Source organism: Methylosarcina fibrata AML-C10 (assembly GCF_000372865.1).
GTDB classification, from domain to species: Bacteria; Pseudomonadota; Gammaproteobacteria; order Methylococcales; family Methylomonadaceae; genus Methylosarcina; species Methylosarcina fibrata.
Genome location: NZ_KB889965.1, coordinates 1,644,252 through 1,701,922 on the forward strand (window position 1 = coordinate 1,644,252; position 57,671 = coordinate 1,701,922).

A 57,671-nucleotide genomic window follows, 5' to 3' on the forward strand; every position below is an offset into this window, starting at 1 on the left:
TGGACGATTATTTTAAAGCGTAACACGGCGGCGACGTTCGAAAACAAGCCGGCCGGACGCATCAACCCACCAGGAGAACCACCATGCCAAAATACATTATCGAACGCGACATTCCCAACGTCGGCACGTTAACCCAGCAGGAATTACAAGGCATTTCGCAAAAATCGTGCGGCGTGCTGCGCGAAATGGGGCCGAAAATCCAGTGGCTGCAAAGCTACGTGACCGGCGACAAGGTCTATTGCGTCTATATCGCTCCCGACGAAGCCAGCGTCCGGGAACACGCCGAAAGAGGCGGTTTTCCCGCGAACAGGATTTCCGAGGTCAAGAACATCATCGACCCGACCACGGCAGAAAGCCGTTAATCCCGACCGGAGAAATCGTCATGCAAGTCACCTGGGACGAAACCCAATGCTGCCATGCCGGCGTCTGCGTCAGCTCGTTGCCGGAAGTATTCAAGATAAAGGACGGCCGTTTCGTCATCGAGCCCGACAACGCTTCCGTGGAAGATTTGCGACGCGTAGTCGCCGAGTGCCCTTCCGGCGCCCTGAAAATGTCCGAAAATAATAGAGAGAGATCCTGATGAAACATCCATTTTTACCTTATCGCCGGCCGGTCCGGACCTTGATGCAGGCTTCCGCGCTCACCGCCTCCGTCCTGCTGCTGCCGAGCGCCGGCATTCCCCTTGCCCAGGCCGATGAGACTTGCCAATCGCCTTACATGGCCAAAATTGTCGGGCAGGAAGATTTCATTCACGTCTGGACGCTGGGCGCCGAAGGCGTCGGCGACGAGCAGGACAAGCTGGTCACCGTCGACGTCAATCCCAAATCGCAAAATTACGGCAAGGTCGTCCATACCGTGTCCGTCGGCGGGCGCAACGAAGCCCATCACTCGGGTTTTACCGACGATCGCCAGTATTTATGGGCGGGCGGACTGGATACCAACAAGCTGTTCATTTTCGACGTGCACACCGATCCCGCCAAGCCGAAGCTGGTTAAAACCATTACCGATTTCGTGGCCAAAAGCGGCGGCGTCGTCGGCCCCCACACGACCTATGCGCTGCCGGGCCGGATGATCATCACCGGTCTGTCCAACAACAAGGATCACGGCGGCCGCACCGGCCTGGTCGAATACACCAACGACGGCGAATACATTACCACGCACTGGACTCCGACCGACAGCGATCTCGGCGGCGCCGTCAAAACCGGCAAATACGCGGACGGCTACGGCTACGATTTGCGGGTGCTGCCCCGGCGCAACCTGATGCTGACTTCGTCGTTTACCGGCTGGTCCAATTACATGATGGATTTCGGCAAGATGCTGAACGATCCGGAAGCGATGAAACGTTTCGGCAATACCGTCGTGCAATGGAACCTGCACAGCAAGCAGCCGAAAAAAGTCTTCGACGTGCCGGGAGCGCCTTTGGAAATCCGCTGCGCCTGGGGCGAGAACCACAACTACTGTTTCACCAGCACGGCGCTGACTTCGAAAATCTGGCTGATCTACGAAGACGCGGAAGGCTCGTGGCAGGCGAAGGAAGTCGCGGACGTCGGCGATCCGTCCAAAGTGCCGCTGCCGGTCGACATTTCGATTTCGAGCGACGACAAAATGCTCTGGGTCAACACCTTCATGGACGGCAAGACTCGGGCGTTCGATATTTCGGATCCGTTCAAACCGAAACAGGTCTATGAGCAAAAAATCGGCGCTCAGGTGAACATGGTGTCCTCGAGCTGGGACGGCAAACGGCTCTATTACACGTCATCGCTGCTGGCCAACTGGGATAAAAAAGGCGCGGACAACGAACAGTATCTGAAAGGCTATGTCTGGGACGGGAAGGAATTGAAGGAAAAATTCGCGGTCGACTTTACCAAGGAAAATCTGGGCCGCGCCCATCAGATGGTGTTAAATGCCTACTCGCTTTACAGCGCGAACAAGCCGGTTTCGGAAACACTGTTGGCAGAACTCGACAAGGAAAAATAACCCCGACCGACCAGAGCCGGCGCACGGAAGGAAACCCGGCCGGCTTTGCCGCTTATTCCAGAACCTGAAAAAACGTTTCGTCCGGCTTGATCATGCCCAATTCGCTTCTGGCTCTTTCCTCGATCGCTTCCTGCCCTTTTCTCAAATCCAGCACCTCGGCGTAAAGCGCCTGATTACGCTGTCTTTTTTCTTCGGCCAGTTTTTTCAGATCGTCGAGCCGCTGCTGGTAAGCGCGAATTTCGGCAATGCTGCCGTCCCCCAGCCAGATACGGTACTGGAGATGAACAATTAATAAAACGATGATCGCAGCAAGATATTTCATAAATCCGGTGAAGGCGGAACCTTTCGGCTCCGCCTTGAGTGAGCGGTTTAAAGCGACTTGAACGCGCTGCGGCCTGCGTACCGGGCCGCGCCGGCCAACTCTTCCTCGATCTTCATCAGGCGGTTGTACTTGGCGACGCGATCGGAACGGCTCAAGGATCCGGTCTTGATCTGGCCGGTGCCGGTCGCAACGACCAAGTCAGCGATCGTGGTGTCTTCGGTTTCGCCGGAACGGTGCGACACGACCGCGGAATAACCCGCTTTTTTCGCCATGTCGATCGCCGCCAGCGTTTCGGTCAGCGTGCCGATCTGGTTCACCTTGATCAGGATCGAATTCGCAATGTTCTGCTCGATGCCTCGCTTCAGGATCTTCGGGTTGGTGACGAACAGATCGTCGCCGACCAACTGGATGCGCCCGCCGAGTTTTTCGGTCATCACTTTCCAGCCGTCCCAGTCGTTCTCGTCGAAACCGTCTTCGATGCTGATGATCGGGTATTTGTTGACCCAATCGACGAAGAAATCGGCCATTTGCGCCGAGCTGTACTGCTTGTTTTCGGAAGCCAGATCGTAAACGCCGTCGCTGTAATATTCGGAAGCGGCCGCGTCGAGGCCCAGGAAAATGTCGACGCCGGGCTTGTAGCCGGCCTGTTCGATCGCCTGCAGAATCACGCCGATCGCTTCTTCGTTCGACGACAGATTCGGCGCGAAGCCGCCTTCGTCGCCGACGGTCGTAGCCAGGCCTTTCGATTTCAACACTTTGGCCAGGTTGTGGAACACTTCGGCGCCGTAACGGATCGCTTCGCGGAAAGTTGGAGCTCCAACGGGCAAAATCATGAATTCCTGCAAGTCGACGCTGTTGTCCGCGTGCGAACCGCCGTTAATGATGTTCATCATCGGCACCGGCATGACGAATTCGCCGGATTTGTTCAGATAGCGGTACAAAGGCTGCTTGCTTTCTTTCGCCGCCGCATGCGCCGCCGCCATCGACACCGCCAGCATCGCGTTCGCGCCGAGACGCGACTTCGATTCGGTGCCGTCCAGTGCGATCATCTTGTTGTCGATGCCTTCCTGATCGGCCGCGTCCATGCCGACGATCGCGGAACGAATTTCGGTCTTGACGTTGTTGACCGCGTTCAGAACGCCTTTGCCGAGGTAGCGGGACTTGTCGCCGTCGCGCAGCTCGATCGCTTCACGCTCCCCGGTCGAGGCACCGGACGGCACCATCGCGCTGCCGACCACGCCGGACGCCAGCACCACCTCGGCTTCGACGGTCGGATTGCCGCGCGAATCCAGAATTTCTCTTGCACGTATATCTACTATTGCAGCCATTAATGTTTCCTTAGATTGTCGTTTCTATCAGAGGCCGTGATTTGACCGCCTGATCGATGGTTAATAAAACTTCGAGTAATTCTTTCATTCGATGCATCGGCCACGAATTCGGGCCGTCGCTTTTCGCTTCGGCCGGATTCGGATGCGTTTCCATGAACAAGCCGGAAATGCCGGTCGCGACCGCCGCGCGCGCCAGTACCGGCACGAATTCGCGCTGGCCGCCCGAACAATTGCCCTGCCCGCCCGGCAACTGCACCGAATGGGTCGCATCGAACACGACCGGACAGCCGGTGTCGCGCATCACCGCCAGGGAACGCATGTCGGACACCAGATTGTTGTAGCCGAACGAGACGCCGCGCTCGCAGACCATGATTTGGCCGTTGCCGGCGGCTTTCGCTTTTTTCGCGACATTGGCCATGTCCCAGGGAGCCAGGAACTGGCCTTTTTTGATGTTGACCGGAATGCCGCAGGCCGCGACGCTCTGAATGAAATTGGTCTGCCGGCATAAAAACGCCGGGGTCTGCATCACGTCGACAACTTTCGCAACTTCCTGGAGCGGCGTGTCCTCGTGCACGTCGGTCAATACCGGCACGCCGATTTCTTTTTTGACCTTTGCCAGAATTTCGAGCCCGCGTTCGATGCCGAGTCCGCGGAAGCTTTCGTGAGAGGACCGGTTGGCCTTGTCGAACGACGACTTGTAAATGAACGGGATATTGAGTTCCCGGGTCACTTCCTTCAGGTAGCCGGCCGTGTCGAGCGCCAGTTGCTCGCTTTCGATCACACAGGGACCGGCGATCAAAAACAACGGCCGGTCGAGACCGACTTCAAAACCACATAATTGCATGAATTTTCTCTATTGTATTAGTTCTTTTCGTTCCGGAATCCGTAGGGTACGCACCGCGTACCATTATCGCGATTATCCGCTAACATTGCCTTGAATAAGGTACGCGGTGCATACCCTACATTTGTCAAGCCACCGCTTTTTTATGCTCGACCGCCGCCTTGACAAAACCCGAAAACAACGGATGCCCTTTGCGCGGTGTCGAAGTGAATTCGGGATGGAACTGGCACGCCAAAAACCAGGGATGGTTCAAAATTTCCACCACTTCGACCAGACGGCCGTCGATCGACTTGCCGGAAAAACGCATGCCGGCCTGTTCCATTTTTTGCAGATACTGATTGTTGAACTCGTAGCGATGGCGATGTCGCTCGGTAATCACGTCCTTCTGGTACAGCTTGAACGCCAGCGAATCGGGCTGCAGGCGGCATTGCTGCGCGCCCAGGCGCATCGATCCACCCAGATCGGAGTTTTCGTCGCGGATTTCGATCCGTCCGGCTTCGTCCATCCATTCGGTGATCAGACCGATCACCGGATGCGGCGAACTCGGCAGGAATTCGGTGCTGTGCGCGCCTTCGAGTTTGGCAACGTCGCGGGCGAATTCGATGACCGCGACCTGCATGCCGAGGCAGATGCCGAGATAAGGAATCCTGTTTTCGCGAGCGTAGCGGACCGTGGCGATTTTGCCTTCCACGCCGCGCTCTCCGAATCCGCCCGGCACCAGAATGGCATCGACTTCTTTCAGCCGCGCCACGCCCTCGTCTTCGATCAGTTCGGAATCGATATAATGGATGTTGACGCGCGTGCGGGTGCGGATGCCGGCATGGATCAACGCTTCGTTCAGTGATTTGTAGGCATCGGAATGATCGACGTATTTGCCGACGATCGCAATGTCGACTTCATCGGCGGGATGAGCCAGCGCCTCAGCGACGCTTTCCCATTCCGTCAGATCGGCCGGCCGGGCATTCAGGCGCAGTTTGTTGACCACGATGTCGTCCAGGCCCTGCTTGTGCAGCAACAGAGGAATGCTGTAGATCGAATCGGCGTCGTACGCCGAAATGACCGCTTTTTCCTCGACGTTGGTAAACAAGGCGATTTTACGGCGTTCCGCGACCGGAATCAGCCGTTCCGAGCGGCAGATCAGAATGTCCGGCTGAATGCCGATGGTGCGCAGCTCCTTGACCGAATGCTGGGTCGGCTTTGTCTTTAACTCGCCCGCCGAGCGGATGTACGGCACCAGAGTCAGGTGGATGAAGAGCGATCTTTCCGCACCGAGATCGACCCGCATTTGCCGGATCGCTTCCAGAAACGGCAGGGATTCGATGTCGCCGACCGTGCCGCCGACTTCGATGATCGCGACGTCCTTGCCTTCGGCAACGGCTCCCTGCGTTGCTCTGCCTTCCGCATTCATGCAGTCGCCGGCGCTTTGATAAATGCGGTTTTTAATTTCATCGGTGATGTGGGGTATCACCTGGACCGTCGCGCCCAGATATTCGCCCTTGCGCTCCCGGCGCAGAACGCTGTCATAAACCTGGCCGGTGGTGAAATTATTCTTTTTGGTCATCGTGGTTTTCAAAAACCGTTCGTAATGACCCAAATCCAGATCGGTTTCGGCGCCATCTTCGGTGACGAAGACTTCGCCATGCTGAAAAGGACTCATCGTGCCGGGATCGACGTTGATGTAAGGATCCAGCTTGGTCAGGGTCACTCTGAGACCGCGCGCCTCCAGAATGGCGGCCAGCGACGAAGCGGCAATGCCTTTGCCGAGGGAGGAAACCACACCGCCGGTAATGAAAATGTATTTTGTCATGTCGATTGGATCAAGCTTCAGGAAGGATCTGATTGCATTTAATCAGTAAAACTTTCATATTTTAATCGACAAAGTCCGTTTCGTCATGGTCTTTTCTGTTATAAATTAGCATCCGGGCCGGCTGTGTTTCTTTTTTTATCGACGTCTTATAGAACGCCCGGTTCAATGCGTTCCATTATTTTTATGCATTCAATGAGACTGAATTCAAGCGAATTATCGGTTTTCGCCACAGAAAAAACTACCGAATTAAAACAAGAGCTTCCGGGCTATCGAAAACCGATCCTCCCGCATTGCCGGAAATTTTCCAGCTAACGCAAAGTCGGGTCTTCCATCGACAATTCCACACAGCCGTCCTTTTTCGTAGCGTAAAACTCGGCGCTGACCCACCGGTCCCCGATCGCGGCCAGTCGGCCATTCAAATAAACCAGAGGCATTTTCTCCCGTTCCCACGGCGGAATCCCCGCTTCCTGATAAAGATTCTTCAGGGAATGACGGCCGGCGCGTCCGGGCAGGCGGATTTTTTCTCCGCCGCTGCGGGGCTTGACGACAATTTCGGACCCAAGCCAGGTTTCCAGAGCAATTCCGGCCGATGCCTGCCGCCAATGCAGGACTCGGCGCTCGCCGATCGGCAGGCGGATCCGGCCCGGCGGCCAAACGGTAACCTTCGGTATTTCCGGTTCGGATTCGGCCAGACAATAGAGCTTGTCCCGATAGCGCCGAATCCAGCACCCCTGGCTGAGCAATGCCGGATGGCCGCAGTCCCTGGCCGCAGCGACTTGATTCAGCAGGCGTAAAACGAAGTCCCGGGACGGCATTCTCAAGCCGTTGACCTGAAACCAGCGCCGAACGGCCAACTGCTGCCGGGCGCCGTCGAACATCCGCAAACGGCTGATGCTCAGGGTGTTGTCGGCGGGATCGAAGATTTGCTCGAAAATTTCGCCGGCCAGTTCCGTCACCAGCGTTTCGGCCTCGGCGCAATGGCGTGCGGCCCTGGCCACGGTCACGGCGCAGCCCGGCCAGCGCTGTTTCAACAAAGGCAGGACTTCGTTGCGCAGGAAGTTACGGTCGTAGTCGCTGCGCTGATTGGTCGGATCCTCCACCCAGTGCAGGCGGTGGCGATCCGCGTAATCGAAAATGGCCCGTTTCGGCGTCTGCAGCAGCGGCCTCAGCAAACGGCCGCGGCCGAAAGCCATGCTTTCGGGCATCCCCGAAAGCCCCCGCAAACCGCTGCCCCGCATCAATTGCAGCAGCACGGTTTCCAGTTGATCCTCCAGATGCTGGGCGGACAGCAGAGCATCGTCGACGTCGACCAGATCCTTTAAAGCGGCGTAGCGGGCGTTCCGGGCGGCTTCTTCGGGACTTTCCCTATTGCCCGCAACCGCATCGACGCGCAGCAAAATAAATCCGACCGCCAGCTCCTCCGCCGTTTTGGCGGTATGCGCCGCCCATGCATCCGCATCGGGCTGGAGACCGTGATGCACGTACACGGCGGTAATCCTGTCGTGAAGACGCGGGGAAGAAGCGGCCAAATGAAGCAGAACGTGCGAATCGATGCCGCCGCTGTAGGCGACATAGATGCGCCGCAGCGGCTCGAACCGGGCCAGAGCGGATTCCAGAAAACCGGCCGAGAGTGACACTGCCCTGAAATCGGATGGATTAGACGTCGAAGACAAGCCGGGGGCAAAACGATCGTTTATGCATTGGTCGGCTCGCCTGCCACTGGTGGATTATTTCACCGGCTCTTCGGTATACACGCCGAAGTTCATGATCCTCTGGTAGCGTTTTTCCAGCAAGGCATCCATGTCTTCCAGTTTCAGTTCCGCCAGATGGCGGATCAACGCTTCCTTCAGATTGGCCGAGGTCGCATGAAAATTCCGGTGCCCGCCGCCCACGGGCTCGCGAACGACCTCGTCCAGAAAACCCTGTTCTCGGATGCGGTCGGAAGTGATGCCCATGGCCTCGGCCGCCAGTTGCGACTTGTCCGCGCTTTTCCATAAGATGGAAGCACACCCTTCCGGAGAAATCACCGAATAGGTGCTGTATTCCAGCATGATCAGCCGGTCGCCGACGCCGATCGCCAGGGCGCCGCCCGAACCGCCCTCGCCGGTAATCGTGCAGATGATGGGCGTTCTCAGTTTGGCCATTTCGAACAGATTGCGGGCGATCGCCTCGCTCTGGCCGCGTTCTTCCGCGCCGATGCCGGGATAGGCGCCCGGAGTGTCGATCAGGCAAATCAGCGGCAATTTGAACCGTTCCGCCATTTTCATCACCCGCAAGGCCTTGCGGTAACCTTCCGGACGGGGCATGCCGAAATTCCGATAGATTTTTTCCTTGGTATCGCGCCCCTTCTGATGACCGACCACCATCACCGGATGATCGTCAAGGCGCGCCAGACCGCACACAATGGCCGGATCGTCGGCATAAGCGCGGTCGCCGTGCAGTTCATGAAAATCGGTGAACATATGCTCGATGTAATCCAGCGTATAAGGGCGGCCGGGATGCCGCGACAACTGGGAAATCTGCCAGTCGGTAAGATTCGAAAAAATCGACTCGGTCAAGGACTGGCTCCTTTCCTCCAATTGCCGGATGGCATCGGAAATATTGATGCCGTTGTCGAACTCGACGTTGCGCAGTTCTTTAATCTTCGCTTCCAGTTCGGCGATCGGTTGTTCGAAATCGAGAAATTTTAAATCCATGGAGATCGGGTCTACGGTGATAATAATTGTAATGGGGTAAAAACGGGAAATATTCCGGTAATTATACCCGATTCAACAAGATAGCCGCCATATTTGTAAGAATCTGGTTTTGACCGGACAATGTTAAGTATCCGTTTGGATTGAACGGGCATTGACGGTCTCAGACCGGCCAAATTCAGCCTTTCATAGGTTTTTTGCTCAATATCCGAATAGATATTGAAAGCCGACATTTAATGTTGGTATAAACGGCGCCGACAACTGGACAGGCGAGTAGATCACTAGGGCTTTGGCCACGAATTGAGTGCGGTTTTTTGTATATTTTCGATCAAGGTTGTGATTTGCTCGTCCAGCATAAATCGCAATTCCCATTCCAACGCCCAATCGGCGGGCAGGCCAGCAATCTGATGGTGCTCGATATAGCTTTGCTTGAGTTGGGCCTGGAATTCCGAGACTTGCTCTGCGCTTTCCCGGCGTTCGCCTAGCAAAATTTCCGCAGACTGTTCCAGCGCCAGCGACAGCGCTGCGTCGAAGGCGCGGCTATGCTGTTGCAGCGCAGCGGGAAAATGGCTAAATTGCTGTCCACTCAGCAGGCGGTAGCGTTTCCTGACCTGCAACAGAGCCGATAGTTTATCGGCATCGCGGATAATTTCTCGCAGTGCCGTTCTTTCGTGAGCCTTGGCCGGCAAGCGAGCGTCCGGTTCCAATACGGCATGGGCCAGAAGGTCATGCGCGGCCGCCAAATCTTTTTCCGCCGCCAGGCGTAAAGGCAGGGTATAGGTCAACAGATGGCCAGGATCGGGCAGACGCACCGTGAGTTTTGCCAAGGTGCGTAATGCCGCGATGCAATGGTGGCGCGCCAGCACAGAGGAACGCCGGGGCCACAAGGCATAGTCGAGCACACCCATGACGATCAAGCCAAGCAAAATGCCGATGATCCGATCGCGGGGCAGGTATAAATCCGTGACCGCGCCGAAATCGTGCAACACGAAGAGGGCGAAGGAGAAACCGAGTTGCCGGCCCAGATAGGCGATGCGATCGCTGCCGGCGGTAATCCAGGCCGACAAGGCCCAGAACGGCGCAGTGGCCAGCGCGAAGCCGATGATGGTGTCGAATTGCGGTTGCAACACCAGTACATAAAGGTAGGCGCACAGGCCGCCGATGGCGGCGCCGGATATACGCAACAGCGACAGGCGATAGTCTGCGCCGAGGCTGGTTTGCGCCGCCACCAGACAGGTTGGGATCGCGGTGTTGATATCCGGCCAGTTCAGGCCTTGCACGATCAGCATGCACAAGATCGCGCCCAAGGAAAATTTGATGCCGAATTGCAGGCTGTCGGCATGCGAGGCCCAAAATTCGTAGTCCAGCCAGGCCGGCCGCCAACTTGCCATGCCATCAGCGCTGTCGTCTTGTTCGGCAGGTTTATCACCGCTCACGACGAGATGGTGCAATTGGCTGTTCAAGGTGGCAATGACTTGTAGGGCTCGCCAGAAAGCGGTCAGTATGGAAGGATGGCTTAACCGCGAATAATCATGTAGTATTTCGTTGTTCAATAAAATCTCGATGGACTCGGCAACGTCGAGGTTTTCTTTCACGCCTTGCCGCAGTAACGAGCAGGCCTTTTGCAGAGCCTGATAGACGCGCAGTTTTTCCGGATTCATCGGTTGCGTACGATAGTCTGCCGCCAGGCTTTGATCCAGCCAGACGGCCAGTTGGCACAGGCCGTCGATTTCCTGCAACAAGGCCAGGTAAGTATCGTGGTGCCGGCGCATGGACGGATGCACCAGCTCGGCATGGCCCAGCAAGGCTTGCAGTTTACCGAACTGGCCTGCCCCCGCCGCCCCGTGGGTTGCTTTTTGCTGTCCTGCGACACCGCTGTCGGCCAAACGGCCGCTGAAAATGGCTTCCACCGCCGCCAGCTGCTCCGCCATGCCGGCAGCCAGTAACTGGCGCGGGTCCTGTGGCCTGATGCTCAGATGCACTAGCGTCCAGGTACCTAAACCCAGCCCGCCAATGATCGGGATATTCCACAAGGCATGGTAAATGTTTTCATCCGGTGTGCTGGGGCTATACAACACTGCAATCGCATACCAGAGCGCAATGCCGGTAGGCCAGGCAATCAGCCGGGCGTGGAACAAAGCTAAAGCCATGATGACGAAGGACAGGCTCAACATCAGCCATGCGTCGTTGCCGGCCACCATCAACGCCAATACCGAAATCAGCACGGTGATGAACAGGTAAAACAACTGGCGCAGACCGAAAGCCAGGGATTGGCCGGCATTGGCGTAGGCGTTGTAACTCAGGGAAACCAAAATCGACAGCGCGCCGAGCGGCGGCACGTGCAAGGTTTGGCTGACCAGGGCGATGATCAGCGTGACGGCGAACAGGCGGATGGCGGCGACTCGCCGGCCGGGGAAGTCCCTCAACTCCGTCGCCAGGAATTGCGTCAGACCGGTGCCGAACCAGAACCGGCTCTGGCCGTGCGCCGAGCTATGCCGCTCGCCAAGCTCACTCATTCCGGGAGGGCGCCGATGCCGCTCTGGTTCGACGGTGCGGCTGGCGCTGCCGGTTGGTCGAGCACAGTCACGAAGGCGGTCATACCCATACGCAACGGGCGTTCGGGGTCACGGTCGAGAATTTCGATCCGGACCGGAAAGCGGGATGCCAGAATCACCCACTTCAAGGTGCGCTCGACTTCGGGCAGCACGCCTTGTTGTTTGATATTGTCAGGCGAATTGGCCCAGCCGATGCCGGTGACCACGCCGCGAAAGCGTTTGCCGGGATAACCCACCAGGAATACGTCGGCTTCCTGGCCGGCTTGTATCGATTGCAGGTAAGTTTCCTTGAAGTAGGCAATGGCGTACCAGTGGCGATCGTCGACCAGTGCGAACAATTGGCTGCCGACCTTGGCGTATTCGCCTTCACGGGTATTCAGGTTCGTGACATAGGCATCGAACGGCGCCCGTACAAAGCAATATTCCAAATCCAGTTCCGCGGCGGTGACTTGCGCTCTGGCCGCTTCGATGCGGGCGTTGACTTCGCCGACCTGAGCGATCAGGGATTGTGCACGGCTACTTTCGCTTTGAGCTTCCTCGATCGCGCTGGCCATCGAGCGTTCCTTGGCTTGCGCGTTCGCCAATTCAGCCCGTGACGCATCCAGGCGCGAGCGGGCCTCTCTGAGCTGATCGCTGGTCACGTATTGCTTTTCGGCCAAGGGTTCGAGTTCTTGCAAACGATGGTGCAAATACGCGTCTTCGGCTTCGATGCGTTTGATCTCTGCTGCGGCTGCGGCGCGCTGGTGTTGCAGGCGCCCGATGGCGCTTTCGGCTGAACTGCTGGAGGCACGCCGAGACTCGACCTCTTTTTCCGCCAACATCAATTCCGCTTTTGCCCGGTCCAGTCTGGCCTGGTAGGGGCGGGGATCTATGACATACAAGAGTTCGCCCTTGCGCACGAACCGGTTGTCCTCGACATGCAATTCGACGAGACGGCCGCTGACCTCGGCGGTAATGCCGACGATATTGGCCCTGACCATGGCATCGTTGGTACGCGGGTGTTGGTAATTGATGCGCCAGACAATCGTGCCGGTGACGATCGCGCCCAGCACGATCAGGATGCCGAGTGTGCGGCCAATCAGGATACGACGTTGAAGATCAGGATTTTGCTGCGTTTCCATGTGAGAGGCGCAAGTAATTAATGAGAGTAAAACAACAGCCAGATGACAAAAGTGCATAAGGCCCACAGACTCGGTGCGATTAACAGCGGCGGTCCAAGATGCGGCGCCAGGCGCAGGCGGATGAATTGCCACATCAACAGCATGCTGGTTGCCAGCCCGGCGAGGATGCAAATAATCCAGGCCGGCCAGAACGAACCTTCCAGGCTCACCATCGGATCGCAGGCGGTCAGTAGCAAGGGTGAAATCAAGACCATTGCCATTTGGCTCAGCATTGCAATCGGCTTCATGGTGGTCCTCCAAAACAGGAAAAAGACAAATCTAATGGTTTTAGTCATCGGCCACAAACTTTCGGTCGTGCGGAGTACCTGGATATTGGTGCAGATGCGGCATCTATCCCAAGACACGGAAACAAATCGGGGTTATTCTAATGCGATTCGGCGCTTAACGGCAGCAATATTGGTCGATGATTATTGTTAATTTATTGCATCAATTGGGTTAGGCAGTTCCGTTACTGTATCTCAGCATTTTCTTCTGGAATAGGCAACCATTGATGACACTATTTCCCCGCTGTCCTCGCGGCGAGCGGTTCACGAACGCTCGGTGGATTAACCTGTCGCCGGTTTACTTTATACGGTTATGGCCGATTATTCCGGCTTTGACCATGATCTCCTTATCGGCGGCTTGTTCGCCACCACCGTTAATCATCGAGCCCCTGCCTAGCGCTCAGCCAGTGGCGCATACCGTGCGCTGGTCGGAATACCGGACAAGCAGCGCGGCGGTGCAGCTATCCAAATTCAAGACAGAATCGGTACTGCCGGGCCAGCGACAAACCTATGATTTGCCGGCTCTGGTCGATTTGGCCTTGCAAAGCCACCCTGAAACCCGGCAAAGCTGGGAAGAAGTCAAGGCCGCCGCCGCGCGGGTCGATAAACAGCGTAGTGCCTGGTATCCGACGTTGACTGCGCTGGCGTTTGGACAGTATTTCAAAACCAGCATTCCCATTCCGGAAAGCGCACTGGTCAGCCACGGTTACGGAACGTTCGGCGGTCTGGAGTTGGCTTGGACGCTGTTCGATTTCGGTCGGCGGGAAGCCATGGTTGGAGCTAGTCTGGAACGCCTGGGTGCGGCGCAATTCGCGTTGACGCGCAAGCATCAGCAAATTGCCTACCGGGTCGCCTCCAGTTTTTTCAGTTTTCAGGCGGCCTTGGCTAAAGTGACGGCGGCGCAGCAGACCTTCGAATCGGCCCAGACCAATGCCGAGGCGATCAGGGCCAAGCTCGCACAAGGTTTTGCTACCCGCCCCGAGTTGTTGTTGGCGCTACAGGAAAAGGCGAAAGCCAATTACGACTTACAGGATGCGCGAGGTTCAGTAACACAGGCCCGAGCCGAATTGACAACCAGTGTCGGCGTTTCGCCTTCCCATACTTTGCAATTGGTGGACCTCAGTCAAACGCCGCTGCCGAATGCGTTGGAACCGTCGGTCGAGCACATTGTTGACGAAGCCTTGGCGCAGCGCCCCGATCTGATGGCCCAGCTTTCAGAATTACGTGCTCGAGAGGCGGAAGTGAAAAAGGCACGGGCGGAATTTTGGCCCAAGCTGTCGTTGAAAGGAAATGTCGGCAACCAATACTGGGGCGATGTACATACTAATCCGCCGAGTCGGCAAAATTATTCAAGCGACGACCTGGTTGGCACCGCGATGTTAAATCTGGAATGGAAGTTGTTCGACGGCTTCGAGCGCAGCAGCGCCGTCAGAGAAGCCGAAGCCAGGCAGCAGGCCGGCCAGGCCCAGGTGGAAGCGTTGCGCCTGGAAATCATGCGCGATATTTGGCAGGCCTACGCCGATACCAAAACCGCGTTGGAAAAACGCGAATTCGCCCAGGCCTTGTTGCGCGCTGCTGAGGAGTCTTACGCCGCGACTCAGGAATCTTACAACCATGGCTTTTCTACTGTAATCGAGCTGTTGTCGGCACAAAAGGATTTGGCCCTCGCCCGCTATACCGAAATCGATAGCCGCGCCGAACTGCTAAAGTCTGCCACTGCGTTAGTTTATGCAGCGGGGGGAAAGGCAGAGGAGAATTAAACTGTTCCCCAAAGTAATATTTGTTTAAAGTCTGAATGTCTGCTTCGGATGGATAAGCCGACTTCGAAATCATATTAGCGAGAGGCCGCTAAGGGTCGGAATCGGACCGACACTGCAAATTGCATCAGAACCAATTTTTTGAAGCTATCATATCAAATCCGAACCTTTACACATTAATTACCGCGCCGATTTCCGCCTTGAAATAGCCGATCAAGGAGGTTTCTGGGCAGGCATCGCCCAAGAAGCGTATAAACCGGCCTATGGCTCCTTTATTGCCTTGTTTTCGTGTCCGTACGAGTTTATCCGGACATTTCTCGAGATCATGCAATCGGTTTTGTACAACTCGACCGTCGCCGAGTTTGATTTCGGCGGATGCCGCAGGAAGGGCCGGTCTCTCGGCCGGCGTTTCTTTTGCCTTCCCTTGCATTCAAAAGAAAAACTTTTCTATCGGAATCGACCGGATGCGGAATCGGGTTACCCTATGCCGTATTGTTTCGGTTCCGGTTTTTCCCCTATTCTATAGCTTGTCCTTTTCTTTTTCCCTGACGATGCCACGACAAGCCGAACGCCGATGAACCGCCGCCGATTTTTATCGTATCTGGGTCTTGCGCCCGCGCTGATTTCCTGCCGTTCGGACAAGGGGATCGACGATGTTCCGGCCGCCGATTTCGGCAACGCGACCCTGCTTCATATCACCGATTGCCACGCGCAACTGCTGCCGGTGCATTTCCGGGAGCCGTCCGTCAAAGCCTCTCTTGCCGGCAACCGGAATGCACCGGCGTATCTGACCGGCCAGGCGTTTCTGGATTTTTTCGGGATCAAGCCTTCGAGCCGCGAGGCGCACGCCTTCACCCATCTCGACTTTGTCGAAGCGGCGCGAGTCTTCGGAAAAATGGGCGGGTTTGCGCATCTGGCCACGTTGGTCAAACGGATCAGAAACGCTCGCGGGCCGGAAAACACGCTGCTGCTGGACGGGGGCGACAGTTGGCAAGGATCGGCCACCGCGTTGTGGACCCGGGGCCGGGACATGATCGACGCCTGCAATTTGCTGGGCGTCGATGCGATGACCGGCCACTGGGAATTTACTTACGGCAGCCGGGAAGTTCTCGACAACCTCAAACGGTTCAAGGGCGAGTTCATCGCCCAGAACATCGCGCTGACCGAAGAGGCCGCCTTCGATTCCGAAGCGGAACCGGACGCCGTGTTCAAGCCTTACGTCATAAAACAAATCGGCCGCAGCCGCATCGCCGTCATCGGGCAGGCGTTTCCTTATACGCCCATTGCCCATCCCGCTCGGTTCGTTCCGGATTGGCGCTGGGGCATTCAGGAGCAAAATCTGCAAGCCCATGTCGACCGCATAAAGAACGGCCGCGAGGCCGACGTGATCGTGCTGTTGTCGCATAACGGCCTCGACGTCGACCTGAAACTGGCATCCCGAATCACCGGCCTCGACATCATTCTGGGAGGACACACGCACGATGCCCTGCCCCGCCCGCTGGTCGTGGCAAACGGCCGGAGCAGAACCTGGGTCACCAACGCGGGCAGCCACGGCAAATTTCTGGGAATCCTGGACCTTGACGTCGGCAACGGACGGCTGCGGAATCTTCGCTACCGCCTGCAGCCCGTTTTCGCCAATCTGGTTGAACCCGATTCCGAAATGCTCGGTCTCATTGACAAGATCCGGGCGCCTTTTCTCGCCCGCTTGCAGCAACCTGTGGCCTCGGCGGACAGGCTTTTATACCGCCGGGATACTTATCTCGGCACTTTCGACCGGTTGATTCTGGACGCCTTGCGCCACGTCAACGGCGCCGAAATCAGTTTTTCGCCCGGGTTTCGCTGGGGGCCGTCCTTGCTGCCGGGCCAGATCGTCACGTACGAACAGGTGATGAATCAAACGGCGATCACTTACCCCGAAACTTACACAAGAACCCTGTCCGGCGATGAAATCAAATCCATTCTGGAAGATACCGCCGATAATCTGTTCAACAAAGACCCTTACTACCGTCAGGGCGGCGACATGATCAGGACGGGCGGGCTCGGTTTTCACTGCGCTCCCGATCAGGCATTCGGACGGCGCATCAGCCGGCTGAGACTGGCCGACGGAGAGCCGTTGAGCGCCCGGAAACGGTATCAGGTCTCGGGCTGGGCTTCGGTAGGCGCCCCCACCGAAGGCCGGCCCGTCTACGACGTTCTGGCCGACTATTTAACCGGCCAAAGCGATTGAATGATGCCGGCCGGCCCGATACTCGGGTAAAATAGCGCAAAACCGGCATGTCCAGGCTCTTCAGGGAGGACGGCATGCCCATGGAAGGATTTTCCAATCGATGAATTTTCAAGATGACTGACCGGACCGCCTACGACGACTTGCCGCCCTTGCTGGAGATCATCCAAAGGAATGGAGAAACCCATTGCATCAAGTTATCGGGAAACTGGAATCTGCGGAATCTTTCGATGACCCCCGGTTTGCGCCGAAAGATCCGGCGCCATGCCTCCGATAAAACCGCGGTATGGGATCTGACTTCCGTCAATCTACTGGATAATGGCTCCGCGTTAATCATCTGGCTGGCCTGGGGCGAACGATTTCCCGCCGGGCTGCGGATAAAACCCGAGCACCGGCGCATGTTGGAAAGCTGGCAGTCCCAGGCGGTTCCGCCTTCTCAGCCGGTGGTTCCTTTCGTCAAAGCCGTCGCCGGAACCTTTAACCGGGTGCTCACGGATTTTTGGGAGCAGTTCGTCGGCTTGGTCGCGATGTGGGGCCAACTGATACTGGACCTGTTCTATTTAATCCTGCATCCCAGGGAAATTCCCTGGCCGGAACTGTCGAACACGATATACGAATCGGGCGTCCGGGCGCTCGGCATCACCGCGCTGGTCGGTTTTTTGATCGGCATTGTCCTGAGCTATTTGTCCGCGTTGCAGTTGCGCATGTTCGGAGCCGAGATCTACATCATCAACATTCTGGGACTGAGCATCATCCGCGAACTGGGCCCCCTGCTGGCGGCGATCCTGGTCGCCGGGCGGTCGGGTTCGGCGATGACCGCTCAAATCGGCATCATGCGCGTGACCGAGGAACTGGATGCACTGTCGGCGATGGGCATTTCCCATTCCTTGCGGCTGATTCTTCCAAAAGTCGCGGCGTTGATTCTCGTCCTGCCTTTGCTGACGGTGTGGACCAACGGCGCCGCGCTGCTCGGAGGCATGTTTTCGGCGCAAAACACGCTCGATATCAGTTATCAGCAATTTTTTCAAAAACTGCCGGATACGGTGCCTTTGGTCAACATTTTTATCGGCCTCGGCAAAAGCGCCGTTTTCGGCATGATGATTGCGCTGATCGCCTGCCATTTCGGTTTCCGCATCCAGCCCAATACGGAGAGCCTGGGCAACGAGACCACCAATTCAGTGGTCGCCGCGATTACCGTCGTGATCATGGTCGATGCTTTGTTCGCGATACTGTTCATGGACGTGGGTATGCCATGACGGACGGGGAAGTCATTCGAATCGAGCACGTCTGGACCCGTTTCGGCAATAAAACGGTGCACAAGGACATCAACCTGGTTCTCGAACAAGGCGAAATACTGGGTCTGGTCGGCGCCTCCGGCAGCGGCAAGACGACCTTGTTGCGGGAGATCATTGGGCTGCTTTCTCCCAGCGAAGGAGAAATCTTCGTTATGGGAAAATCCTTGAAAAACGTTGCCGCCGACCACGGCCAACGGCTGAGAAGCAATTGCGGCGTATTATTTCAAAAAGGCGCCTTGTTCAGCGTGCTGAACGTGCTGGACAACATCGCCTTTCCGCTGCGGGAACTGGGCGTCGACGACGAGGAACTGATCCGGCGGCTGGTCTTCATGAAACTGGAAAAGGTCGGCCTGTCGCCGCACGATGCCTGGCTGAAACCGGCGGATTTGTCGGGAGGCATGATCAAACGGGTGGCTCTGGCGCGCACGATGATTCTGGAACCCGAACTCTTGCTGCTCGATGAGCCGACCTCGGGGCTCGATCCCATTTCCAGCGAGGATTTCGTCAAACTGTTGTCGGGGCTGCACCGGGACCTCAAGTTTACCGTGATGATGGTCACCCACGACCTGGACGTGCTGAGGGATTTATGCACGCAGGTGGCCGTGCTGGCGGATAATCGGCTGGTAGCTTTCGGCACGCTGTCCGACGTCTTGAACTGCCGTCATCCTTTTGTTGAACAGTTTTTTCACAATAACCGCGCCGAAAGGGTATTTCGGTCTTACGAGGCATCAGATGGGCAAAAATAAACACGCGCTGATCACCGGTGTGTTTGTCATCGTTCTCCTAACCGTAACGGTATGGATCATTTACTGGATCGGCCATTTCGAACGTGAGCGCAATCTCTACGTGGTCTCCACCACGGAATCGGTCACCGGCCTCAATCCGGAATCGACGGTGTTTTACCGCGGCATTGCCGTGGGAAAAGTGCTCGAGATCCGGTTCGATCCGGAAAACTTCGGCATTATCCTGGTTCCTATCGAGATCGACAAAAACATCGTTTTAACCAGAGGCGTTTTTGCGACGCTGCAACTGAAAGGAGTCACCGGTCTGACTCAGCTCCAACTGGAAGACTCGGGCGGCATTCAGGAAGTATTGCCGCCCGGCAACGATCCCATGAACCGCATTCCGTTGAAACCGTCGTTGACCGACAAATTGATGAGCTCCGGAGAGGAATTGCTCAAAAAAGCCGATTTCATCATGACCCGGCTCAGTTCCTTGATGAACGAGGAAAACGAAAAAAACATCAGCGACATGCTGAGCAATCTGAAAAACTTGTCCGACAAGCTTGAACAATTGCAAAAAGGCGTGGACAAGGCGCTCGCCGAGGTTCCCGCTTTAACTTCCGACGCCAAAAAGACCCTGTCGTATATCAATGGGCTGGCCAGAGACCTGCAAGCTTTGAGCCATCAAGTGCAAACGCTCGGAGATAAAGCCCATCAACTGGCCGATACCGGCAGGACGACCGGCGATTTAGTGCTGCACAGTACCTTGCCGAAGGTCAACAAATTATTGAGCGAATTGCAGTCGGCCACCGAAGAAGTGAAACACGTGGCGGTCATGCTCGAAAACAATCCGCAGTCCCTGTTGCTGGGACCGCGCCGGCAGGAACCCGGACCCGGCGAACCCGGTTATGAGGAACCCCAATGAGTTATTCATTCAGACTGTTGCTTTTTTTCACCATCCTGGTTTTTGCAGGGTGCACTCTGACGCCTGCTCAGCCCGCCCTGCATGACTTCGGCACAGGCCCAAGCCAATTCGGCAACCGGACGGCCTTTCGTTCCGATGTTACCGTCGAAGCTCCGAAATGGCTCCAGGACAATCGCATTCATTACCGCTTGCTGTACGCGGAGCCGACCCAGGTCAGATTCTACACGCTGGATCGATGGCTGGCACCGCCTTCGGAACTTCTGGAACAACAACTGAAATCCGGCGGACTTGACACTCGCTCTCCCTTAACCGTCAGACTGCTCGATTTTGAACAGCAATTCGAAGCTCCGCAAAAGGCTAAGGTGTTGATGCGTCTTGTCGTCGAAGCCTACACGCCCGACCGCCAGGTCATGACCCATTCACGCGAGTTCCGGTTCGAGCAGGTCTGCCCCACCCCGGACGCCAAAGGCGCGGTCAATGCCTTGGCAAAATTAAGCGTCAAGTCGGTCGAGCAGATTCGCTCCTGGCTCGACAGTTTAGCCGGTGAATGAACCCAAAGGCCGGTATTGAAAAACTGCGGGCAAAAAAATACTCCCGGAGCCAAAGGCGCCGGGAGAAGCAGGGGATACAGTATGTTGAACCATTCTGTACTTTCACACGACGAGGAGGTGTATGAAACTGATAAATCGGATGGCTGAGCGTGACAGCATCCATTCAATAATGAATCTATCATTAGCAAATAATTATAAATATGCCACCCATTGTTGACAAGATTCAAAATTATCAACTAATTATTTCTTTTTTATTAACAATAATCCCGCTCATCCTCTCCAGGAATCATCACTCCGATCCTCGGCCGTTTTCGTTCAGAACCGGGCACAGAAAGGATCATGGCCCGGAAGCCACATCCTGACTATCCGGATTTTGCCTGCTGCTTTCGCTCATAGGCGGCCAGTTGCTCAGCCGTGGCTTCCCGCTGAAACTTATCCCGCCATTCACGATAAGGCATTCCATAAATGATCTCTCTGGCTTGCTCGTAATCCATGACGATGCCCCGCTCCTCCGCAGCCGCCGTATACCATTTCGCCAGACAATTCCTGCAAAAATCGGCCAGGATCATCAAATCGATATTCTGAACCTCGGTATGCTGCCGTAAATGCTCGACCAACCTTCTGAAAACGGCGGCCTCCAACTCAATCCGATCGTCTTTATTCATCGCTATCCTCCGTAAATTCAATTCATTCCAGGCAGAAACGCACATCGAAACATGTACATTTCCGCATTAACATTTTATAATTCGACATTCGCCGTATCCGTTAAGAGTCTGGCTTGTATAATATAAACGAGTGGAATGGCGGCTATGGATTTATTTTTGTTTCCGACCGGATGCTTTTTTTAAATCTCGACCCCATCCTTGTTAAAACTGAAACGGAATCGGATCAAAGGAAATCCGGCGCGGTTCGGGATACTGCTTCAGAACGTGCGTTTTCTCCCAAACAATCATTGCCAGCTTTTAATCTGACGAACGCGATTTCCGCTTGATCGTACGACGTGCACAAGCCTCCGATGATAAGGAGATTGTCGAAGTTCATTCTGTGCCGGCTCATCGCCGACAGCTTCCATTATGCCATTCACAACTTTCCAGTAGGATTCGAGAATAGAATGATGAATTATTCCAGCCGGCGGACTAGCCAGCAGCGGATCATATAGGTTAAGGTATGCCATCTGTTTTCCCGGCGTTCCTGCTCCACTCAATGCCGACTAAAAAGCACGCAAACGCAACGAATTTCATCGCCATTTCGTTTTTTCTGAAGGTTTCTCCGCTATTTGCTGCGGCAACGAATTTTATGGCCTGACCACCACTTCCAAACTCATGAATCAGTTTTTTGAATTTTTTCCCATTCTATTATTTTTTCTTACTTACAAATTCTATGACATTTATGTTGCCACCGGCGTGGTGATTGCAGCGACTTTAGTCCAGGTCGTCTATAGCTGGTTCCGACACAAGACGATTGGGGTCATGCAGTGGATTACGCTGGCGTTGGTGATCGTCATGGGCAGCGCCACCATTTATTTGCATGATGAACAATTCATCAAATGGAAGCTGTCCATTGTCGAATGGTTGTTTGGCCTTGTTTTCCTGGGCAGCCAGTTCATCGGAAAAAAACCCGTCGTTGAAAGAATGTTGTCGGGCAGTTTAACGCTGCCCGCCGTCATTTGGAAACGCCTGAATCTGATGTGGGCGATTTTTTTTATCGGCGTCGGCTTCATCAACGTCTACGTCATGTACAACTATACCACCGACGACTGGGTTACCTTCAAAACCTTCGGCGTGCCGGGCTTGATGATCATGTTCATTCTGGTGCAGATGGCGCTGATCTACAAACACATCCCGGAAACCAAGGAATAGCGGCGCTGCGCTCTTCTGTGGAGAAAACAGGAGGGCGCTCGAAGCACAAAGCAATTCGTAAGCATGGCTGAATAAGCCTTTTTTATAACCCAACAGTTAACTGCAAGGTCCCTGCCCGTGTTATATGCCATTATCAGCGAAGACGTAAAAGAAAGTCTGCCGAAACGGTTGTCCGTCCGGCCGAAACACCTGGCCCGGCTCCAGATGCTCCAGGAGGCCGGAAGACTGGTCCTGGCCGGCCCTCATCCGGCGATCGACTGCGAGAATCCGGGAGAGGCCGGATTCAGCGGCAGCCTTGTCGTGGCCGAATTCGACAGCCTGGAGGCGGCGCAACAATGGGCCGATCTCGACCCCTACGTCGAAGCGGGCGTCTATGCCAAAGTCACCGTCAAACCATTCAAACAGGTCTTTCCCCAATGACATCCCAACTCATCAAACAATTATTAACCGATGCGTTAAAGCCGGAAGTACTGGAAATCATCGACCACAGCGCGGCGCATGCCGGCCATGCCGGAGCGCAACAAGGCGGCGGGCACTATCACGTAACGATCGTATCGGAAGCATTCGAAGGAAAATCGATGGTGCAAAGACACCAATTAATTTACCAAGCATTAGGAGACTTAATGAAACAACAAATCCATGCCTTAGGCATTAACGCCCTTTCACCGTCAGAAAAAAACTAAAGGAATCCATCCATGAAAAAAACCGTTATCCCGTTCCTTGTTGCAGGCTCCGTCTGGCTTGCCGGTTGCCAGCAGAACGCCCCCGAAACCGAAAGCTCCGTCAGCACCGCACCGACGACTCCGATCATCAAAAAAGAAGATGCGGCCGCCGAAGTCAACGGACAATACATCAGTAAAGCCGCGCTCGCCGACCTGGAAAAAGAAATTTCCGAACGCAGCCACGGCCAGACCTTTCCGAAAGAAAAGCTGCTCGAAGAGTTGATCCAACGTGAATTGCTGGTGCAGGATGCGCTGAAAAAGCAGTTGGACAAATCCCCCGAATATCTGCAACAGCTTGAAAAAACCAAAAAAGCCTTATTGACCCAGGCCGATCTGCAAAATTTCCTGAAGGCCAATCCCGTCACCGACGCCGAAATAAAGGCGGAGTACGACAGCAAAGTGGCTGCGGAAACCGGCACCGAATATAAAGCCCGACACATTCTGGTCAAGACCGAAAAAGAAGCCAAAAAACTGATTGCAGACCTCGACAAAGGGGCCGATTTTGCCACTTTAGCCAATAAGTACTCTCTGGATGCGAAAGAATCGCAAAACGGCGGCGACTTGGGCTGGTTTGTCGCAAGTCAGATGGTTCCGCCTTTTTCGGATGCGGTCAGCAAGCTTGAAAACGGCAAATATACGAAAACGCCCGTACAGACTCAATTCGGCTGGCACGTCATTCTGAGGGAAGACTCCCGCGCGCAAGTGCCGCCTCCGCTGGAATCGGTCAAAGACCAACTGATGCCTTATCTGCAACGGCAAAAAGTTCAAAAAATGATTGAGGACCTGCGCAAACAGGCCAAAGTCGAAGTGCTGGTGCCTCTGACCGAAGAAAAGCCTAAAGAAACCGCAGCGCCTGCGGTAGAGCCGGCCCAACCGGAAGCCGCCGGCGAACCGGCTCAGGAGCCTGAAAAAGCGGCGGACCCGGAAAATAAAGCCGCTCCGGAAGCAGCAACTCCGGCCGAAGAAGCCAAACCCGAAGAGAAAAAATCGGAAAAAGCCGAACCGGAAGTCGAAAAAACCAAAGCTAAAAAATAGCAGTGCCGGTTGGGTTGCATGCTTTTTGCAACCCAACATTCCCCCTGCGCCAACCTCAACCTACCCTGTCTTTGTAGACGGTTGTCCTGCAAACCGGGCACGGAAACGCGTCGCCTGGTCGACCTCGCTCCTCATTCAAAATCTCAACCTTCCTGGCAAGAACGGCAATCCCGAAGATCGATAGCGGCGATTTCTCCGTGTTCACCGCAGCCGTATTGACAGGCTTCCCGAATTAACCGGGCTCCGACTCTTCGCTCAAACGTTGCTTACTCTGTGACTGATTTCCGGATTTAAAATAACGGTCCGTTTCCTGCTTGACCACTCTGGACAGCCACAGCAGCCCGATCAGATTGGGTATCGCCATCATGCCGTTCATCAGATCGGAAAAATTCCAGACGAATTCCAGATTCATCATCGCGCCGACCATGACCATGACGATAAACACAATGCGATACGGACGTATGGCGCGCGGCCCCAGCAAATATTCAATCGCCTTCTCGCCGTAATAATTCCAGCCGATCAGCGTCGAATAGGCAAACAACGCCGTCGCGAGCGCCACGATCATTTCGCCCGGGCTTCCCAGCGTTTCTCCGAAAGTGGCGCTGGTCAACTGGCCGGCGCTGACGCCTTGCGTCCAGGATTGGCCGGTCAGAATCACCAGCGCCGTCATCGAACAGACCACGAGCGTATCGATGAAGGTCTGGGTCATGCTGACCAGTGCCTGTTTGACCGGATCCTGAGTGCGCGCGGCCGCGGCGGCGATCGGCGCAGAACCCAGTCCCGATTCGTTGGAAAAAACCCCGCGCGCCACTCCGTAACGCATGGCCGACGCCATGGTCGCTCCGGCAAAGCCGCCGGTGGCGGCAGTCGGCGCAAACGCATGCTGGAAAATCAGCGCCAAAGCCTCGGGAATCTCGGCCGCGTTCAGCGCCAGCACCGTCAGCGACGAGCCGACATAGCCGACGATCATGAACGGCACCAGAAACGACGTGAATTTACCGATAGAGCGGATGCCGCCCAAAATCACCAGCGCGGTCAACAGCATCAGAATGACGCCGGTCACCCACGGCTCGACGTGAAAGGAAGTTTCCAGTATTTTCGCGGTGGAATTGGCCTGGGTCATGTTGCCGATGCCGAACGTCGCCAGCGCGGTAAATACCGCGAACAGGCCACCCAGCCAGGGCAGTCCCACGCCCTTGGCCAGATAATACATCGGACCGCCGCGCATGCCGTACTCTCCCCTTTCCCGGTACTTGACCGCCAGCACCGCTTCCGAATACTTGGTCACCATCCCGACCAGACCGGTCATCCACATCCAGAAGACCGCCCCCGGCCCGCCCAGACTGATCGCGGTCGCAACGCCGACGATGTTGCCGATGCCGACGGTGGCCGCCAAGGCGGTCATTAAGGCGGCAAAATGGCTGATGTCGCCGTCGCGGCAGTGTTCTTTAAGAAAAATCAGACGGAACGCCAAAGGCAGCGCCCGGAACTGCAAGCCTTTCAGCAAAACGGTCAGATACAGTCCCGTCCCTACCAGCAGGATCAGCATCGGCGGTCCCCACACCCAACCCGATACCGTGGCTATCGCCGATTCGATGGCGTTCATTGCATTATCTCCATGACTTGAATTGATTGTTTAAAACGGCAGGAACGGACGTGATTCAATTCATGAGCCATCACCGGCCGAGCTCGTTGAACCCTAGCCTTCCGAAGGTTGAACGCCGCCTCCGCCTGGTCTGCCGCCAAAATGTCGGTGATTATTTTTCAAGAACGGGAATCTTGCCGATTCTTTGCTGCCAGATTTTGGGCGCCGACTGATGAATCGACTCGCCCCGGCTGTCAACCGCCACCGTCACCGGCATGTCTTCGACGACAAATTCATGAATCGCTTCCATGCCGAGGTCTTCGAAGGCCACAACACGGGATTGACGTATCGCTTTCGACACCAGATAAGCGGCGCCGCCTACCGCGATCAGATAAACGGCCCGATGGGCCTTGATCGCCGCAATGGCCGAAGGCCCCCGCTCGGCCTTGCCGATCATGCCCAGCAAGCCGGTGTGGGCCAGCATGGCGTCGGTAAACTTGTCCATGCGAGTTGCCGTGGTCGGACCGGCAGGCCCTACGACTTCATCCCGAACCGGATCGACCGGCCCTACGTAATAGATGAATTTATTGGTAAAGTCGACCCCTTCCGGCAAAGGCTGGCCTTGTTCGAACAGTTCGACCATGCGTTTGTGCGCCGCGTCCCGCCCGGTCAGCAAGGTCCCGCTCAGCAGCAGGGTCTCGCCCGGCTTCCAGGCGGCCACCTCGCTCAGGGTCAGCGTATCCAGATGGACCCGGCGGGAACCTGCGCCGGCTTCCCGTGTGATCAGGGGCCAATCTTCCAGACGGGGCGGCTTGAGCTCGGCAGGCCCCGAACCGTCCAACACAAAATGCGCATGGCGGGTGGCCGCGCAATTCGGAATCATCGCGACCGGTTTGTTGGCCGCATGCGTCGGATAATCCCTGATTTTAATGTCCAGCACGGTGGTCAGCCCGCCCAGTCCCTGCGCGCCGATGCCCAGCGCATTCACCTTCTCGTAGAGTTCCAGGCGCAGTTCCTCAAGCCGGCTGGCGGATCCTCGGGCGATCAGCTCCTGGATGTCGATGGTTTCCATGCAAGCCTGCTTCGCCAGCAGCATCGCTTTTTCGGCGGTGCCGCCGATGCCGAGCCCCAGGATGCCGGGCGGACACCAGCCGGCTCCCATCGCCGGAACCGTGTTTAATACCCAGTCGACGATGCTGTCCGACGGGTTCAGCATGGCAAATTTCGCTTTGGCTTCGGAACCTCCGCCTTTGGCCGCGACATTCACTTCCACCTTGTCGCCCAGGACCGTTTCCATGTGCACCACGGCCGGCGTATTGTCCCCGGTATTAATGCGCAGGCCGGCCGAATCCTTCAGAACGGAAGCTCTGAGCACGTTGTCCGGATGCCGATAGGCACGCCTGACGCCTTCGTTCACCATGTCGGTGACCGACAGCTCCGCCTCCCAGCGGACGTCCATGCCGATTTTCAAAAACACGGTAACGATGCCGGTATCCTGGCATATCGGACGACGCCCTTCGGCGCACATCCTGGAGTTGATCAGAATTTGCGCCATCGCATCCCTGGCGGCCGGGCTTTGTTCTTTTCGGTAGGCTTCGTTTAAGGCGTTGATGAAATCGGGCGGATGATAATAGGAGATATACTGCAAAGAGTCGGCGACGCTCTGGATGAAATCGTCTTGTCTGATTACGCTCATGATCGGTCCGCTCTCGCGGCGGTATCGGGAAGTTGGGAACGGCCGGCGGCGCCGTCATCGGTGCGCCGCCGAGTGGATGCAGAATGTCGAGCCGGTTTACTGAAACTCGGTTTCATCCAGTTCTTCGAAAGAAGCGGAGGATTTGGAGAAATAGCTGGGCGCAATGCTGATCAGCATCGTTATCAGCGCGGCGACATACGGAACGGATTGCACCGACAACACCGCCATCCATAATTTGCCGCTCAGATTGTCGAAATGCTCGAGCGAGCCCATGCCCCAGATGCCCAGCGCCAACAGGGTCAGCAAGAAGATTTCCTGCCGGATGGTCATCAGGCCGGTAAAAAGAAGCCCGAGCTTTTCGTATTTCGGTGTGCGCATGAAAGGCTTGCCGGGAACGAACATGCCCTGCCATACGCCGCGCGCAACGGTATGAGTCAGCGCCAGCCCCGACAGCGAGGCGCCCAGAGACTGCCAGACCGAGCACGGAACGCGGACCTGATAAAGCCACAAGCTGCGCAGGACTTTAAAAGTAAACAAGCCGATCGTCGGCAGCAGGAAGGCGTTCACCGGAATCTCGCTATGGATCGGATCGAGGAAGATCAAACCGGTCAGAATCAGGCTGGCGCAGGTGAACACCAAGGCCAGCGCGTCCGAAAACCAGGGCAGCCAGCCGGCGATGAAATAATAACGCTGCGCCGAAGTCAGCGGCGATTTCTTGGTCGGCAGGAAACTGCGCCAGTGCGCCTTGATGATTTGCATCGCGCCGTAAACCCAGCGGAAGCGCTGAGTCATGTAACCGGACATCGTATCCGGCATCAGGCCGCGGCCGAACGATTCCTTGCAGTAAACCGAATCGTAGCCGGCTTCGTAGAGGCGCAAGCCCAGCTCGCTGTCCTCGCAGATGCACCATTCGGACCACTTGCCGACCTCCAGCAAGGCCGACTTTCTGATCATGGTCATCGTGCCGTGCTGAATAATCGCATTGTATTCGTTGCGTTGCACCATGCCGATATTGAAGAATCCCGCGTATTCCCAATAACAGTTCGATTTAAAGGTGCTGACGTGCAGATCCCGGTAATCCTGGGGCGACTGCACAAAACCGACGTTTTCGTTGTCGAAATAAGGCACCATGCTCTTCAGCCAGTCCGGCGACAGGACATAATCGCTGTCGATGATCGCGATGATTTCGGCATCGGGCGCGGTTTGCTCGAGCGCGTGATTGATGGCGCCGGCCTTGAATCCGGGCCAGTTTTCCAGATGGAAGAACCGGAACATCGGCCCCAATCGCTCGCAATCGGCCTTGACCGGTTCCCAAACGGCCGGATCCTTGGTATTGTTGTCCATGACCAGCACTTCCAGATTCGGATAATCCACCTTGGCGAGCGCTTCCAGCGTTTTCCGGACCATCATCGGCGGCTCGTTGTGAATCGGCAAGTGCAGGGACACCTTCGGGTATTTGAAATCGGGGCCCGGCGTCAGCGGCTTGAAGGTGCGGGCCGTCTGTCGATGCCAGACGACTTCGGCGATCTCCAGCGCTTCGATCAACAGGATGAAGACCGCGATGATCTGCATCAGGACCAGCAGCACCCAGAAAAGTATCGTCAGATTGGTCTGATATTGCTGGGCACCGATCGATACCGTCCAGAAAATCGTCGAGGCGGCCAGGTTGGCGATCAGCCCGAAAAACAGCATGCCGGGTAACTTGAGGGTCCGACGGGTGAACAGGAACAGTCCCATCAACACCACGCTGAAACCCGCCGCGCCTACCGCCCAGTGTTTCCAGCCGGGCAGCGCCAGCACCGCGCCTTCCATCGGGTATTTCGGCTGCCGGTCGGCATTGAATATCCCCCAGTAGGCGCCGGCCGAACCTTCGATCGCCATTTTCCACGGCTGGTCGAACGCCTCCACGATGTAATAAGCCAGATGCTCATCGGCCGCCCGGTTCAGGAACTCGCGCAAAAACCGGGCCTGATTGGTGCGGGACGCAGTCGCATGTTTATAGGGTTGGCCGTCCGAAGGCCAGCCGACTTCGGTAATCACGATCGGCTTGTTCGGATAGGCCTTTTGCAATTCGTAGTATTTCTCGAAGACGAAATCGACCGCATCTTCCGCAGCAATGCCGTTCCAGTAAGGCAGAATATGGGCGCCGATAAAATCGACTTCCTTGACCAGATCAGGATTTTTCAACCAGATGTCGAAGGTTTCCGACGTACTGACCGGCCGCCAGGTGCGTTTTTTCACCTCGCGGATGTATTCGATCAATTGCTCTTTCGGAATGTCGTCGCGGAACAGCACTTCGTTGCCAACCATGACCCGGACGATTTTCGGATTGTTTTGATTGCTGGCTTGCAGCAGGGCTTCGATTTCCTGACGGTTTTTTTCCAGGTTGCCGTCGATCCAGGCGCCGATGGTGGTATTCAAGCCGTGCTTGGCCGCCAGCTCGGGCACCTTGTGCAGGCCTTTGAGCATGCTGTACGTTCGAACCGCATGGACTTTGTTTTCGAGCAGCGCCAGATCTTCGTCGATTTGAGCTTCGGTCGGAAACAAATTGTTTTCCTGGGTGTATTCCTTCCGCCTGGGGTCGAAAGTCACCCCCATCGTCGTTTTCGTCCAGGACTTCAATTGCAGAGGGTTATTGATGTAGCTCCATATGCTGAAATTGACAAAAACGAGCAGGGCAATCGTAAATAATATGGATAATATTCTTTTCATCGAAGTTATTGGAACTTATGTTTTTTTAACATAAAGATCGGTAATCGTTCCGGTAATCATTTCGGCCGCGAACGCGAACGTCTCGGAAAGCACCGGATGGGGATGAACGGTCAGGCCGATGTCTTCGGCGTCGGCGCCCATTTCCAGCGCCAGCACCGCTTCGGAAATCAACTCCCCGGCATTGGGCCCGACCATGCCGGCACCCAGAATGCGGCCGGATTCCTTGTCGCACAGGATTTTAGTCAATCCTTCCTTGCGGCCCAGGCTCAGCGATCGCCCGCTGGCCGCCCACGGGAAGGTAGCTTTGTCGTATTCAATGCCCTGCTCTTTCGCCTGGTTTTCGGTCAGGCCCATCCAGGCCACTTCCGGATCGGTATAAGCCACCGCCGGAATCGTCAGGGCGTCGAAAGCGGCTTTGTGCCCGGCCGCCACTTCCGCGGCCACCTTGCCTTCATGCACGGCTTTATGCGCCAGCATCGGATTGCCGACGATGTCGCCGATCGCGAAAATATGCGGCACGTTGGTCCGCTGCTGCTTGTCGACCGGAATAAAGCCCTGTTCGTTGACCTGGACGCCCGCTTTTTCGGCATCGATCAGCTTGCCGTTGGGCCGGCGGCCGACCGCCACCAGGACGGCATCGAACAGCTCCGATTCCGGTGCCTCCTTGCCTTCGAAGAAAACCTTGAGGCCGTCTTCATTGGCCTCGATCGAAGCCACCTTGGTTTCCAGCCAGACGTTCTTGTATTGCTTCTTGATGCGCCGGAACAACGGCGTCACCAGATCCTTGTCGCAGCCGGGAATGATTTGATCCATCCATTCCACCACGCTGATTTCCGAACCGTAGGCGTGATAGACGGTGGCCATTTCCAGGCCGATGATGCCGCCGCCGACGATCAGCATTTTTTTCGGGATGCTTCGAATTTCCAGCGCGTCCGTTGAATCCATCAAGCGGGGATCGTCGTTCGGAAAATTGGGTATCCTGGCCGGATGCGAACCTGCGGCGATAATGGCCTGCTCGAAGCGGACCGTCTTGACGCCGTCCGCCGTTTCCACAGCCAGCGTATGGTCCGAACTGAACCGGCCGACTCCCTGGATCACGTTGACCTTACGCTGCTTGGCAAGCCCCGCCAGACCGCCGTTCAGCGTCTTGCTGATGTTCTCCTTCCAGGCGCGGATCTTGTCGAGATCGAGCGCGGGCTTGCCGAAACTGAGCCCGTGCTGTTCGAACTCCTCCGCCTCGTGAATGAGCAGGGCCGTATGCAACAGCGCTTTCGAGGGAATGCAGCCGACGTTCAGGCAGACGCCGCCCAGCACCGGGTAACGCTCGACCAGGGTGACCTGCTTGCCCAGATCGGCGGCGCGGAACGCGGCGCTGTATCCGCCCGGCCCGCCGCCTAAAACCAAAACTTCCGCGTTTAATTCAGAATCACTCATTTTCGGATGCCTCCATAGCTTCCTGTAGTCAAAGTAACAGGCGGCGAATATCGCCCAGATAATTTTTGATGGCGGCCATGAAACGAGCGCCTTCGGCGCCGTCGATCACGCGATGATCGTAAGTCAGATCGAGCGGCAGCATCAGGCGCGGCACGAATTCCTTGCCGTTCCAGACCGGCTGCATTTTCGCCCGGGTGACGCCGAGAATGGCCACTTCGGGGGCATTGACGATCGGTGTGAAGGCCGTGCCGCCGATACCGCCCAGGCTGGAAATGCTGATGCAGCCGCCCTGCATGTCGGCCGGCATCAACTTGCCTTGCCGTGCTTTTTCACTTTTTTCCGCCAATTCGGCCGCCAACTGGTTGATCGTTTTCTTGTCGGCGTCGCGCAGCACCGGCACTACCAGTCCGTTCGGCGTATCGACGGCAATGCCGATATTGCAATATTTCTTCAGGATCAGGTTTTCGCCGTCGCCGGACAACGAAGCATTGAAATTCGGAAACTGCTGCATTGCACCGACCAGCGCCTTGATGATGAACATCAAGCCGGTAATCTTGACTTCGCCGTTCTTTTTTTCCGCGTTGATCTGATTGCGGAACGCTTCCAGCTCGGTGATGTCGGCCTCGTCATGATAAGTCACCATCGGCAGGTTGAGCCAGACCCGGCTCAGATTCTGGCCGGTCAGGCGCTTGATCTTGCTGAGCTTGACCGTTTCAGTCTCGCCGAACGGAGCAAAATCGACCGGAGGAATCGGAGGAATTCCGGCACCGCCGGTGGCAACGCCTTCGGTCATGATCTTCTTGACGAAATTCTTGACGTCTTCCTTTAAAAGACGTCCCTTACGGCCGCTGCCGGCGCCGAGCCGGGTAACATCCACGCCCAGCTCGCGCGCGAAAAGACGGACCGAAGGAGAAGCATGGGGCGGACGGACCGAACCGGGTTCGGGCAACGGTTCGGGAAGAGCCGCCGGAGCGGGTTTCGGTGCCGGCTCCGGCGCTTTTTCGACTTTGGCAGGTTCCGCCGGCTTGGCTTCGGCGGCCGCTTTGGGCTCGGGCGCTTCGGCTTTAGCTTCGGCAGGCGCCGCCGCGCCGGCCTGCACCGTCGCAATCAGCGTTCCTTCCGAAACCTTGTCTCCTTTTTTGATGAAAACCTGCTGAACGGTGCCCGCCGCGCTGGACGGCAAATCCATGCTCGCCTTATCGGTTTCGAGCGTGGCCACCGTTTGTTCCAATTCGACCGTATCGCCGGGCTTGATCAGCACTTCGACGACGTCGATATCGGTCACGTTGCCGACGTCGGGAACTTTGATTTCGATTACATCAGTCATGGGTATCCTTCCGCTTATACTAACCAGGGCGCATTGACATCGGCATTCATGCCGTATTTGGCGATAGCCACTTCCACTTTGGCCGGATCGAATTGACCTGAATCCGCCAGACTCTTCAGGGCAGCAACCGTGACGTGGTAGCGGTCCACTTCGAAAAACCGCCTCAGGTTCTTCCGGGTATCGGACCGACCGAATCCGTCGGTGCCCAATACCGTGTAAGGCGAGGCAATATACGGGCGGATTTGTTCGGCAAAAGCCCGGCAATAATCGGTGGCCGCAATCACCGGACTCGGATCCTGACCGAGACAATGGGTCACGTGAGGCACGCGTGCCGTTTCGGTCGGATGCAGACGGTTCCAGCGGTGGCAGGACTGACCGTCCCGGGCCAGTTCGGTGAAACTGGTGCAGCTCCATAAATCCGCATCCACTCCCCAGTCGTCACGAAGCAGTTCCGCGGCAAACTCGACTTCACGAAAGATCGTGCCCGAACCCAATAAGCGTACCTTCGGCCCTTTCTTTTTGCCGCCCTGACGGAAACAATACATGCCCTTGAGAATATCCAGCTCGATGCCTTTCGGCATGGCCGGATGAGGGTAATTTTCGTTCATGATCGTGATATAGTAGAAGATGTCTTCCTGATTGACGTACATGCGGCGTAAACCGTCCTGGATTATGACGGCCAACTCGTAGGCATAAGTCGGATCATAAGAAACGCAATTGGGCACGGTTGCCGCCATTAAATGACTGTGGCCGTCCTCATGTTGCAGTCCTTCGCCGTTCAGCGTGGTCCGGCCGGCCGTGCCCCCCATCAGGAAGCCTCGGGTGCGCTGGTCCGCCGCCGCCCAGATCAAATCGCCGACGCGCTGAAATCCGAACATCGAGTAGTAGATGAAAAATGGAATCATCGGCACGTTGTGCGTGGAATAGGACGTGCCGGCCGCGATCCAGTCGCACAGGCCGCCCGCTTCGTTGATGCCTTCCTGAAGGACCTGGCCGTGCTTGTCCTCCTTGTAAAACATCAACTGATCGGCGTCCTGGGGCGTATACAACTGCCCTACCTGGGACCAGATGCCGAGCTGTCTGAACATGCCTTCCATGCCGAAGGTCCGCGACTCGTCCGGAACGATCGGCACGATGCGTTTCCCGATATTTTTGTCTTTGACCAGAATGTTCAGCATGCGCACGAACGCCATGGTCGTGGAAAATTCGCGGCCTTCCCCGCTCGCTTCCAGCAACGCTTTGAAATCGCTCAGCACCGGCACGTCCAGCGCGTAAGACTTGGCCCGTCTGGCCGGCAACGGTCCGCCCAACTCGGTGCGGCGCTGCATCATATACGCGAACTCCTTCGAGTCTTCGGGAAATTTAATGTAAGGCAGGTCGTGCATCTGCTCGTCGGTGACGGGCAAATCGTAGCGATCGCGGAAATGGCCGAGCGAGCTCTCGCTCATTTTCTTTTGTTGATGGGTGATGTTTTGCGCCTGGCCGGATTCGCCCATGCCGTAGCCTTTGATCGTTTTCGCCAGAATGACGGTCGGCTGGCCCTTGTGGTTGACCGCGGCATGGAAGGCAGCATAAACCTTGGAAGGATCGTGCCCGCCCCGGTTCAATTCCCAGATGTCGCGATCGGACCAGTCGGCGACCATCGCCTTCAATTCGGGCGTATTGAAAAAATGCTCTCTGACGTAGGCTCCGTCCTTGGCCTTGAACGTCTGATAATCGCCGTCGACGCAGGCCATCATCCGTGCCGCGAGCAAACCTTCGGTGTCTCTTGCCAGCAGCGCGTCCCAGCGCTGACCCCAGACCACTTTGATGACGTTCCAGCCGGCGCCTCGGAACTCGCTTTCCAGCTCCTGGATGATCTTGCCGTTGCCCCGGACCGGTCCGTCCAGCCGCTGTAAATTGCAGTTGACGACAAAGATCAGGTTATCCAGCTTTTCCCGTCCGGCCAACCCGATGGCGCCCAGGGATTCGGGCTCGTCGGTTTCGCCGTCGCCCACGAAGCTCCACACTTTGCGTTCCGAGGTATCGGCCAGGCCGCGATCCTGCAAATAACGCATGAAACGGGCCTGATAAATCGCCATGATGGGACCCAGCCCCATGGAAACCGTAGGAAATTGCCAGAAGTTCGGCATCAGCCACGGATGCGGATAAGACGACAAACCGTTTCCGCCCACTTCCTGGCGGAAATTGTTCATTTGCTCTTCCGTCAATCTGCCCATCAGAAAGGCGCGGGCGTAATCGCCCGGGGTTAGATGGCCCTGGGTAAAGATCAGGTCGCCGTCGTGCTGGTCGGAAGGCGCGCGCCAGAAATGGTTGTATCCGACATCGTATAAAGTGGCCGCAGAGGCGAAGCTGGCGATATGGCCTCCGACATTGGTATGCTTGTTCGCCCTCAGCACCATCATCATCGCATTCCAGCGGACATAGGAACGAATTTTCAATTCGATCTCATGATTGCCGGGGTATTTTGCCTGACTGGCGACGGGAATGGTATTGAGGTAAGCGGTGTTGGCACTGAAAGGGACGTCGAATCCCGAATGTCGGGTGACTGCAACCAGTTGTTCAATCAAGAAATGCGCGCGCTCGCTGCCGTCCTTGTCCAGTACTGCCTGCAATGCCTCGATCCATTCCCTGGTTTCTGCCGGATCAATGTCGTTTTGTCCGGTAATTTCAGAAATTAAACTCTTGGTCATCATTTTTTCCTGTTGAGGCGGCTTGTGTTTGACTTCATAAAATATTGTTCTAAATAAAGTTTCAACGGCTTTCCGGATTTATCCGATTTGGTGGCAACTCCGGCGTAAAACAATGGACAAGCCGAAAAAAATACACTTAAAATGTTGCATAGTATATACAAATGGCGGAGAGCATTGAACCTGTTTTGTAAAACTTAATCGGCCGTCTTGTGGCCGTAGATCTTGGCGGGCTGTCCGTGCCTTGATATTCGGCGGCCCTCGACTGGAACGCAAACTCTCGGCAATAAACAGGAAACAGTGTGTATCAACCGGAGTCCGGACGGAACGATCCGAACCCGGCGGCAAGTCGTCTTATGAAAGACAAGGCTTGAAAAGAACTAACGATTGCCCGGCATGCCTTTCAATAGCCATGCAATGAAGTTTTCCCGGTTGCGTGAACAGATGATGACTTTGCCTTTGCCGGAAAACTTGAGCACCATGCCTTCACCGCTGGTGACGCTGTTGACCAACTGCCCCAACAGCCCGCCGCTGCTTTGCGTAGCGACCGAGATCTCGTGATGCAAACGACTGTCCCAGGCCACCACGTGAGCATTGTCGATAATGACGTCCTGTCCGGGCTCCACGTCCAGTATAAAACTGGTGCCGAATCCCGACACGGCCAGCTTGCCTGCGCCGGTAGCCTCGCCGATAAAGAAACCGCCGGTCTGGCCGAACACGGCCGAGCCGAGGCCCTGAGTACGCACGTTCAACTGAACTCCGCTTTCGGCGGCGACGAAAGCGCCGTCGGAAATCATGTAATGGTTGTCGCCGACGTCCAGAATCTCGATAGCGCCGGGCAGGGTCGGCGACAAAAGACAATCGCCGCCGCCCCGAACGGCTTCGATGTGTTGCTGAAAAAAAGACTCGCCGTTGGCCAGACGGCGCATCAAAGCGCTGCCCAGGCCGCCAGTCATTTTTCCTTTGAGGTCCAGGGTGGCCTCCATCATCACCATGGCATTGGATTCACAATAAATCTTTTCGCCGCGCTGAAGGCTGACGTGCAGAAACGGATCGACGTCTCCGGTTACGGTAAATTGCGCCATGGATTATTATCTCCTTGATTTAATCAGCAGACTGTTGGACGCAGGGCTCGGCAACGCCTTATTCCGCCGCTATTTTTTGGCAATGGCATTCCAGGCGGCCAGCCAGGTTTGCGAAAGGTAGCTGTCGGCTTTCCTGTCAAGCTCTCCGGATAACACCATGCGCAAGGTGGTGTTGACTATTCCGAAAAAATAGGCGAAACACAATTGCGGAGCGATATTGCGGATTTCTCCTGCTTTGGCGCCCGCCTGAATGATTTTGATAATTTTGGTGAAAGGCGGCGTTTCCAGAACGGGTCTCTCATCCGGAAGAATTTCGCTGACGTTCAAAACCAGCAAAAACTGCATTACATCGGGTGCCTCGTCGGTCAGTTTGAATAACAAATCGACGATCGCCCGCAACTGCTCGGAGGGTTTCTGGCTTCTTCGCCGGATATCGTCGACCGAAATACTCAGGCTGTCGAAAATATTGGCATACAGGGCCGCGGCAATCGTCTGTTTGTTTTTGAAATGCTGGTAAAGAGCATTGGTCGTTTTCAGGCCGGCCGCATCGGCAATATCGCTCAACGAAGTATTAAAATAGCCTTTTTCAGCAAACAATTTCAAGGCCGCCAGTAATATCTCATCCTGCGCTTCGGCTTTCGTCTGAATGTCTTCTTTTTCCTTATCCATTATTATTCTTTCACAGCCCGTTCAATAGACTGTATCTTTATGGTTAGTCGAAATCCCGGCATTGAAAAAAACATACGGCGGGATTGAAATGCTTATTGCGTTTTGATCGCAGTCATCGCTGCGCACAGATAATTGACCATCGACCACAGCGTCAGCACGGCGGCGATATACAGCAAGGTATATCCCATCGCGTTGATCGGCAGCCCGAACAGGTCTTCACGGTACAGCAACATGCCGATGGCAACCATTTGCGCCGTGGTTTTCCATTTGCCCAGCGTGGAAACTTTCACCTTGGCCCGCTGGCCGATTTCCGCCATCCATTCCCGGAGGGAAGCGATGGTGATTTCCCGGCCGATAATGATCGCCGCCGGCACCGCCAGGTAAGGGTTGGCTTGCTGCTGTACGATCAAAACCAAAACGAAGGCGACCATCAGCTTGTCGGCCACCGGATCCAGGAAGGCCCCGAACGGGGTTTCCTGCTGCATCTTTCTGGCCAAATAACCGTCCAGCCAGTCGGTAATGCCGGCGCCGATAAAAATGGCGGTGCTGGCGATATTGGCATGGTCCCAGGGCAGATAGAACACGATCATCAATAAAGGAATCAGGGCGATCCTTAGCAATGTGAGATTCGTCGGTAGGTTAAATTCAATGGTCATCTTGATGATGAAAACTATCGTAAATTCGTTGCGCCAATTGACGACTGATGCCGTCTATGCTGGAAAGCGCATCCACACCCGCCTGAGTCACGCCTTGCAGCCCCCCAAATTGTTTTAATAATAGCTGACGCCTCTTGGGCCCCAGGCCTTCAATCGACTCCAGCGCGGAACGTTTCTTTATTTTGCCCAGACGCTGACGGTGCCCGGTAATCGCAAAGCGATGGGCCTCGTCCCGGATGTGCTGGATGAGCAGCAAGCCGCTGGCTCCGGGAGTCACCGGCAGCGGCCGGTCCTGATCGGCCAGAATCAGCTTTTCCATGCCGGGCTTTCGGTCCGGACCTTTGGAAATGCCGACTATCATAACATTGTTTATGTCTAATTCCGCTAATGCCTTTTGCGCTTCATGCACTTGCCCTTTACCGCCGTCGATGAACAGGACGTCCGGAGCTTCGTGTTCGCCCTGCTTCAAGCGCTTGAACCGGCGTAAGACCGCCTGATGGATGGCGGCGTAATCGTCGCCTCCGGCCACGCCTTCGATGTTGAATCGGCGGTAAGCGGATTTGACCGGCCCTTCCCGGTCAAAAACGACGCAGGAAGCCACCGTCTGATCGCCGTGATGATGGCTGATGTCGAAACACTCCAGACGCCTCGGCAGTTCCGGACAGCCCAATTCTTCCTGCAAATTCAAAAAGCGTGCGTACAGCCCCTGTTTGTCGGCCAATTTGTTCTGCAACGACGTTTCGGCGTTGGCCAAAGCCATCTGCAGCCATTTCAGACGTTCTCCCCGGACATTGAAAGAAATGGCAACCCCATGTTTCGATTGCTGCGCCAGCACGTCGGCCATCAGTTCGGCTTCCGCCAGTTCGTGGCTGACGATCAATTCGTGCGGGGCTTGCCTGTCCAGATAATATTGCGGGATAAACGCTTCCAAAACGGCCGCCGGATCATGCGCATCCGACATCTTGGGAAAAAACTGCTTGTTCCCCAGATGCTGGCCGTTGCGGATGAAAAACACCTGGATGCAAGCCAGATTTCCCTTGGCGGCGCAGGCAATGATGTCCACGTCGCCCCGTTCTCCATGGACAAAGTTTTTCTCCAGCACCGCCCTCAATTTGCCGATCTGGTCGCGGTAGACCGCAGCCTGCTCGAATTGCAGAGCGGCCGCCGCCCTTTCCATTTTGACGATCAACTGCTCGATCAATACCCCGCCTTTTCCTTCCAGAAACAGAATGGTGCCTTCGACGTCCTGCGCATAGGCCGCTTTATCGATCAATCCTACGCAGGGCGCGGTGCAGCGTTCGATCTGGTATTGCAGGCACGGACGCGTGCGATTTTGAAAAACCGAATCTTCGCACTGCCTCACCGGAAAAATTTTCTGCAGCAGCTTCAGACTTTCTCTTACCGCGCCGACGCTGGGATAAGGTCCGAAATACTTGCCGCCTCTTTTTTTGGCGCCGCGGTGGAAGGTAATTTGCGGGAAATCGTGAGGACTGGACAAAAATATGTACGGATAGGATTTGTCGTCCCGCAAGCAGATGTTATAGCGGGGCTTATGGCGCTTGATCAGTTGCGATTCCAGCAACAAGGCCTCGCCTTCGGTGTGGGTCACCGTCACTTCCACCGCTGCGATTCTGGCCACCATCGTTTGCTGCTTGATGGAAGTCGAGTGGCTTTTAAAATAACTCGAAACGCGGTTCTTGAGATTTTTCGCCTTGCCGATGTAAATAATCTCGCCTTCCTCATTCAGCATTTTATAAATGCCGGGACGAGTCGTCAGGTTTTTGATAAAGCCTTTGGCATCAAAGGCGTTTTCTGGAATATCGGTACTTGCCATGAAACGGGAACTCCGGCAGAGGCGTCTACACGCCACCTTTTGATAAAATAACTTCCTGACCGTAAACGAAACATAACCGGCTTTTCCTGGTCGGTCGTTTGACGGAAATCAATCGTGCCTATCCGTCAGAGGCCTATGAGCAAATCGGCGCCTCCAAGTTTCACTCCGCGGCTTTATCACCGCCGCAAAACAACCGGCGCCGACGGTCCGGTCATCGGACCGAGCCGGATGTTCGATCGGCATACAAGACCGGGCAGTCATTGAAATGGTTTTATCCGACTCTAAATCAGCATTTATCAATAGCCGGCAATGCCAACGTCCCGACCGGCTCCATTGTCTCCGGCTTTTCTCGAATATAAAAATCGAGTCAATCCTAATACGCCCGGCCAATTTATCGGCATCTTCCCTGTCTCCCGAAGTCGTCGACTATTTTAATAGACAAATTTACGAAACTCGGCATTAACCAAACCTGTCATAAAAATGACGAATTGTGTCAGTTACCATCATTTATTTCAAATTCATGGGGTACAGATAAAAGAATTTTCGTCATTGGTATAAAGCTTGCTTTTTGAATACAGAGGCCGGTCAACGGTCTTTAGTTATTCTGGCCGTAATTGATATGACTCATTGGAGACCCACTATGTTTGATGACGATATGCACGATTTGAATGATCTCGATTATGAAGATATGGACGACTTACCCTTACTGGATCATATTGAATGGAATCATTATTCGAATGAAGACGAGGCCGTCGATGATTCCGACTCGATGTTCTGGCTCGAAGAGTAAGAACGGCATTTTTTTCTTTATTATCGAACTAAGGCGCAGAGCCCGGAAAGAACGATACATCAGCGAAGATAGCGAGTTTCATGGACCGCATTCAAGACTTGACTTGTCGCTTTCGACATTTTGGTTTCAAGCCGACATTCACGGCCAGTTCGCATGATGCCCGCCTTAGTTCACGCCTTTCTGGGCGATATTACCCGCCTGCCCTTGGACGCGATCGTCAATGCGGCGAATCCTTCCTTGTTGGGTGGCGGCGGCGTCGACGGTGCCATTCATCGTGCGGCCGGACCTGAACTGACCGCCGAATGCCGGCTTCTCGGCGGCTGTAAGACCGGAGAGGCCAAACTCACCAAGGGCTACCGGCTTCCTGCAAGATACGTCATTCATACCGTCGGCCCCGTATGGCGCGACGGCCGTCATGGCGAGCCCGAACTGCTGGCCTCCTGTTACCGGCGATCCCTCGAAGTGGCCTCGGAACACGGCATTCGCAGCATCGCATTTCCCGGTATCAGCACGGGAATTTACGACTATCCGGTCGAACTTGCCGCAAAGGTTGCGGTTGACGCAGTGCTGTCTTTCTTAGTCAAATCCGATTCGCTTGAAGAAATCGTTTTTTGCTGTTTTTCGGCGCCGGATCTAGCCGTTTACGAAAGTCTTCTCGCTTCCGAGCGAAGCTAAAGAACGCTCCTTTTTCTCCTTGCAGACCGTTTCATCTCCGGTGAAGATTGTGCAGGGAATCGAATCTTTAATTTTCAAATATGCCGCGAATTTTCCGGAAAAATCCGAAATCTCGTCGTGAACGAGAGAATGGCTTATATTTTTCGGACAAAAGAAGCGGAAAGAGCTATCATGGCACCTTTACTGTTCATTATAGGTTTTATCCATGCAAGTAGCAGACAATATGGCTGTTTCCATCCATTACACCCTGACAAACGACGACGGTGAAGTTATCGACAGCTCGGTTGGAGACGACGCCTTGGTTTATCTCCACGGCCAAGGCAATATTATTTCGGGTCTGGAACAGGCGCTTTACGGCAAAGAAGTCGGGGACAAATTCAATGTCCGCATCCCCGCTGAAGAGGCTTATGGCGAATTTATGGAAGAGAGGGTTCAAGTGATTCCGCGCTCGATGTTCGAAGGCATCGACGAATTGGAGGTCGGGATGAAATTCCATGCCGACGTCAGTTCAGGTCCCGGCGTGGTCTCGATCGTAGCCATTGACGGCGACGACGTCACCATCGACGGCAATCATCCGCTGGCCGGAATGGCTTTAACGTTCGATGTCGAAATCGTCGACGTCCGGCCCGCCAGCCGTGAAGAGATAGCGCATGGACACATTCATGGTCCGGGCGGCCATCATCACTGAGATAAAACGGCGCCGGTCCGGGCACCTGCTCTTTGTTACGGGAATCCGGACCGTTTCTTAAAGCTGTTTTGGCAGATAATAACGAGGGGAAGATGAATAAGGACGCAATCCCCGGTAAACCGCCATCCGACCTTTGGATTCGGGCCGGTTCGATCCCGGCCTTATCGGCCAGGGCATAACGCTGCGTTTCAATCGATTATTTCACAGGTGCTGCTCGCGGCATCGACCCGATCGCGCAATTCTTTCCCCGGTTTAAAATGGGGTACGTATTTTTTTGATAAAGCGACCGATTCGCCTGTTTTGGGGTTACGGCCCATTCGGGGCGGCCGCAAGTGTAATGAAAAACTGCCGAATCCTCTTATCTCGATTCTTTCTCCCGAGGACAAGGCCTGATTCATTTTTTCGATGATGCATTTTACTGCCAATTCGACGTCTTTCAACGGCAGATGAGGCTGTTGCCTGGCAAGCGCTTCAATTAATTCGGATTTTGTCACTGTCTATCCCGTAAAAAAATAATGTCGAAAGGGCATGCCCCAAAGGCATGCCCTCTCTTAGTTTTTATTTTTCTATTTGTTTAAAGATATCACCCAGTGTCGGGGTGCCAGCGGACTGTTGAGAATAATCTTTGATGGCGTGGCTTTCTTCATCTTGATCTTTGGCTTTTATGGATAAAGAAATCGACTTGCTCTTCTTGTCGACACCGATGAATTTGGCTTCGATTTCTTCGCCTTCCTTCAACAGGGTGCGAGCATCTTCAACGCGGTCGCGCTGAATTTCGGAAGCCCGAATGTAACCTTCCACGTGATCGGCCAAAGTAACGACCGCACCTTTGGCGTCGACTTCCTTGATGGTGCCTTTAACGAGGCTGCCTTTCTCGTGAGTAGCCAGGAAGTTCTGGAACGGATCCTGTTCGAGTTGCTTGATGCCGAGGGATATGCGCTCGCGCTCGGAATCGACCGCCAGAATGACGGTTTCCAGTTCATCGCCTTTTTTGAATTCACGAACGGCCGCTTCTCCGTCATCGGCCCACGAAATGTCCGACATGTGCACCAGGCCGTCGATGCCGCCTTCCAGGCCGATGAAGATGCCAAAGTCGGTAATCGACTTGATCTTTCCGGTAATTTTATCGCCTTTGTTGTGAGTCGCGGCAAATTCGTCCCACGGATTGACTTTGCATTGCTTCATGCCCAACGAAATACGGCGGCGTTCCTCGTCGATTTCCAGGACCATGACCTCAACCTCGTCGCCCAGTTGGACGAGTTTGGATGGATTGACGTTCTTGTTGGTCCAGTCCATTTCGGAAACGTGCACCAGGCCTTCCACGCCTTCTTCGATTTCGACAAAGCAGCCGTAATCGGTCAGATTGTTCACCTTGCCGAATACGCGGGTTCCTGCAGGATAACGGCGGGCAATGTTTTGCCATGGATCTTCACCCATTTGCTTCATGCCCAGCGAAACGCGATTCTTGTCTTTGTCGTATTTCAAGACCTTGACTTTGATTTCCTGGCCGATTTCCACGCATTCGGAAGGATGGCGGACGCGACGCCAAGCCATGTCGGTGATGTGCAGCAAGCCGTCGATGCCGCCCAGATCGATAAAGGCGCCGTAATCGGTGAGGTTTTTGACCACGCCGGTAACGATTGCGCCTTCTTCCAGTGTTTTCAGCAATTCTTCCCTCTCTGCGCTGTATTCCTTTTCGACGACGGCGCGGCGCGACAGAACTACGTTATTCCGTTTTTGATCGATTTTGATAACCTTGAATTCCAGATCGCGGTTTTCCAGGAAAGTGGTGTCTCTTACCGGACGTACGTCCACCAGCGAGCCGGGTAAAAACGCTCTCAGGGCGCCGACGGCCACGGTAAAACCGCCGCGAACTTTACCGGTAATGCGGCCTACGATAGTGGCTTGCTTTTCATAGGCATTTTCCAGTTCAAACCAGGCTTTGTTTTTCTTCGCTTTATCTCGGGAAAGCAGCGTGGCGCCCAGACCGTCTTCGAAAAGATCCAGGGCAACTTCGACTTCGTCACCTATTGCAACTTCCAGTTCCCCATCGTTGTTCAGAAACTGCCATTTTGGAATGACGCCTTCCGATTTGGAATGGGTGCTGACGATAACCATATCGTTATCGATATCAACAACGGTTCCGATCAACATGTCGCCGGGCGACATCTTGGTCTTGTTTAAATTTTCTTCAAGTAACGCAGCAAAGCTTTCGCTCATTTTCTATTTTCCCAAGCCTGTCGAAAATCGACCTGGCCTTTCATATCAAAGTTAAAAAACACATCTTCGATTAGCTTAATCGAAATGTGGACGGTTCATAATCCTATCGGATTAAATTCAGAATTTCCTCGATCACCGACTCGATGGTCATTGCCGAGGAATCAATATAAACGGCATCGCTCGCCATCGCCAACGGAGCCGACTCTCGTTCCATGTCCCGGCGATCCCGTTCCTCAATTTCCAGGGTAATTTGCGATAGATTAGCATCAATTCCTTTTTCGATCAACTGTTTATATCGTCTTGACGCTCTTTCCCGGGCGCTGGCGGTCAAATAAACCTTGGTTTCCGCATCCGGAAAGACGACGGTTCCCATATCGCGACCGTCCGCCACCAAGCCGGGGGACTTTTTAAAATCCCGTTGTTTTTGCAGCAATCGGCTCCTGACTTCCGGCATGGAAGCGACGATGGACGCGATTTTGCCCGTACTTTCCAGCGGAATTTCCGCCGTGATGTCCACGCCATTCAGTCTGACAACCAGCTCAGCGCCGCAATCAAACTCTAACACCATGGACTCCGCGACTCGGGCAATGGCCGCCGCATCATTCATGTCGATCGCCTGTTTTTGCACCGCAACGGCCAACGAACGATAAATCGAGCCGCTGTCCAGATAATGCCAGCCGAGCTGTTTGGCCACCCGGCGACTGACGGTGCCCTTGCCCGCGCCGCTCGGCCCGTCGATGGTCAGAACCGGTACGGACATCAGGACTCCTCGGAAACCAGATCCAGACCCAAGCTTGTAACCAGTTGTTTGAACTCCCGGAAGGACGTGTTCACATTGGCACAGTCCAGTATGGTAATCGGAGCGCCGGCGCGGAGGCCGGCAATGGAAAACGACATGGCTATCCGATGGTCGCCGTGGGAATCGACGACGCCGCCGCCTATCTTGCCGCCTCCCTGAATGATCATGCCGTCCGCCGTAGGCTGGGCGTCGACGCCTAAAATCTTTAAACCGTCCGCCATTACCTGAATCCGGTCCGATTCCTTGACTCTGAGTTCCTCGGCTCCCGACAAGCGCGTTTGGCCTTCGGCGCAGGCGGCAGCCACGAACAGCACGGGAAACTCGTCGATTGCAAGAGGCACCAGTTCTTCAGGAATGTCGATTCCTTTCAACGGACTGTACACGACGTGCAGATCGGCTACCGGCTCTCCGCCCACCAGGCGCTCGTTCAAGATCTCGATGTGGGCACCCATCAGTTTCAGTATGTCGATCACGCCGGTCCGGGTCGGGTTGATGCCGACGTGCTTGAGCGTTAAATCGGAGCCCGGGGCAATGGAAGCGCCGACCAGAAAAAACGCGGCCGAAGAAATGTCGCTGGGCACGTCGATGTCGCTGGCCGTCAGCTTGCCTTCGGCGTTAATGGTGATTTTGTTGCCTTGTTTCCTGACCGGATAGCCGAAGCCGGACAGCATGCGCTCGGTATGATCCCGCGTCGGAGCCGGTTCGGTCACGCTGGTTTCGCCCTGGGCGTACATGCCGGCCAGCATCAGGCAGGATTTGACCTGAGCGCTGGCCATCGGCATCACGTAATCGATGCCTTTCAATTGCCCCGCCTTGCCGGTGATGTGCAGCGGCGCGGTGCCCCGCTCCGTCGTTTTAATTTCGGCGCCCATCATGGCCAGGGGCTCGGTCACCCGCTTCATCGGCCGGCCCGACAACGACTTGTCTCCGGTCAACACCGTGTTAAACGGCTGACCGGCGAGCAAACCGCTCAGCAGACGCATGGAGGTGCCCGAGTTACCGAGATACAATTCGTTTTTCGGCGCTTTCAAGCCGTGCTTGCCGACGCCGTGTATGGTCAGCTCGCCGTTCACGGGGCCTTCGATTCGAACCCCCATGTCGCGAAACGCCTGCAATGTCGCCAAGGCGTCCTCTGCTTCAAGAAAACCTTTAACGTGAGTGACGCCTTCGGCCAGAGAACCCAGCATGATCGAACGATGCGACATGGATTTGTCGCCCGGCACCCGCGTCTCGCCTTGTAGGTTACCGCCCGGATTTACTTTGAATGTGATTGTTTTTGTCATATTAGCTTTCAAATTGGTCAAGGAAACGCTGCCTGGCACTTCTGGCATACGTAAAGGTTTCAAAAAGCTGCGGAAAATCATCGTTTGCAAGCAGCCGTTCTATTTTATCCAGTTCACCTTTCAATTGTTGAATTAATGGAATAAGCTGATCTTTGTTGGCGGAACAGATATCCAGCCACATGTTCGGGTCGCTGGAGGCGATCCGGGTGAAATCCCTGAAACCGCCTGCCGCGTATTTAAAAATTTCGGTTTGTTCATCCTTTCGGCCCAGCAGGTCGACCAGAGCGAAGGCCAGAATATGGGGCAAATGACTGGTGGCCGCCAGAATGGCGTCGTGATGTCCGGCATCCATGACCGACACCACCGCCCCCATCCGCTCCCAGAACACGGTAACGGTTTGCAGGGCGCGGGCCTGGGTATGATCCAGCGGCGTCAGAATCAGGCGTTTGTTCCGAAACAAATCGTCCACCGAAGCTTCCACGCCGCTGTGTTCGGCGCCGGCAATGGGATGGGCGGGCACCAGATTTTCCGGAACCCTTCCGAATACACGCTCGGCCGCGGCGATCACGTTGCCTTTGGTGCTGCCAACGTCGGTATAAACCGCCTCTTCCGACCAGTAAGGCTTCAGCAGAGTCAAAATATTTTCGATGGCTCCGACCGGGGTGGCGATAACGATTCCGTCCGCCCCTTGCAGCGCGCTTTCAATGTCAAAATAAAAATCATCGACGACCTGGAGGCGCCTGGCCGTCTCCAGATTATTGCCGTCCTGCGGCCGGCCGAAGCCGACAATGCTTCTCGCCAGGCCATGCCGGCGGGCAGCGCGCGCGATGGAGCCGCCGATCAGACCGACGCCGATAATGCACAATCGGTTAAACATTATTCAGACAGTCCGTCAACGCCTGAAGAAACAACTGATTTTCTTCCGCAGTGCCTATACTGACGCGCAGGTGGTTGGGCATCTCGTAATTGGCCACCGGTCTGACGATGATTCCCTTGCGCAACAGGGCTTCATAGATGGGCTGGCCCGGCTCGCTCAAATCCACCGAAACGAAATTACCTGCCGAAGGAATCCATTTCAGGCCCAGATTCTTGAAGCCCTCGGTTAACTGCTGCATGCCGAGCGTATTGACCTGAAGGGTATTCTGCAAATGTTCAGTGTCTTCCAGCGCCGCTTCCGCCGCCACCAGAGCCAGCGTATTGTTGTTGAAAGGCTGGCGGACCCGATTCAAAATATCGGCCATTTCCGGACTGGAAAAACTGTAACCGACCCGTAATCCCGCAAGTCCGTAGGCTTTCGAAAACGTGCGGGTAATGATTAAATTGGGATATTTCCTCAGCCAGGCAATGGAATCGTCCTGACCCCGGTCGGCGACAAATTCGAAATAGGCCTCATCCAAAACGCAAATGCAGGTTTCAGGTAGGGCTTCGATAAAACGCTGCAAATCGGCCTGGGCCAGCAGGGTGCCGGTCGGATTGTTCGGATTGGCGATGAAAACCAGCCGGGTTTTCTCGTTCACTTTGTGCAGCATCGCCGCCAGATCGTGACCGAAATTGAGGGCCGGGACCACTACCGCCGTAGCGCCCACCGCCTGGGTAACGATCGGATAAACGGCGAAGGCGTGCTGGGAGAACAACACTTCCAGTTCGGGCGTCAAAAACGCGCGCGCAACCAGCTCCAGAATTTCATTGGAACCGTTACCCAAGGTGATCTGTGCCGGATCGACGTCGAATTTCCTGGCCAGCGCGTTCTTCAAGCGATAGCCGCTGCCGTCGGGGTACAGCGACAATTGGGGCAGCTCCGCCTGTATCGCGGCCATGGCTTTTTTACTGGGCCCCAGCGGATTTTCATTCGAGGCCAGCTTGACGACACGTTTGAGTCCCAGCTCGCGTTCCAGTTCTTCAATGGGTTTGCCGGGCTTGTAGGGGACTAATTGCTGAACGCCGGCGACGGCAAGCTGGTATATAGAATCGTTTCTTTTCATAACTTTATGTGAGCAGGCATGCCATTCGACGGCGTAGTTTGCAGGAAAGTAACGCTTAAAGCACGGCTTTCGGGTAAGAACCCAGCAGTTTCAACATACTGACGGTGCCTTTCAAAATTTCCAGAGCTTCAGCGACATTCGGATCTTCGCTATGGCCTTCGATATCGATAAAAAAGACATACTCCCACAAGCCCTGGCGCGACGGCCTGGACTCGATGTTGACCATGCCGATGCTGAACCGGGCAAAGGGTTCCAGGGCCTTGTATAAAGCGCCGGGCTGGTTTCCGGTCGAAATGACCAGCGACGTCTTGTCCTTGCCGGTGGAGGACGAGGTCTGTTGTCCGATGACGATAAAACGCGTGGTATTGTTCGGCTCGTCCTCGATGTTTTTTTCGATGACCGGCAGTTGATAAACCTCGGCCGCAACCATGCCCGCGACCGCGGCGGTGCTTTTATTGACCGAAGCCAGCCTGGCCGCTTCGGCATTACTGGCGACCGCGGTCAGGCGGGCATGCGGCAAATATTTGTCCAGCCAGTAGCGGCACTGAGCAAGCGACTGTTGATGCGAAAACACCTCGGTAATTTCGCTCAGACTTTCGGTATGTCCCATCAGATTCTGATGAACCTTGACTTCCACTTCGCCGCAGATCTTTAACGGCGACGTCAAAAACCGGTCCAGCGTATGGTTGATCACCCCTTCAGTCGAGTTTTCAACCGGGACCACGCCGAAATGGCATTTATTCAACTCCACCGAATTGAATATCTCATTGATCGAAGCCACGGGTACCGTGTTAATGGCATGTCCGAAATGCTTGAACGCCGCCTGCTGGGTAAAAGTGCCTTCCGGCCCCAGAAAAGCGACCTCCAAAGGCTGCTCCAGAGCCAGGCAAGCCGACATCAGCTCCCGAAAGAAGCGCACCGCGGTATGGTCGGACAAAGGCCCCTGATTCAATTCGTGAATCCGTCTTAAAACCAGCGACTCCCGATCCGGGCGGTAAAAAGTACCCACTTCGCCCGCGGCAATTTTGGTCAGGGCGACCTCTTTCGCATAAGACGCACGTTGATTGATCAAGCGCAGAATTTCGGCATCGATTCGATCAATTTTGTCTCTCAGTTCGGAAAGCGGCGTGACGGACGGCATGACAGGCTCTGGTTCAATGGATCATGGATTAATGGGTTCTTTCAAATTCGGCCATGAATTCACATAATGCCGCCACGCCGGCTTCCGGCATGGCGTTGTAGATGCTGGCCCGCATGCCGCCGACCGAGCGATGGCCTTTCAGTTCGTACAAACCGTTGGCTTCGGCGGCGGCCAGAAAGGCTTTGTCCAGGCTTTCGTCGTTGAGGATGAAAGGAACGTTCATGCGCGAGCGGAACGGCAGGTCCACCGGATTATGATACAGGCCGGAGCGGTCGATCGCATCATAAAGCCGTTTGCTCTTGGCGATATTGCGTTGTTCGATCGCGGCGACGCCGCCCTGCGCCTTGAGCCATTTCAGCACCAGTCCGACCAGGTACCAATTGTAGGTGGCCGGCGTGTTCAACATCGAACCGTTTTTGGCCTGGACCGCGTAATTGAATACTTCCGGAGTGGTTTTGGGAGCGTAACCGATCAGATCGTCCCTGACGATCACCACGGTGACTCCGGCAGGCCCCATGTTTTTCTGGGTTCCCGCATAAATCAAACCAAACCGGCTCACATCCACCGGACGAGACAGGATGTTCGACGACATATCCGAGACCAGAGTCAGACCCTTGCTGTCCGGAACATCGGAAAACTCCACTCCGTGAATGGTTTCATTGGAAGTATAATGAAGGTAAGCGGCCTCAGCATCGATTTGCCAGCCCGCATAATCCGGAATCGTCGTGTATTTAGCTTCTTCCGAAGAAGCGCTGACCGTCACCCCGCAATAATTCCGGGCGTCCTTGATGGCCTTTTCCGACCAGGCGCCGGTATTGACATAGCAGGCTTTGGTTTTGTCCCGTAGCAGATTTTGCGGGATCATCGAGAACTGGGCCGTAGCCCCCCCTTGCAGAAACAAGACCTTATAATTGCCGGGGATCGCCATCAGCGACCTCAGATCGCTTTCCAACTCTTCGGCGATCACGGAAAAAAATTTTCCCCGATGGCTCATTTCCATCACCGACATGCCGCTGTCCCGCCATTCGATCAATTCATCCCTTGCCTGCGCCAAAACGGCCTCGGGCAATGCCGACGGGCCCGCGCTAAAATTATAAACTCGTGACATACTCACTCTTCTCCGGATTCCAGTTCATTTCCGGCATCACCCAATGCCGGCTCTTGTTCATTATCGTCTTCTTCATCCATGAGGCTTTCGCCTTCGATGCGGTCGACCCCGATCACTTTTTCTTTTTTATCCAGGCGAATGATGGTGACGCCCTGGGTATTCCGGCCCACCACCGAAATACCGTCGACCCGCGTTCGAACCAGGGTGCCGCCGTCGGTGATCAGCATGATTTCGTCGTGATCGTTGACCAGCACGGCTCCGACCACGGCGCCGTTGCGCGCCGAAGTCTGGATCGCGATCAGCCCCTGGCCGCCGCGCTTGTGACAGGTAAACTCTTCCAGGCGGGTTCTTTTGCCGTAACCGTTCTCCGTGATGTTCAATACGGTGCCTTCGGTCGCGATGATCAGGGAAATCACTTTCTGTCCTTCCTGCAAGCGCATGCCGCGCACGCCGGAAGCGGTCCGTCCCATCGAGCGCACTTCGCTTTCGTTAAAACAGACGGCTTTGCCTGCGCTGCTGAATAATAATACATTTTGCTGACCATCGGTGACCGCGACGCCGACCAGAGAATCATTCTCCGCCAGATCAATGGCGATTTTACCACTGGTGCGCTGACGCTCGAATTCCGATAACGGCGTCTTTTTCACGGTGCCGGCCGAAGTCGCCATGAAGATGTATTTGTGATCGCTGAATTCACGGATGGGCAGCAGCGCGTTGATTTTTTCGCCTTCTTCCAGAGGCAAAAGATTCACGAACGGCTTGCCCCTGGACGCCCGGCTGGCCACCGGCAATTGATATACTTTAAGCCAGTAAACCTTGCCCAGCGACGAAAAACACAAAATGGTGTCGTGCGTGTTGGCGACGATCAGCTTGTCGACAAAATCCAGCTCCTTGGTCGCCGTGGCCGATTTGCCGCGTCCACCGCGTTTTTGCGCCTTATAATCGTTTAAAGGCTGCGATTTCACGTAGCCCTCGTGCGACATCGTGACCACCATGAGTTCTTCGGTAATCAGATCGCTGTCCGACAGGTCCAGATGATTCTGAATGATTTCGGTACGCCGAGGATCCGAGTAGTTATTCTTGATCTCCACCAGCTCTTCCCGAACGACTTCCATCAGCCGGACGTCGCTGCCCAGAATCGCCAGATACTCATCGATCAGCTCAAGCAATTCTTTGTATTCGTTGACGATCTTGTCCTGTTCGAGGCCGGTCAACCGATGCAGGCGCAAATCGAGGATCGCCTGGGCCTGGTTGTCGGAGAGACGGTAATAACCTCCGACAATGCCGAATTCGGGCGGCAAATCTTCCGGTCGCGAGCGCTGGGAATCGGCTCTGTCGAGCAGCGAGGCCACCAGTCCGGTATTCCAGGTCCTGGCCAACAAACCTTCCCTGGCTTCCGCAGGACTGGCGGAAGTCTTGATCAGCTCGATCATCTCGTCGATGTTGGCCAGAGCCACCGCCAGGCCTTCCAATATGTGCGCTCTTTCTCTGGCTTTGCGCAGATTGAAAAGAGTTCTGCGGGTGACGATTTCCCGCCGGTGTTCGATGAAGGCGCCGAGAATTTCTTTCAAATTCATGCAATGCGGACGCCCGTCCAGCAGCGCCACCATATTGATGCCGAAAACCGTTTGAAACTGGGTCTGCTTGTACAGATTGTTCAGCACGACCTCGGCCACTTCGCCGCGGCGCAACTCGATCACCATCCGCATGCCGTCCTTGTCGGATTCATCGCGCAATCCCGAGATCCCTTCGAGTTTGCCTTCTTTGATCAATTCGGCAATTTTTTCCAGCAGTTTGGCCTTGTTGACCTGGTAGGGCAACTCGGTCGCGATGATCGCTTGGCGGCCGCTCTCGCCGATGTCTTCAAAATGGCAGCGGGCTCGCAAATAAATTTTGCCGCGGCCGGTGGCATAGGCGCTGGCGATGCCGGAAGCGCCGTTGATGATGCCGGCGGTAGGAAAATCCGGTCCCGGAATATGGGTCATCAACTCGCGAATCGTGGTTTCCGGATGATCGATCAACGCCAGACAGGCGCCGACGACTTCCGCCAGATTGTGCGGCGGTATGTTGGTGGCCATGCCGACGGCAATGCCGGAAGAACCGTTGATCAACAGGGCCGGTATTCGGGTCGGCAGCACCTGAGGCTCGGATTCGGATTCGTCGTAGTTGGGGATGAAATCCACCGTCTCCTTATCGAGATCGGCGAGCAGCTCATGGGCGATTTTCGCCATCCGCACTTCCGTATACCGCATCGCGGCCGGCGAGTCGCCGTCCACCGAGCCGAAATTGCCCTGGCCGTCTATCAGCATGTAGCGCATCGAAAACGGCTGCGCCATCCGCACCATCGTGTCATAGACCGCAGTGTCGCCGTGCGGGTGGTATTTACCGATGACGTCCCCGACGATACGAGCCGATTTCTTATAGGGCTTGTTCCAGTCGTTGCCCAGCTCGCTCATGGCGTATAAAACCCGCCGATGCACCGGCTTCAGGCCGTCCCTGACGTCCGGCAAAGCGCGGCCCACGATGACGCTCATCGCGTAATCGAGATAGGATTGCCTCATCTCGTCTTCGAGATTGACAGGAATAATTTCTTTAGCGTAGTTTGACATGAGTCCGTAACAATAAAAGCGCGCTTGTCACGTATGAGCTAAGCGGCCGGGTTTTCCTGGTTGGCCTTTGCCTCACGTCAATGAGGCCCATCCTGCTGCTAAGAGACTTAGGCCGATTTAAATCGGTTATTGTATCAAATTGCTCTGCTGGAGTCGAAGCCTGTAAGCCTCTTATTGTCCGATTCGGAAGCCTGTTTTTTAAGGCATTTTCGGCTCGAGCGCACAATAGCCCATCCATTCGGCCAAGTTGCGCTTTAAAAAGGAATTAATTCGTCCTGACAAGGAAGAGAGAAACGCTCCGGAATATAAACCGGCATCCGCCGGGGGCTTTCTCCGGATGGTCCATGTTTGCTGTTTCAATTGTTAACACGCCTTCAAGCCGTGAAGACGCATTGACGGAACGATTCCCCGAGCGTCCGTACGAAACTGAAATTCCGCTCTTTCAGCGGGCTTTCAAAGGACTTTTACCGCCGGGTCTGCGTCCGCCATAATTCGACGATATTGCCCACGTCGAGATCGCCCTTGCCTTCCCGCCATCCCGTATAGTAATCGACATCGTTACTTTTAGGTTCCGGATTGGGCCGGTAGATCTGCACGCGCGTCGGCAAAGGCGCCGCTTCTCCCAACACCAGCGCCTCGCCCCGTCCCAGCGAAGTCAGAATATCGGTCAAATCCCCTTCGGCCTCCGGCACCAGTCCCCGAATGTACGCCTGGTCGTCGGGATTGGTGGTGCGCAGACAGATGAACGAACTGCATTGGGACAGCATAGTTTCGGATAGTTCGGTCGGCCTTTGACTGACGACCCCGATCGATACCCCGTATTTGCGGCCTTCCTTGGCGATGCGCTCCATCATTTTTTTGGTACCCTCGAAATTGCCGCCTTTTTCCCTGGGAATATAGGCATGGGCCTCCTCGCAGATCAACGTAATCGGAAACTCGCGCCGGTGCGGATTCCAGTAATTGAATTCGTAGGCCAGACGGCCGACCTGAGCGGACACCGCAGGCCGCACGTCGGTAGGCACCGAACTCAAATCGACCACGGTGATGTTGGCTTTTTTCGAGCCCAGACCGACGAATTCCCTCAATATGTCGGCCATGCTTTCGGAATTGTTGCGAATCTTCGGCTTCAGCAGGAAATCGTAGCGGACGTCGTTGAAGCGGCTTTGCATGCGGATCAGAAACTCGTCGAATTGCCCGAACAAAGCCCCCTGGGTTTTGCCGAAATCCTTACGTTCCTCGTTGGCGGCCTTAAACTGCATGTACATTTCGGCCAGGGAAAAATAGATCGGGGTATCAATAGACACCGTGGCCATGCCCAGGCGCTTGGCCTCCTTGCGTTTAAGCTGCTGCAGCACTTCGCGCATGAACGACATCTGCATCGACGCGCCCTTGTCGTCGCGGTCGATGAATAAGTCCACCAGTTCGGCGTAAGTCATCATCCAATAGGGCATTTCCATTTCCATGGCGTCGATGTAATTGACCTGCTCTTTAGGAAAGGCCGATTGAATCGCGCCGCTGTCGTCCTTCCAGCAATATTCGCCGTGCAGGTCCAGCATGATCAAATGCGTCCTGGGCATGGCCCGTATCGTATTCTGAATCAAGCTGGTGACGGTCCACGACTTGCCCGAGCCCGATTGTCCGAGAATGGCGAAATGGCGGCCGAACAGCGCGCGCGGATCGAGACTTAAATGATAATCTTTATGCGAGGCCAACTGGCCGATGAAAAATTCGTATTGCCTGAATTTCGAGAAAATGACGTTGATTTCTTCCATGCCGACCGCATAGACCTTCGCTCCGGGCGTCGGATAATGCCGCACGCCACGCACGAACAGGCCCTCACCCTGTATTTCCCCGACCGGAATCAGTGAAACAAAGCGGTCGGTTTTGCGCCGGTCGGTCGTATCGAAGTGGTCTTTGCCCCATACTTTAAATACCAGCGCCAGGATACAAATCTCTCCTTGCCGGATAACCACGTAGGAGCCGATGCTTCCGGCCAGTATTTCCTGATTGCCTACTTTAATGATGGGCAATTCGTTCGTATGTTCTTCGGTGATTCTGGCATTCATCCCGTCGCCTCGGACTTCGGATAAATAGCCGATATGAATGGGGGATTGTTCGTCGGTCATGGCTTCGGCCCGGATTAGAGGAAAATCTCAACCAAGCCTAGACCAGTTTCGGCTATTGATAAAGGAAGCGGCAAGATAAAACGAGGAGCGTGCGGCAAAAAACAAAAGCCACAGCCCCAGAGAAAACCGGGCTTTATGGACTTTTACCCGGCTTTATCAATCCATTCGTACAGTTCGATCAACGCCGGATCACATTGACAGCAGCTCGAACCGCAAGCGGTTCCCGGAGGAAGTTTGCGAAGATAGCCTTTGCTGATCCATTTGCCGAGCATGCCCCGCAATGCGTCGGCTTCGATGCCGAAATGGCTCGACAGATCGGCCAGAGCCACTCGCCGCTGCTGTTTCAGATAGGCGCGCACATCAGACAGAATCACCGACCACCTCCTTGCCGTGTTTGGCAGACGCATTTTTTCCACTAAGCCAGAGACCGGCCAATACCAGGAAAAAGATCAAAATCAGCCCGCCTATCCATGCCAGGGAATATTGGGGATGCCGGCTAAAAGTCGCACCCTGGTAAAAAATTGTTGCCGTCATGTAGGCCATGCCCGTGGTCCACAAGACGATGAAAACAGTCCAGCCCGAATTGGTTTCGCGGTAGATGGCCGCGGTGGCCGCCACACACGGCGCATACAGCAGAATAAACAACAAATAGGCGAAAGCGCCCGCCTGGCCGTCAAAACTTTGCCGCATGGCGGCAAAGGTTCGGGTGTCGACCTCCTGCTCGGCGGCAGCGGCGGCGACGTCATCCACCGGGCCGATATTCAAGCCCAGCGGATCCAATAACCGGTCGGCCAATTTACGCAGGTTTTCAGGTACGGTCCTTGCGGCTTCCACCAGACTTTCTCTCAGATTGAAAGGCGCTTTAGCCTCATCGCCGTTCGATGTGCCCATCTGACTGTAAAGCGCATTCAGCGTGCCGACGACGGCTTCCTTGGCCAGCACGCCGGTAAAAATTCCGACGGTGGCGGGCCAATTGTCTTCGGCGATGCCCATCGGCTCGAAGGCGGGAGTCAAGCCGCGACCGATTTCACTTAATACCGAGCGTTTGCTGTTTTCGCCGCCGAAGCTGCCGTCCGTGCCCAAGGCATTAAGAAAATTCAACACCAGCACCATCGGCACAATAACCTTGCCCGCGTTGAACAGAAAGGACTTCAGCCGGTCCCAGGTGCGGATCAGGACGCCGCGCGCGGTCGGCAAATGATAGGCGGGCAATTCCATGATGAACGGCGCCGATTCGCCTTTAAACAAGGTATGGCGCATGATCAGCCCAGTCAGCACCGCGACCGCGATGCCGAGAAGATAAAGGCCGAACACCAGATTCTGGCCGCTCACCGGGAAAAACGCCGCGGCAAACAACGCGTAAACCGGCAATCTCGCGCCGCAGGACATGAACGGATTCATCAGATTGGTCAGAATCCGGTCGCGTGGGTTTTCCAAGGTCCGGGTGGCCATGATCGCCGGCACATTGCAGCCGAAACCGACGATCATCGGAACAAAGGACTTCCCCGGCAAGCCGATCATGCGCATGAAGCGGTCCATGACAAACGCCGCTCGAGCCATATAACCGGAATCTTCCAAAGCCGATAAAAACAGAAACAGAAACCCGACGATCGGGATGAACGTGGCGACCACCTGGATGCCGCCGCCGATGCCCTGGGTAATCAGGACCACCAGCCAATCCGGCCAGTGCCACCCGGCCAGCGCGGCGCCGAGGCCGTCGACCAGGAGAGCGGCCATGCTCTGATCGAAAAAATCGACAAACGCGCTGCCGACGTTGATCGTAAACATGAACATGGCGTACATGACCAATAAAAACACCGGAATGCCCAAAAACCGGTTGAGCACGATGCGGTCGATCTTTTCGGTCGCATGCCGGCTCACTTCGTTGATTTTGCAGACGGCGCTCCGGGTCAGTTCGCTGACCAGGCCGTAGCGGGCATCGGCGGCGAGGATATCGATCTCGTCGTCCGTTTCCTGTTCCACCCGGCGCTGCAGACCGGCTACGGTTTCCGTGACGGCACTTCCGGCGATTTGTTTCGCCAGCGTATCGTCCTCCAGAAGACGCACGGCCAGCCAGCGCAAATCGCACCGATGCCGGGCGGCGGCGCCGGTTAATCGGGGTGAAAGCTCGGCAATGGCCTTTTCCAGCGCCGGCGCGTAGGGAATGGGAATGGACGGCACCGGCTTCTCGGCCGCCGCCTTGTTGATCATGGCCCTGACCGCGTCGATGCCCTGCCGGGCAGAGGCGACGATCGGCACCACGGGACAGCCCAGTTGCTTCGACAAGTAGGGAATGTCGATCTTGATGCCGCGCCGTCTCACCGCATCCATCATGTTGAGCACCAGAATCATCGGCACTCTCATCTCGATCAACTGAGTGGTCAGATAAAGATGCCGCTCGACGCTCGAAGCGTCGATGATGTTGACGATCAGATCGGCGGCCCTGGACGCGACATAATCGCGGGCAACCTTTTCGTCGAGAGAGACCTGATCGTCCGCCGCTTC

The 57,671-nt window shown here is 55.4% G+C and carries 50 protein-coding genes (2 of these 50 cut by a window edge); 18 read left to right on the forward strand and 32 right to left on the reverse strand.

Annotated features, from left to right (window positions below; translation table 11 throughout):
• The 4 genes in view from A3OW_RS0107865 to mtoX are tightly spaced (at most 60 nt apart) and all read left to right on the forward strand, a layout consistent with a single transcriptional unit that may run on beyond the window.
• On the forward strand, positions 1 to 23 hold the final stretch of the coding sequence (locus A3OW_RS0107865; protein ID WP_026223416.1) for a TetR/AcrR family transcriptional regulator. Its footprint begins 574 nt before the window's first position; 23 of the gene's 597 nt are visible here — the last part of the coding sequence; its start codon lies beyond the left edge, outside the window; the stop codon is at positions 21 to 23.
• 60 nt (positions 24 to 83) lie between these two features.
• The gene (locus A3OW_RS0107870) at positions 84 to 362 is read left to right on the forward strand and encodes a DUF4242 domain-containing protein (protein WP_020562885.1); all 279 of its coding nucleotides are present in this window, start codon (positions 84 to 86) and stop codon (positions 360 to 362) included.
• 20 nt (positions 363 to 382) lie between these two features.
• Positions 383 to 580, forward strand: coding sequence for a (4Fe-4S)-binding protein (locus A3OW_RS0107875; RefSeq protein WP_020562886.1), 198 nt, complete (start codon positions 383 to 385; stop codon positions 578 to 580).
• Positions 580 to 1,977: a methanethiol oxidase gene (gene mtoX / locus A3OW_RS0107880; RefSeq protein ID WP_020562887.1), complete on the forward strand. Its 1,398-nt coding sequence runs from the start codon at positions 580 to 582 to the stop codon at positions 1,975 to 1,977. Before A3OW_RS0107875 ends, mtoX begins: the two co-directional genes overlap by 1 nt.
• Positions 1,978 to 2,029: 52 nt before the next feature.
• Here the strand turns inward: mtoX and ftsB are convergent, their stop codons facing one another.
• The 9 genes from ftsB to A3OW_RS0107930 all read right to left on the reverse strand — a co-directional run bounded on the left by ftsB (position 2,030) and on the right by A3OW_RS0107930 (position 12,931).
• Positions 2,030 to 2,299: a cell division protein FtsB gene (gene ftsB / locus A3OW_RS0107885; protein ID WP_020562888.1), complete on the reverse strand. Its 270-nt coding sequence runs from the start codon at positions 2,297 to 2,299 to the stop codon at positions 2,030 to 2,032.
• Positions 2,300 to 2,346: 47 nt separating this feature from the next.
• Positions 2,347 to 3,627: a phosphopyruvate hydratase gene (gene eno, locus A3OW_RS0107890; RefSeq protein WP_020562889.1), complete on the reverse strand. Its 1,281-nt coding sequence runs from the start codon at positions 3,625 to 3,627 to the stop codon at positions 2,347 to 2,349.
• Positions 3,628 to 3,637: 10 nt separating this feature from the next.
• Entirely contained in the window at positions 3,638 to 4,471 is an 834-nt protein-coding gene (gene kdsA, locus A3OW_RS0107895; protein ID WP_020562890.1) for a 3-deoxy-8-phosphooctulonate synthase, read from the reverse strand.
• A 124-nt stretch (positions 4,472 to 4,595) separates the two neighbouring features.
• The gene (locus tag A3OW_RS0107900) at positions 4,596 to 6,275 is read right to left on the reverse strand and encodes a CTP synthase (RefSeq protein WP_020562891.1); all 1,680 of its coding nucleotides are present in this window, start codon (positions 6,273 to 6,275) and stop codon (positions 4,596 to 4,598) included.
• 308 nt (positions 6,276 to 6,583) lie between these two features.
• A complete protein-coding gene (tilS, locus tag A3OW_RS0107910) occupies positions 6,584 to 7,912 on the reverse strand; it encodes a tRNA lysidine(34) synthetase TilS (RefSeq protein WP_020562893.1) in 1,329 nt (442 codons plus the stop codon).
• 90 nt (positions 7,913 to 8,002) lie between these two features.
• Positions 8,003 to 8,971, reverse strand: a complete 969-nt coding sequence (accA, locus tag A3OW_RS0107915) for an acetyl-CoA carboxylase carboxyl transferase subunit alpha (protein ID WP_020562894.1) — start codon at positions 8,969 to 8,971, stop codon at positions 8,003 to 8,005.
• A 278-nt stretch (positions 8,972 to 9,249) separates the two neighbouring features.
• Positions 9,250 to 11,484 carry an FUSC family protein gene (locus A3OW_RS0107920; RefSeq protein WP_020562895.1) on the reverse strand — a complete coding sequence of 745 codons (2,235 nt, stop codon included), beginning with the start codon at positions 11,482 to 11,484 and terminating at the stop codon, positions 9,250 to 9,252.
• Complete coding sequence (locus tag A3OW_RS0107925) at positions 11,481 to 12,644, reverse strand: HlyD family efflux transporter periplasmic adaptor subunit (protein WP_020562896.1); 1,164 nt, start codon at positions 12,642 to 12,644, stop codon at positions 11,481 to 11,483. The genes A3OW_RS0107920 and A3OW_RS0107925 overlap by 4 nt, the downstream gene beginning before the upstream one ends.
• Positions 12,645 to 12,661: 17 nt before the next feature.
• On the reverse strand, positions 12,662 to 12,931 hold the full coding sequence (locus A3OW_RS0107930; RefSeq protein WP_033411634.1) for a YtcA family lipoprotein: 270 nt from the start codon (positions 12,929 to 12,931) through the stop codon (positions 12,662 to 12,664).
• A gap of 374 nt (positions 12,932 to 13,305) precedes the next feature.
• Here A3OW_RS0107930 and A3OW_RS0107940 point away from each other — a divergent pair, with 374 nt between their 5' ends.
• The 6 genes from A3OW_RS0107940 to A3OW_RS0107970 all read left to right on the forward strand — a co-directional run bounded on the left by A3OW_RS0107940 (position 13,306) and on the right by A3OW_RS0107970 (position 20,441).
• Positions 13,306 to 14,727, forward strand: a complete 1,422-nt coding sequence (locus A3OW_RS0107940) for a TolC family protein (protein WP_083918164.1) — start codon at positions 13,306 to 13,308, stop codon at positions 14,725 to 14,727.
• A gap of 571 nt (positions 14,728 to 15,298) precedes the next feature.
• Complete coding sequence (gene soxB / locus A3OW_RS0107950) at positions 15,299 to 16,951, forward strand: thiosulfohydrolase SoxB (protein ID WP_020562900.1); 1,653 nt, start codon at positions 15,299 to 15,301, stop codon at positions 16,949 to 16,951.
• Between the two features lie 113 nt (positions 16,952 to 17,064).
• A complete protein-coding gene (locus tag A3OW_RS0107955) occupies positions 17,065 to 18,204 on the forward strand; it encodes an MlaE family ABC transporter permease (RefSeq protein WP_020562901.1) in 1,140 nt (379 codons plus the stop codon).
• Complete coding sequence (locus tag A3OW_RS0107960; protein ID WP_020562902.1) at positions 18,201 to 18,989, forward strand: ABC transporter ATP-binding protein; 789 nt, start codon at positions 18,201 to 18,203, stop codon at positions 18,987 to 18,989. The genes A3OW_RS0107955 and A3OW_RS0107960 overlap by 4 nt, the downstream gene beginning before the upstream one ends.
• A complete protein-coding gene (locus tag A3OW_RS0107965) occupies positions 18,976 to 19,890 on the forward strand; it encodes an MlaD family protein (RefSeq protein ID WP_020562903.1) in 915 nt (304 codons plus the stop codon). The genes A3OW_RS0107960 and A3OW_RS0107965 overlap by 14 nt, the downstream gene beginning before the upstream one ends.
• Complete coding sequence (locus tag A3OW_RS0107970) at positions 19,887 to 20,441, forward strand: ABC-type transport auxiliary lipoprotein family protein (RefSeq protein WP_020562904.1); 555 nt, start codon at positions 19,887 to 19,889, stop codon at positions 20,439 to 20,441. The genes A3OW_RS0107965 and A3OW_RS0107970 overlap by 4 nt, the downstream gene beginning before the upstream one ends.
• A 362-nt stretch (positions 20,442 to 20,803) precedes the next feature.
• On the opposite strand, the gene A3OW_RS0107975 is transcribed toward A3OW_RS0107970, so the two are convergent.
• Positions 20,804 to 21,106 (reverse strand): DUF1244 domain-containing protein, encoded by a 303-nt coding sequence (locus A3OW_RS0107975; protein ID WP_020562905.1) that lies wholly within the window; start codon positions 21,104 to 21,106, stop codon positions 20,804 to 20,806.
• 113 nt (positions 21,107 to 21,219) lie between these two features.
• Between A3OW_RS0107975 and A3OW_RS27690 the strand changes: the two genes are divergently transcribed.
• From A3OW_RS27690 to A3OW_RS0108000, 5 genes are all read left to right on the forward strand, one after another.
• Positions 21,220 to 21,432 carry a hypothetical protein gene (locus A3OW_RS27690; protein WP_157385831.1) on the forward strand — a complete coding sequence of 71 codons (213 nt, stop codon included), beginning with the start codon at positions 21,220 to 21,222 and terminating at the stop codon, positions 21,430 to 21,432.
• A gap of 331 nt (positions 21,433 to 21,763) precedes the next feature.
• The gene (locus A3OW_RS0107985) at positions 21,764 to 22,300 is read left to right on the forward strand and encodes a septation protein A (protein ID WP_020562906.1); all 537 of its coding nucleotides are present in this window, start codon (positions 21,764 to 21,766) and stop codon (positions 22,298 to 22,300) included.
• Positions 22,301 to 22,417: 117 nt separating this feature from the next.
• On the forward strand, positions 22,418 to 22,720 hold the full coding sequence (locus A3OW_RS0107990) for a YciI family protein (RefSeq protein ID WP_020562907.1): 303 nt from the start codon (positions 22,418 to 22,420) through the stop codon (positions 22,718 to 22,720).
• A complete protein-coding gene (locus A3OW_RS0107995; protein ID WP_020562908.1) occupies positions 22,717 to 22,983 on the forward strand; it encodes a BolA family protein in 267 nt (88 codons plus the stop codon). The genes A3OW_RS0107990 and A3OW_RS0107995 overlap by 4 nt, the downstream gene beginning before the upstream one ends.
• 12 nt (positions 22,984 to 22,995) lie before the next feature.
• Positions 22,996 to 24,057 (forward strand): peptidylprolyl isomerase, encoded by a 1,062-nt coding sequence (locus tag A3OW_RS0108000; RefSeq protein ID WP_020562909.1) that lies wholly within the window; start codon positions 22,996 to 22,998, stop codon positions 24,055 to 24,057.
• Positions 24,058 to 24,289: 232 nt separating this feature from the next.
• Here A3OW_RS0108000 and A3OW_RS0108005 read toward each other — a convergent pair whose 3' ends face one another.
• From A3OW_RS0108005 to uvrC, 10 genes are all read right to left on the reverse strand, one after another.
• Positions 24,290 to 25,663 carry an alanine/glycine:cation symporter family protein gene (locus A3OW_RS0108005; protein ID WP_020562910.1) on the reverse strand — a complete coding sequence of 458 codons (1,374 nt, stop codon included), beginning with the start codon at positions 25,661 to 25,663 and terminating at the stop codon, positions 24,290 to 24,292.
• Between the two features lie 151 nt (positions 25,664 to 25,814).
• A complete protein-coding gene (locus A3OW_RS0108010; protein WP_020562911.1) occupies positions 25,815 to 27,338 on the reverse strand; it encodes a fumarate hydratase in 1,524 nt (507 codons plus the stop codon).
• Positions 27,339 to 27,434: 96 nt separating this feature from the next.
• Positions 27,435 to 30,050, reverse strand: a complete 2,616-nt coding sequence (locus A3OW_RS0108015; RefSeq protein WP_020562912.1) for a glycosyltransferase — start codon at positions 30,048 to 30,050, stop codon at positions 27,435 to 27,437.
• 15 nt (positions 30,051 to 30,065) lie between these two features.
• Positions 30,066 to 31,484, reverse strand: a complete 1,419-nt coding sequence (gene lpdA, locus A3OW_RS0108020; RefSeq protein WP_020562913.1) for a dihydrolipoyl dehydrogenase — start codon at positions 31,482 to 31,484, stop codon at positions 30,066 to 30,068.
• A gap of 28 nt (positions 31,485 to 31,512) precedes the next feature.
• Entirely contained in the window at positions 31,513 to 32,811 is a 1,299-nt protein-coding gene (gene aceF / locus A3OW_RS0108025) for a dihydrolipoyllysine-residue acetyltransferase (RefSeq protein WP_020562914.1), read from the reverse strand.
• 14 nt (positions 32,812 to 32,825) lie between these two features.
• Positions 32,826 to 35,504 carry a pyruvate dehydrogenase (acetyl-transferring), homodimeric type gene (aceE, locus tag A3OW_RS0108030; RefSeq protein WP_020562915.1) on the reverse strand — a complete coding sequence of 893 codons (2,679 nt, stop codon included), beginning with the start codon at positions 35,502 to 35,504 and terminating at the stop codon, positions 32,826 to 32,828.
• A 377-nt stretch (positions 35,505 to 35,881) separates the two neighbouring features.
• Positions 35,882 to 36,586, reverse strand: coding sequence for a TIGR00266 family protein (locus A3OW_RS0108035; protein WP_020562916.1), 705 nt, complete (start codon positions 36,584 to 36,586; stop codon positions 35,882 to 35,884).
• 69 nt (positions 36,587 to 36,655) lie between these two features.
• Positions 36,656 to 37,255, reverse strand: coding sequence for a TetR/AcrR family transcriptional regulator (locus A3OW_RS0108040; protein WP_020562917.1), 600 nt, complete (start codon positions 37,253 to 37,255; stop codon positions 36,656 to 36,658).
• Positions 37,256 to 37,347: 92 nt separating this feature from the next.
• Positions 37,348 to 37,911, reverse strand: a complete 564-nt coding sequence (gene pgsA, locus A3OW_RS0108045) for a CDP-diacylglycerol--glycerol-3-phosphate 3-phosphatidyltransferase (protein WP_020562918.1) — start codon at positions 37,909 to 37,911, stop codon at positions 37,348 to 37,350.
• On the reverse strand, positions 37,901 to 39,745 hold the full coding sequence (gene uvrC / locus A3OW_RS0108050; protein ID WP_020562919.1) for an excinuclease ABC subunit UvrC: 1,845 nt from the start codon (positions 39,743 to 39,745) through the stop codon (positions 37,901 to 37,903). Before uvrC ends, pgsA begins: the two co-directional genes overlap by 11 nt.
• A 640-nt stretch (positions 39,746 to 40,385) precedes the next feature.
• Between uvrC and A3OW_RS27695 the strand changes: the two genes are divergently transcribed.
• The 3 genes from A3OW_RS27695 (at position 40,386) to slyD (ending at position 41,898) form a co-directional block, all read left to right on the forward strand.
• Positions 40,386 to 40,535, forward strand: a complete 150-nt coding sequence (locus tag A3OW_RS27695) for a hypothetical protein (protein ID WP_020562921.1) — start codon at positions 40,386 to 40,388, stop codon at positions 40,533 to 40,535.
• A 153-nt stretch (positions 40,536 to 40,688) separates the two neighbouring features.
• Complete coding sequence (locus tag A3OW_RS0108065) at positions 40,689 to 41,210, forward strand: O-acetyl-ADP-ribose deacetylase (protein WP_020562922.1); 522 nt, start codon at positions 40,689 to 40,691, stop codon at positions 41,208 to 41,210.
• 205 nt (positions 41,211 to 41,415) lie between these two features.
• Entirely contained in the window at positions 41,416 to 41,898 is a 483-nt protein-coding gene (slyD, locus tag A3OW_RS0108075) for a peptidylprolyl isomerase (RefSeq protein WP_026223419.1), read from the forward strand.
• A 188-nt stretch (positions 41,899 to 42,086) separates the two neighbouring features.
• Here slyD and A3OW_RS0108080 read toward each other — a convergent pair whose 3' ends face one another.
• The 12 genes from A3OW_RS0108080 to feoB all read right to left on the reverse strand — a co-directional run.
• On the reverse strand, positions 42,087 to 42,392 hold the full coding sequence (locus tag A3OW_RS0108080) for an integration host factor subunit beta (protein WP_020562925.1): 306 nt from the start codon (positions 42,390 to 42,392) through the stop codon (positions 42,087 to 42,089).
• A gap of 64 nt (positions 42,393 to 42,456) precedes the next feature.
• On the reverse strand, positions 42,457 to 44,118 hold the full coding sequence (gene rpsA / locus A3OW_RS0108085; RefSeq protein WP_020562926.1) for a 30S ribosomal protein S1: 1,662 nt from the start codon (positions 44,116 to 44,118) through the stop codon (positions 42,457 to 42,459).
• A gap of 103 nt (positions 44,119 to 44,221) precedes the next feature.
• Positions 44,222 to 44,878, reverse strand: coding sequence for a (d)CMP kinase (cmk, locus tag A3OW_RS0108090; RefSeq protein ID WP_020562927.1), 657 nt, complete (start codon positions 44,876 to 44,878; stop codon positions 44,222 to 44,224).
• Positions 44,878 to 46,200: a 3-phosphoshikimate 1-carboxyvinyltransferase gene (gene aroA, locus A3OW_RS0108095; RefSeq protein ID WP_020562928.1), complete on the reverse strand. Its 1,323-nt coding sequence runs from the start codon at positions 46,198 to 46,200 to the stop codon at positions 44,878 to 44,880. The genes cmk and aroA overlap by 1 nt, the downstream gene beginning before the upstream one ends.
• Before the next feature lies 1 nt (position 46,201).
• Positions 46,202 to 47,077, reverse strand: coding sequence for a prephenate dehydrogenase (locus A3OW_RS0108100; protein WP_020562929.1), 876 nt, complete (start codon positions 47,075 to 47,077; stop codon positions 46,202 to 46,204).
• On the reverse strand, positions 47,070 to 48,182 hold the full coding sequence (gene hisC, locus A3OW_RS0108105; protein WP_020562930.1) for a histidinol-phosphate transaminase: 1,113 nt from the start codon (positions 48,180 to 48,182) through the stop codon (positions 47,070 to 47,072). Before hisC ends, A3OW_RS0108100 begins: the two co-directional genes overlap by 8 nt.
• A gap of 55 nt (positions 48,183 to 48,237) precedes the next feature.
• A complete protein-coding gene (pheA, locus tag A3OW_RS0108110; RefSeq protein WP_020562931.1) occupies positions 48,238 to 49,323 on the reverse strand; it encodes a prephenate dehydratase in 1,086 nt (361 codons plus the stop codon).
• A gap of 28 nt (positions 49,324 to 49,351) precedes the next feature.
• The gene (gene serC / locus A3OW_RS0108115; protein ID WP_020562932.1) at positions 49,352 to 50,431 is read right to left on the reverse strand and encodes a 3-phosphoserine/phosphohydroxythreonine transaminase; all 1,080 of its coding nucleotides are present in this window, start codon (positions 50,429 to 50,431) and stop codon (positions 49,352 to 49,354) included.
• A gap of 2 nt (positions 50,432 to 50,433) precedes the next feature.
• The gene (gene gyrA, locus A3OW_RS0108120; protein ID WP_020562933.1) at positions 50,434 to 53,040 is read right to left on the reverse strand and encodes a DNA gyrase subunit A; all 2,607 of its coding nucleotides are present in this window, start codon (positions 53,038 to 53,040) and stop codon (positions 50,434 to 50,436) included.
• A 464-nt stretch (positions 53,041 to 53,504) separates the two neighbouring features.
• The gene (locus A3OW_RS0108125) at positions 53,505 to 55,166 is read right to left on the reverse strand and encodes an ATP-binding protein (RefSeq protein WP_020562934.1); all 1,662 of its coding nucleotides are present in this window, start codon (positions 55,164 to 55,166) and stop codon (positions 53,505 to 53,507) included.
• Between the two features lie 143 nt (positions 55,167 to 55,309).
• Positions 55,310 to 55,540 carry a FeoC-like transcriptional regulator gene (locus A3OW_RS0108130; RefSeq protein WP_020562935.1) on the reverse strand — a complete coding sequence of 77 codons (231 nt, stop codon included), beginning with the start codon at positions 55,538 to 55,540 and terminating at the stop codon, positions 55,310 to 55,312.
• Positions 55,527 to 57,671, reverse strand: partial view of a Fe(2+) transporter permease subunit FeoB gene (feoB, locus tag A3OW_RS0108135; protein WP_020562936.1) — the 3' portion only. 192 nt of this gene lie beyond the right edge of the window; only the last 2,145 of its 2,337 coding nucleotides appear in the window; its start codon lies off the right edge, out of view; the stop codon is at positions 55,527 to 55,529. Before feoB ends, A3OW_RS0108130 begins: the two co-directional genes overlap by 14 nt.

Coding starts and splice junctions, on each gene's coding strand:
- A3OW_RS0107870 (WP_020562885.1), top strand. CDS start 84: ATGCCAAAATACATTATCGAACGCGACATTCCCAACGTCGGCACGTTA.
- A3OW_RS0107875 (WP_020562886.1), top strand. CDS start 383: ATGCAAGTCACCTGGGACGAAACCCAATGCTGCCATGCCGGCGTCTGC.
- mtoX (WP_020562887.1), top strand. CDS start 580: ATGAAACATCCATTTTTACCTTATCGCCGGCCGGTCCGGACCTTGATG.
- ftsB (WP_020562888.1), bottom strand. CDS start 2,299: ATGAAATATCTTGCTGCGATCATCGTTTTATTAATTGTTCATCTCCAG.
- eno (WP_020562889.1), bottom strand. CDS start 3,627: ATGGCTGCAATAGTAGATATACGTGCAAGAGAAATTCTGGATTCGCGC.
- kdsA (WP_020562890.1), bottom strand. CDS start 4,471: ATGCAATTATGTGGTTTTGAAGTCGGTCTCGACCGGCCGTTGTTTTTG.
- A3OW_RS0107900 (WP_020562891.1), bottom strand. CDS start 6,275: ATGACAAAATACATTTTCATTACCGGCGGTGTGGTTTCCTCCCTCGGC.
- accA (WP_020562894.1), bottom strand. CDS start 8,971: ATGGATTTAAAATTTCTCGATTTCGAACAACCGATCGCCGAACTGGAA.
- A3OW_RS0107920 (WP_020562895.1), bottom strand. CDS start 11,484: ATGAGTGAGCTTGGCGAGCGGCATAGCTCGGCGCACGGCCAGAGCCGG.
- A3OW_RS0107925 (WP_020562896.1), bottom strand. CDS start 12,644: ATGGAAACGCAGCAAAATCCTGATCTTCAACGTCGTATCCTGATTGGC.
- A3OW_RS0107930 (WP_033411634.1), bottom strand. CDS start 12,931: ATGAAGCCGATTGCAATGCTGAGCCAAATGGCAATGGTCTTGATTTCA.
- A3OW_RS0107940 (WP_083918164.1), top strand. CDS start 13,306: ATGATCTCCTTATCGGCGGCTTGTTCGCCACCACCGTTAATCATCGAG.
- soxB (WP_020562900.1), top strand. CDS start 15,299: ATGAACCGCCGCCGATTTTTATCGTATCTGGGTCTTGCGCCCGCGCTG.
- A3OW_RS0107955 (WP_020562901.1), top strand. CDS start 17,065: ATGACTGACCGGACCGCCTACGACGACTTGCCGCCCTTGCTGGAGATC.
- A3OW_RS0107960 (WP_020562902.1), top strand. CDS start 18,201: ATGACGGACGGGGAAGTCATTCGAATCGAGCACGTCTGGACCCGTTTC.
- A3OW_RS0107965 (WP_020562903.1), top strand. CDS start 18,976: ATGGGCAAAAATAAACACGCGCTGATCACCGGTGTGTTTGTCATCGTT.
- A3OW_RS0107970 (WP_020562904.1), top strand. CDS start 19,887: ATGAGTTATTCATTCAGACTGTTGCTTTTTTTCACCATCCTGGTTTTT.
- A3OW_RS0107975 (WP_020562905.1), bottom strand. CDS start 21,106: ATGAATAAAGACGATCGGATTGAGTTGGAGGCCGCCGTTTTCAGAAGG.
- A3OW_RS0107985 (WP_020562906.1), top strand. CDS start 21,764: ATGAATCAGTTTTTTGAATTTTTTCCCATTCTATTATTTTTTCTTACT.
- A3OW_RS0107995 (WP_020562908.1), top strand. CDS start 22,717: ATGACATCCCAACTCATCAAACAATTATTAACCGATGCGTTAAAGCCG.
- A3OW_RS0108000 (WP_020562909.1), top strand. CDS start 22,996: ATGAAAAAAACCGTTATCCCGTTCCTTGTTGCAGGCTCCGTCTGGCTT.
- A3OW_RS0108005 (WP_020562910.1), bottom strand. CDS start 25,663: ATGAACGCCATCGAATCGGCGATAGCCACGGTATCGGGTTGGGTGTGG.
- A3OW_RS0108010 (WP_020562911.1), bottom strand. CDS start 27,338: ATGAGCGTAATCAGACAAGACGATTTCATCCAGAGCGTCGCCGACTCT.
- A3OW_RS0108015 (WP_020562912.1), bottom strand. CDS start 30,050: ATGAAAAGAATATTATCCATATTATTTACGATTGCCCTGCTCGTTTTT.
- lpdA (WP_020562913.1), bottom strand. CDS start 31,484: ATGAGTGATTCTGAATTAAACGCGGAAGTTTTGGTTTTAGGCGGCGGG.
- aceF (WP_020562914.1), bottom strand. CDS start 32,811: ATGACTGATGTAATCGAAATCAAAGTTCCCGACGTCGGCAACGTGACC.
- aceE (WP_020562915.1), bottom strand. CDS start 35,504: ATGACCAAGAGTTTAATTTCTGAAATTACCGGACAAAACGACATTGAT.
- A3OW_RS0108035 (WP_020562916.1), bottom strand. CDS start 36,586: ATGGCGCAATTTACCGTAACCGGAGACGTCGATCCGTTTCTGCACGTC.
- A3OW_RS0108040 (WP_020562917.1), bottom strand. CDS start 37,255: ATGGATAAGGAAAAAGAAGACATTCAGACGAAAGCCGAAGCGCAGGAT.
- pgsA (WP_020562918.1), bottom strand. CDS start 37,911: ATGACCATTGAATTTAACCTACCGACGAATCTCACATTGCTAAGGATC.
- uvrC (WP_020562919.1), bottom strand. CDS start 39,745: ATGGCAAGTACCGATATTCCAGAAAACGCCTTTGATGCCAAAGGCTTT.
- A3OW_RS27695 (WP_020562921.1), top strand. CDS start 40,386: ATGTTTGATGACGATATGCACGATTTGAATGATCTCGATTATGAAGAT.
- A3OW_RS0108065 (WP_020562922.1), top strand. CDS start 40,689: ATGATGCCCGCCTTAGTTCACGCCTTTCTGGGCGATATTACCCGCCTG.
- slyD (WP_026223419.1), top strand. CDS start 41,416: ATGCAAGTAGCAGACAATATGGCTGTTTCCATCCATTACACCCTGACA.
- rpsA (WP_020562926.1), bottom strand. CDS start 44,118: ATGAGCGAAAGCTTTGCTGCGTTACTTGAAGAAAATTTAAACAAGACC.
- cmk (WP_020562927.1), bottom strand. CDS start 44,878: ATGTCCGTACCGGTTCTGACCATCGACGGGCCGAGCGGCGCGGGCAAG.
- aroA (WP_020562928.1), bottom strand. CDS start 46,200: ATGACAAAAACAATCACATTCAAAGTAAATCCGGGCGGTAACCTACAA.
- A3OW_RS0108100 (WP_020562929.1), bottom strand. CDS start 47,077: ATGTTTAACCGATTGTGCATTATCGGCGTCGGTCTGATCGGCGGCTCC.
- hisC (WP_020562930.1), bottom strand. CDS start 48,182: ATGAAAAGAAACGATTCTATATACCAGCTTGCCGTCGCCGGCGTTCAG.
- pheA (WP_020562931.1), bottom strand. CDS start 49,323: ATGCCGTCCGTCACGCCGCTTTCCGAACTGAGAGACAAAATTGATCGA.
- serC (WP_020562932.1), bottom strand. CDS start 50,431: ATGTCACGAGTTTATAATTTTAGCGCGGGCCCGTCGGCATTGCCCGAG.
- gyrA (WP_020562933.1), bottom strand. CDS start 53,040: ATGTCAAACTACGCTAAAGAAATTATTCCTGTCAATCTCGAAGACGAG.
- A3OW_RS0108125 (WP_020562934.1), bottom strand. CDS start 55,166: ATGACCGACGAACAATCCCCCATTCATATCGGCTATTTATCCGAAGTC.